The 57,671-nt window shown below is 72.1% G+C and carries 39 protein-coding genes (1 of these 39 running past the window's edge); 23 read left to right on the top strand and 16 right to left on the bottom strand.

What is annotated here, in order from left to right; all coding sequences use genetic code 11:
* From FDO69_RS38925 to FDO69_RS38890, 8 genes are all read left to right on the top strand, one after another.
* On the top strand, positions 1-1,242 hold the 3' portion of the coding sequence (locus FDO69_RS38925) for an ABC transporter substrate-binding protein (RefSeq protein ID WP_104788471.1). 171 nt of this gene lie to the left of the window's left edge; 1,242 of the gene's 1,413 nt are visible here — the last part of the coding sequence; its start codon lies beyond the left edge, outside the window; it ends in the stop codon at positions 1,240-1,242.
* Positions 1,243-1,246: 4 nt separating this feature from the next.
* On the top strand, positions 1,247-2,593 hold the full coding sequence (locus FDO69_RS38920) for a carbohydrate ABC transporter permease (protein ID WP_170321010.1): 1,347 nt from the start codon (positions 1,247-1,249) through the stop codon (positions 2,591-2,593).
* Between the two features lie 91 nt (positions 2,594-2,684).
* On the top strand, positions 2,685-3,545 hold the full coding sequence (locus tag FDO69_RS38915; RefSeq protein WP_104788466.1) for a carbohydrate ABC transporter permease: 861 nt from the start codon (positions 2,685-2,687) through the stop codon (positions 3,543-3,545).
* A 142-nt stretch (positions 3,546-3,687) separates the two neighbouring features.
* Positions 3,688-5,949 carry a bifunctional glycosyltransferase/CDP-glycerol:glycerophosphate glycerophosphotransferase gene (locus FDO69_RS38910; protein ID WP_104788463.1) on the top strand — a complete coding sequence of 754 codons (2,262 nt, stop codon included), beginning with the start codon at positions 3,688-3,690 and terminating at the stop codon, positions 5,947-5,949.
* Between the two features lie 163 nt (positions 5,950-6,112).
* A complete protein-coding gene (locus FDO69_RS38905) occupies positions 6,113-8,311 on the top strand; it encodes a bifunctional glycosyltransferase/CDP-glycerol:glycerophosphate glycerophosphotransferase (protein ID WP_104788460.1) in 2,199 nt (732 codons plus the stop codon).
* 8 nt (positions 8,312-8,319) lie between these two features.
* Positions 8,320-10,560 (top strand): bifunctional glycosyltransferase/CDP-glycerol:glycerophosphate glycerophosphotransferase, encoded by a 2,241-nt coding sequence (locus FDO69_RS38900; RefSeq protein ID WP_104788457.1) that lies wholly within the window; start codon positions 8,320-8,322, stop codon positions 10,558-10,560.
* Entirely contained in the window at positions 10,557-12,398 is a 1,842-nt protein-coding gene (locus tag FDO69_RS38895) for an arabinofuranosyltransferase AftB family protein (RefSeq protein WP_104788455.1), read from the top strand. The genes FDO69_RS38900 and FDO69_RS38895 overlap by 4 nt, the downstream gene beginning before the upstream one ends.
* Before the next feature lie 71 nt (positions 12,399-12,469).
* Positions 12,470-14,029 carry a hypothetical protein gene (locus tag FDO69_RS38890; protein ID WP_104788453.1) on the top strand — a complete coding sequence of 520 codons (1,560 nt, stop codon included), beginning with the start codon at positions 12,470-12,472 and terminating at the stop codon, positions 14,027-14,029.
* Between the two features lie 19 nt (positions 14,030-14,048).
* On the opposite strand, the gene FDO69_RS38885 is transcribed toward FDO69_RS38890, so the two are convergent.
* Positions 14,049-14,462 carry an organic hydroperoxide resistance protein gene (locus tag FDO69_RS38885; RefSeq protein WP_104788450.1) on the bottom strand — a complete coding sequence of 138 codons (414 nt, stop codon included), beginning with the start codon at positions 14,460-14,462 and terminating at the stop codon, positions 14,049-14,051.
* A gap of 96 nt (positions 14,463-14,558) precedes the next feature.
* Here FDO69_RS38885 and FDO69_RS38880 point away from each other — a divergent pair, with 96 nt between their 5' ends.
* Positions 14,559-15,077, top strand: coding sequence for a MarR family winged helix-turn-helix transcriptional regulator (locus FDO69_RS38880; protein ID WP_104788448.1), 519 nt, complete (start codon positions 14,559-14,561; stop codon positions 15,075-15,077).
* Here the strand turns inward: FDO69_RS38880 and FDO69_RS42570 are convergent.
* Positions 15,004-16,965 (bottom strand): glycosyltransferase family 39 protein, encoded by a 1,962-nt coding sequence (locus tag FDO69_RS42570; protein WP_234388293.1) that lies wholly within the window; start codon positions 16,963-16,965, stop codon positions 15,004-15,006. The genes FDO69_RS38880 and FDO69_RS42570 overlap by 74 nt on opposite strands.
* Before the next feature lie 169 nt (positions 16,966-17,134).
* On the opposite strand from FDO69_RS42570, the gene FDO69_RS42565 reads away from it, so the two are divergent.
* Positions 17,135-19,843, top strand: a complete 2,709-nt coding sequence (locus tag FDO69_RS42565; protein WP_234388289.1) for a glycosyltransferase — start codon at positions 17,135-17,137, stop codon at positions 19,841-19,843.
* Between the two features lie 78 nt (positions 19,844-19,921).
* Positions 19,922-20,902, top strand: coding sequence for a UDP-glucose 4-epimerase GalE (gene galE, locus FDO69_RS38855; protein ID WP_104788446.1), 981 nt, complete (start codon positions 19,922-19,924; stop codon positions 20,900-20,902).
* 72 nt (positions 20,903-20,974) lie between these two features.
* Here the strand turns inward: galE and FDO69_RS38850 are convergent, their stop codons facing one another.
* On the bottom strand, positions 20,975-21,601 hold the full coding sequence (locus FDO69_RS38850; RefSeq protein ID WP_104788443.1) for a TetR/AcrR family transcriptional regulator: 627 nt from the start codon (positions 21,599-21,601) through the stop codon (positions 20,975-20,977).
* Between the two features lie 183 nt (positions 21,602-21,784).
* On the opposite strand from FDO69_RS38850, the gene FDO69_RS38845 reads away from it, so the two are divergent.
* The 4 genes from FDO69_RS38845 (at position 21,785) to FDO69_RS38830 (ending at position 27,445) form a co-directional block, all read left to right on the top strand.
* On the top strand, positions 21,785-22,699 hold the full coding sequence (locus FDO69_RS38845) for an ABC transporter permease (RefSeq protein ID WP_104788440.1): 915 nt from the start codon (positions 21,785-21,787) through the stop codon (positions 22,697-22,699).
* Positions 22,692-23,522, top strand: a complete 831-nt coding sequence (locus FDO69_RS38840; protein ID WP_104788437.1) for an ABC transporter ATP-binding protein — start codon at positions 22,692-22,694, stop codon at positions 23,520-23,522. Before FDO69_RS38845 ends, FDO69_RS38840 begins: the two co-directional genes overlap by 8 nt.
* Before the next feature lie 78 nt (positions 23,523-23,600).
* Positions 23,601-25,802, top strand: coding sequence for a CDP-glycerol glycerophosphotransferase family protein (locus FDO69_RS38835; RefSeq protein WP_104788435.1), 2,202 nt, complete (start codon positions 23,601-23,603; stop codon positions 25,800-25,802).
* Positions 25,799-27,445, top strand: a complete 1,647-nt coding sequence (locus tag FDO69_RS38830; protein WP_104788432.1) for a glycosyltransferase family 2 protein — start codon at positions 25,799-25,801, stop codon at positions 27,443-27,445. The genes FDO69_RS38835 and FDO69_RS38830 overlap by 4 nt, the downstream gene beginning before the upstream one ends.
* 262 nt (positions 27,446-27,707) lie before the next feature.
* Here FDO69_RS38830 and FDO69_RS38825 read toward each other — a convergent pair whose 3' ends face one another.
* From FDO69_RS38825 to FDO69_RS38805, 5 genes are all read right to left on the bottom strand, one after another.
* Positions 27,708-29,174, bottom strand: a complete 1,467-nt coding sequence (locus FDO69_RS38825; protein WP_104788429.1) for a hypothetical protein — start codon at positions 29,172-29,174, stop codon at positions 27,708-27,710.
* Positions 29,158-29,616: a GtrA family protein gene (locus FDO69_RS38820; RefSeq protein ID WP_104788427.1), complete on the bottom strand. Its 459-nt coding sequence runs from the start codon at positions 29,614-29,616 to the stop codon at positions 29,158-29,160. Before FDO69_RS38820 ends, FDO69_RS38825 begins: the two co-directional genes overlap by 17 nt.
* A gap of 113 nt (positions 29,617-29,729) precedes the next feature.
* Positions 29,730-34,682: an NAD-glutamate dehydrogenase gene (locus tag FDO69_RS38815; RefSeq protein WP_104788424.1), complete on the bottom strand. Its 4,953-nt coding sequence runs from the start codon at positions 34,680-34,682 to the stop codon at positions 29,730-29,732.
* Positions 34,683-35,140: 458 nt separating this feature from the next.
* Positions 35,141-35,806: an HAD family hydrolase gene (locus tag FDO69_RS38810; protein ID WP_104788422.1), complete on the bottom strand. Its 666-nt coding sequence runs from the start codon at positions 35,804-35,806 to the stop codon at positions 35,141-35,143.
* Positions 35,807-35,933: 127 nt separating this feature from the next.
* Complete coding sequence (locus FDO69_RS38805) at positions 35,934-36,449, bottom strand: DUF6912 family protein (protein WP_104788419.1); 516 nt, start codon at positions 36,447-36,449, stop codon at positions 35,934-35,936.
* Between the two features lie 364 nt (positions 36,450-36,813).
* On the opposite strand from FDO69_RS38805, the gene FDO69_RS38800 reads away from it, so the two are divergent.
* Complete coding sequence (locus FDO69_RS38800) at positions 36,814-37,614, top strand: Rv3235 family protein (RefSeq protein ID WP_104788417.1); 801 nt, start codon at positions 36,814-36,816, stop codon at positions 37,612-37,614.
* Between the two features lie 123 nt (positions 37,615-37,737).
* On the opposite strand, the gene secA is transcribed toward FDO69_RS38800, so the two are convergent.
* Positions 37,738-40,584: a preprotein translocase subunit SecA gene (gene secA / locus FDO69_RS38795; protein ID WP_104788414.1), complete on the bottom strand. Its 2,847-nt coding sequence runs from the start codon at positions 40,582-40,584 to the stop codon at positions 37,738-37,740.
* Positions 40,585-40,865: 281 nt separating this feature from the next.
* Between secA and FDO69_RS38790 the strand changes: the two genes are divergently transcribed.
* Both FDO69_RS38790 and FDO69_RS38785 read left to right on the top strand, forming a co-directional pair.
* The gene (locus FDO69_RS38790) at positions 40,866-41,432 is read left to right on the top strand and encodes a GNAT family N-acetyltransferase (RefSeq protein WP_104788502.1); all 567 of its coding nucleotides are present in this window, start codon (positions 40,866-40,868) and stop codon (positions 41,430-41,432) included.
* Positions 41,433-41,501: 69 nt separating this feature from the next.
* The gene (locus FDO69_RS38785) at positions 41,502-42,674 is read left to right on the top strand and encodes a winged helix-turn-helix domain-containing protein (RefSeq protein ID WP_104788411.1); all 1,173 of its coding nucleotides are present in this window, start codon (positions 41,502-41,504) and stop codon (positions 42,672-42,674) included.
* Positions 42,675-42,683: 9 nt separating this feature from the next.
* Here FDO69_RS38785 and FDO69_RS38780 read toward each other — a convergent pair whose 3' ends face one another.
* The 7 genes from FDO69_RS38780 to mtnA form a co-directional block, all read right to left on the bottom strand.
* Positions 42,684-43,430 carry a response regulator gene (locus FDO69_RS38780; RefSeq protein WP_104788408.1) on the bottom strand — a complete coding sequence of 249 codons (747 nt, stop codon included), beginning with the start codon at positions 43,428-43,430 and terminating at the stop codon, positions 42,684-42,686.
* 205 nt (positions 43,431-43,635) lie between these two features.
* On the bottom strand, positions 43,636-44,331 hold the full coding sequence (hpf, locus tag FDO69_RS38775) for a ribosome hibernation-promoting factor, HPF/YfiA family (RefSeq protein ID WP_104788405.1): 696 nt from the start codon (positions 44,329-44,331) through the stop codon (positions 43,636-43,638).
* A 311-nt stretch (positions 44,332-44,642) separates the two neighbouring features.
* The gene (locus tag FDO69_RS38770; protein ID WP_104788402.1) at positions 44,643-45,566 is read right to left on the bottom strand and encodes a ComF family protein; all 924 of its coding nucleotides are present in this window, start codon (positions 45,564-45,566) and stop codon (positions 44,643-44,645) included.
* Positions 45,567-45,901: 335 nt separating this feature from the next.
* Complete coding sequence (locus FDO69_RS38765; RefSeq protein ID WP_104788399.1) at positions 45,902-47,731, bottom strand: LpqB family beta-propeller domain-containing protein; 1,830 nt, start codon at positions 47,729-47,731, stop codon at positions 45,902-45,904.
* Entirely contained in the window at positions 47,721-49,910 is a 2,190-nt protein-coding gene (gene mtrB / locus FDO69_RS38760) for an MtrAB system histidine kinase MtrB (RefSeq protein WP_234388288.1), read from the bottom strand. Before mtrB ends, FDO69_RS38765 begins: the two co-directional genes overlap by 11 nt.
* 1 nt (position 49,911) lies before the next feature.
* Positions 49,912-50,601: a two-component system response regulator MtrA gene (gene mtrA / locus FDO69_RS38755; RefSeq protein ID WP_193478414.1), complete on the bottom strand. Its 690-nt coding sequence runs from the start codon at positions 50,599-50,601 to the stop codon at positions 49,912-49,914.
* Positions 50,602-50,776: 175 nt separating this feature from the next.
* A complete protein-coding gene (mtnA, locus tag FDO69_RS38750; protein ID WP_104788393.1) occupies positions 50,777-51,925 on the bottom strand; it encodes an S-methyl-5-thioribose-1-phosphate isomerase in 1,149 nt (382 codons plus the stop codon).
* 140 nt (positions 51,926-52,065) lie between these two features.
* Here mtnA and FDO69_RS38745 point away from each other — a divergent pair, with 140 nt between their 5' ends.
* The 5 genes from FDO69_RS38745 to FDO69_RS38725 are packed head-to-tail and all read left to right on the top strand — an operon-like array spanning position 52,066 to position 57,631.
* Positions 52,066-53,367, top strand: coding sequence for a DUF7847 domain-containing protein (locus FDO69_RS38745; RefSeq protein ID WP_104788391.1), 1,302 nt, complete (start codon positions 52,066-52,068; stop codon positions 53,365-53,367).
* A 4-nt stretch (positions 53,368-53,371) separates the two neighbouring features.
* A complete protein-coding gene (locus FDO69_RS38740; protein ID WP_104788388.1) occupies positions 53,372-54,139 on the top strand; it encodes a DUF4129 domain-containing protein in 768 nt (255 codons plus the stop codon).
* Positions 54,136-55,332 carry a DUF4350 domain-containing protein gene (locus FDO69_RS38735; protein WP_104788385.1) on the top strand — a complete coding sequence of 399 codons (1,197 nt, stop codon included), beginning with the start codon at positions 54,136-54,138 and terminating at the stop codon, positions 55,330-55,332. The genes FDO69_RS38740 and FDO69_RS38735 overlap by 4 nt, the downstream gene beginning before the upstream one ends.
* Complete coding sequence (locus FDO69_RS38730) at positions 55,332-56,321, top strand: AAA family ATPase (RefSeq protein WP_104788382.1); 990 nt, start codon at positions 55,332-55,334, stop codon at positions 56,319-56,321. Before FDO69_RS38735 ends, FDO69_RS38730 begins: the two co-directional genes overlap by 1 nt.
* Positions 56,321-57,631 (top strand): DUF58 domain-containing protein, encoded by a 1,311-nt coding sequence (locus tag FDO69_RS38725; RefSeq protein WP_104788379.1) that lies wholly within the window; start codon positions 56,321-56,323, stop codon positions 57,629-57,631. Before FDO69_RS38730 ends, FDO69_RS38725 begins: the two co-directional genes overlap by 1 nt.
* The last annotated feature ends 40 nt before the right edge of the window (positions 57,632-57,671 follow it).

The raw sequence follows: 57,671 nt of genomic DNA, 5'->3' as shown, positions 1-57,671 counted from the left end.
GAGACCACGGACACCGCGAACAACGTCACCCTTCCCAAGTTGGACGGGACGAGCCTGGAGGTCGCCGCCGTGTGGAGCGGCACCGAACAGGCCAACTTCAAGAAGGTCCTGCAGGAGTTCGAGAAGCGCACGGGCGCCAAGGTCACGTTCGTGCCCGCACAGGACCCCATCATCAACTTCATCGGTTCGAAGGTGGCCGGCGGGCAGCCGCCGGACATCGCGATGCTGCCGCAGCCCGGCGCCATCAAGCAGGCCGTCGACAAGGGCTGGGCCACACAGCTGGGCTCCGACACCGTCAAGGAGCTCGGCGAGAACTACTCGCAGGGCTGGCAGGACATCGGCAAGGTGAACGGCAAGCCGTACGGCGTCTACTACAAGGCCGCCAACAAGTCCCTGATCTGGTACAACAACCAGGTCTTCGAGAACGCGGGGGCCAGTGAGCCCGAGACCTGGCCGGACCTGCTCAACACCGCGCAGACGGTCTCCGACTCCGGCGTCACCCCGTTCTCCATCGGCGGGGCCGAGGGCTGGACGCTGACCGACTGGTTCGAGAACGTCTACCTCTCCCAGGCCGGCCCGGAGAAGTACGACCAGCTGGCCAAGCACGAGATCAAGTGGACGGACCCGTCCGTGAAGGACGCGCTGACCACCCTCGCGCAGGTCTGGGGCAAGCCCGACTGGATCGCGGGCGGGGCGAACGGGGCGTTGCAGACCGACTTCCCGGCGTCCGTCACGCAGGTCTTCACCGGCGGGGACCAGCCCAAGGCGGCCATGGTCGCGGCGGGGGACTTCGCGCAGGTCAACATCCCCTCCAGCATGAAGATCGGGACGGACGCGAAGGTGTTCCCGTTCCCGGCCGTGGGTGACCAGGGCCCGGTGGTCTCGGGCGGCGACGCGGCCGTGATCCTTCAGGACTCGAAGGGCTCGCAGGCCCTGGCGACCTGGCTCGCCTCGCCCGACGCGGCGCAGATCCAGGCCAAGCTGGGCGGCTACCTCTCGCCGAACAAGAACGTGCCGAACTCCGCGTACCCGAACGCGGTGCAGCAGAAGATCGCCAAGGCGCTCATCGACGCCGGTGACGACTTCCGCTTCGACATGTCCGACCAGGCCCCGCAGGCCTTCGGCGGTACGCCCGGCAAGGGCGAGTGGAAGATCCTTCAGGACTTCCTGAAGAACCCGAAGGACATCGCGGGGACGCAGGCGAAGCTGGAGGCCGAAGCAGCCGCGGCGTACGGGAACTGACGTCATGACGTCGGTTTCGGCGGCAGGGGGCACCAAGCCCCCTGCCGCTCCCAAGTCGCGCAAGAGTGTGACCGGTACCCGCAGGACCGTCGCGGCGCTGTTCCTGCTGCCCGCGCTCGTCCTGCTCGGCGCGCTCGTGGTGTACCCGATCGGGTACTCGGTCGTGCGCAGCTTCTACGACCAGTCCGGTGACGGCTTCGCCGGAATAGACAACTACAAGGCCCTCTTCACCGACGAGGGCATCCGCACCGCGCTGAAGAACAACATCATCTGGGTGGTGTTCGCGCCGACGATCGCGACCGCGCTCGGCCTGATCTTCGCGGTGCTGACCGAACGGGTGCGCTGGGGTACGGCGTTCAAGCTGGTCGTCTTCATGCCGATGGCGATCTCGATGCTGGCGGCGGGCATCATCTTCCGCCTGGTGTACGACCAGGACCCGGACAAGGGCGTCGCGAACGCGGTGTGGGTGGGCGTGCACGACACGTTCGCCCAGGCCTCGGCGTTCCCGAAGGCCCACCCGGGCCGCGAGTCGCCGCTGAAGCCGGCCGGCGGGGGCGCGTTCATCACCACGTCGCCCGTCCGCACGGGCGAGGCGGTCTCGCTGCCCCTGGTGGGTGTGGCGCCCGATCAGATGCCCGACGGCGCGAAGGCCGCAGTGGCGCCGAAGCCCGAGCCGGACAAGGTCACGGGCACGACCTGGCAGGACTTCACACGCGGCAAGGGCGTCGGCGCACTCAACCGCGTCGACCCGTCCGAACTGGGCTATGCCGGCATGCGGGTCGAGGCGGTGAAGGACGGCAAGGTCGTGGCGTCGACGACGGCCGCGGGCGACGGCACCTTCACACTGCCCGCCTCGGCCGACGGGGCCCGGCTCCGGCTCCCGGCGAACAACTTCAAGGAACCGTACAACGGCCTGGACTGGCTCGGCCCGTCCCTGGTCACCCCGGCCATCATCGGCTCGTACATCTGGATGTGGGCGGGCTTCGCGATGGTGCTGATCGCGGCCGGCCTCGCGAGCGTGCCCCGGGAGCTGCTGGAGGCGGCCCGGGTCGACGGCGCGAGCGAGTGGCAGGTGTTCAGACGCGTCACGGTGCCGCTGCTGGCGCCGGTCCTCGCGGTCGTCGCCGTCACCCTGATGATCAACGTGCTGAAGATCTTCGACCTGGTCTTCATCATCGCTCCGGGCTCCTCGCAGGACGACGCGAACGTCCTCGCCCTGGAGCTGTACCGCAAGGGCTTCTCCGAGGACCAGCCGGGCATCGCCAGCGCCATCTCGGTGTTCCTGCTGCTGCTGGTCATCCCGGTGATGTGGTTCAACGTGCGTCGGCTCAGGCGGGAGGTGCGGCGATGAAAGCGGCCCGGTCCTCCCCCGGCCGGGGGTCCGGGGGTCGTCCCCCGGGAAGGCACAGTACCGTGCGTCGGCTCAGGCGGGAGGTGCGGCGATGAAGGCCAAGCAGTCGCTGGGATCGCGGCTCGCCGAGGGGGTCGGCGGCGGGCTGCTGCGGGTGTTCCTCATCGTCGTCGGACTGTTCTGGCTGGTGCCGACCATCGGGCTGCTGGTGTCCAGCCTCCGCGCGCCCGAGGACATCGCGGCGAGCGGCTGGTGGAAGGTGTTCACCGAGCCCTCGCAGATCACCTTCGACAGCTACTCGAAGCTGCTGCAGAACGAGGACATCACCAGCTCCCTGCTGAACACGGTGTGGATCACGGTACCGGCGACCCTGCTGGTCGTGGTCATCGGCTCGCTCGCGGGCTACGCCTTCGCCTGGATGGAGTTCCCCGGCCGGGACTGGTGGTTCCTGGGCGTGGTCGGCCTGCTGGTCGTACCCGTGCAGGTGGCGCTGATCCCGATCGCCGAACTCTTCGGCAAGATCGGCATCTTCGGCTCGGTGCTCGGCGTGGTGCTCTTCCACGTCGGCTTCGGACTGCCGTTCGCGGTGTTCCTGCTGCGGAACTTCTTCGCGGAGATCCCGAGGGAGCTGCTGGAGGCGGCACGCCTGGACGGGGCGGGTGAACTGCGCCTGTTCTTCCGTGTCGTGATGCCGCTCGGCGCCCCGGCGATCGCGGCCCTCGGCATCTTCCAGTTCCTGTGGGTGTGGAACGACCTGCTGGTCGCGCTGATCTTCTCGGACTCCGGGAGCCAGCCGATCACGGTCGCATTGCAGACCCAGGTACGGCAGTTCGGCAACAACATCGACGTGCTGGCACCCGGCGCGTTCATCTCGATGGTGATCCCGCTGGCCGTCTTCTTCGCGTTCCAGCGGCAGTTCGTGTCCGGCGTGATGGCGGGCGCGGTCAAGTAGCGATCAGAGCACGGTAGTCGAAGGGGTGGGCCGGGGGCGGCCCGCCCCTTCCGCGTTCCCCCGGATGCCGTAGCGACCGTAACCAAGTCGGCCCATCGGCCGTTCCCGGGCCGAACGCCCGCGCCGACCGATGGATGGCCTCTTGCCCAGGTTCAGTGTCATTGTCCCCGCGTACCAGGTTCAGGCGTACCTGCACGAGTGCCTCGAATCGGTGCTCTCCCAGTCCTGTCCCGATCTGGAACTGATCGTCGTCGACGACTGCTCGCCGGACGCGTGCGGCGCGATCATCGACGAGTTCGCCGCTCGCGACACGCGCGTACGCCCCGTCCACCTGCCGGAGAACGTGGGCCTGGGCCGCGCGAGAAACGCCGGTGTGGCGCACGCGAACGGCGACTACCTGCTGTTCCTGGACAGCGACGACACCCTCACGCCCGACGCGTTGCGGTCGATCGCCGACCGGCTGAAGGAGACGGGCGAGCCGGACGTGCTGGTCTTCGACTACGCGCGCACCTACTGGACGGGGGAGGCGATCCGCAACCAGGCGGCCCTGCATCTGACCGAGCAGGGCCCGGCGCCGTTCCGCCTGGAGGACCGGCCGGGGCTGCTGCGGCTGCTGATGGTCGCCTGGAACAAGGCCTACCGGCGGGAGTTCGTCGAGAAGGGGGGTTTCGTCTTCCCGCCCGGCGTCTACGAGGACACGCCCTGGACGTACCCGGTGCTGATGACCGCCGAGTCGATCGCGACCCTCGACCGGGTCTGTGTGCACTACCGGCAGCGACGGCAGGGCAGCATCCTGCGCACCACCAGCGAGCGGCACTTCGACGTCTTCGAGCAGTACGACCGGGTCTTCGCGTATCTCGACGAGCGCCCCGAACTGGACCGGTGGCGGCCGGTGTTGTTCCGCCGCATGGTGCACCACCTGGCGATCGTGTACTCCCGGCGGGACCGGCTGCCCCGGGGCTCACGCGCGGACTTCCTGCGCCGGGCCCGCGCCCACTACCGCCGCTACCGCACTCCCGGCGTCCCCGGGCCGATGCGCTGCCGGATCCACCACGTCCTGATCCGCTTCGGCCTGCACCGCACCTACCGCACCCTCCAGCTGGCGTCGGCCCTGCGCCGCGCCACCGCCCGGACCACCGGGAAGCTGCTGCGGGGCCTGCGGTCGGCCGCCCTCAGGACGCACTACCGGGTGCAGCGCTGCCTGCCGCTGCGCGCCGACCGCGCCGTCTTCGCCGCCTACGACGGCCGCGGCCACGGCTGCAACCCGGGCGCGCTGGAGGCCGCGTTCCGCGACCTCGCGCCGCACGTCCGCACGGCGTGGATCGCCCACCGCGAGCACCACCACACGATCCCGCCCGGGCCGCGCCGCATCGTCCCCGGTACGGCCGCCTACTGGACGGCGCTCGCCCGCTCCCGCTACCTGGTCAGCAACACCGGCTTCGACGACCGGCTGGCCAAGCGCCGGGGCCAGGTCCTGATCCAGACCGGGCACGGCACCCCGCTCGGCCACATCGGCCTCGACCTCCAGGAGCGCCCCGCGGCGGCCCGCGGCCGTGACTTCGCACGGCTGCTGAAGGACGTCGACCGGTGGGACTACGTGCTGTCCGCCAACCGCCACACCACCCTGACGAACGAGCGCGTCCACCCCGGCCGCTACACCACGCTGGAGTACGGCTACCCCCGCAACGACGTGTTCCGGACGTCGACCCCGGCGGACGTGGCCCGGCTGCGCGCCTCGCTGGGCATCCCGCGGGGCGCGGTGGCGATCCTGTACGCGCCGACCCACCGCGACTACCGCCGCTCCCAGCGCCGCCCCCTCGACCTCCATCGGATCGTGCGCCGCCTCGGCCCGCGTTTCGTCGTCCTGGCCCGCGCCCACCACGCCTACGACACCGCGCTGACCCGCACCTGCGGCCGGGTCGTCGACGTCTCCGGCCACCCGAGCATCGAGTCGCTGTGCCTGGCGTCGGACGCCCTGGTCACGGACTACTCGTCGCTGATGTTCGACTACGCCAACCTGGACCGGCCGATCGTCGTCCACGCCGACGACTGGGAGGCGTACGACGCGGCCCGCGGCACCTACTTCGACCTGCGCGAGGTCCCGCCGGGCGCGGTCGCCCGCGGCGAGGACGAACTGATCGACATCTTCGCCACCGGCCACTGGCGCGGCTCCCGCTCGACCCAGCTGCGGGCGGCGTTCCGCGAGCGGTTCTGCACCTACGACGACGGGCGGGCCGCCGAGCGGGTGGTGCGCCGGGTCGTGCTCGGGGAGTCGGAGCTGCCGCCGGTCGTGCCGCTCGGCAAGCGCCGCCCGGTGCCCTCGGCGGCGGCCTCGCTGACACGTGAGCCGCTCACCACGGTGCCGTTGCCGGCAGGTCCCCACGCCGTCACCGACAGCCTCTGACCACGGTTCGCACCCGGGGAATCCGCATGCCCTCCAGCCCGTCGCGGCCGACGCCGTCCCGGCCGTCCTCCTGGCGCCCGTCGGGGCGTCCGGGACGACCGCGACCCGTGTGACCCCGCCCCGCCCCGCCCCGACAGATCCGCCTCCCGACAGAAAGAGCCACATGCCCCGCTTCAGCATCGTCGTCCCGTCCCATGGGGTCGCGGGCCGGCTGTCCCTGGCGCTGGACTCCGTCCTCGCCCAGTCGTTCGGCGACTTCGAGCTGATCCCGGTGTGCGACGCGCCCGACGCACCGGCGGCGGACGTCGTCGCCGGATACGCCGAGCGGGACTCCCGGGTGACGCCGGTGCACTCGCCGCCGTCGGACGGGCTGGCCGGGGCGCGCAACACCGGGCTGCGGGCGGCCGTGGGCGGCCATGTGCTGTTCCTCGACGGCGACGACGTCCTGGTCCCGGGCGCGCTGGCGGCACTGGACGCCCGGCTGGAGGAGACCGGCGAGGTGGACGTCCTGTATGTCGAGCACGAGCGCACCCCCTGGTGGGAGGGCGAGCCGACCAACCCTGCCGCGCCCCTGCTGGCCAGGACGCCGGACGGGGCCTTCCCCCCGGACCGGGCCCCGCGGCTGACGGGCGTGGCGCTCCCCGCGTGGAGCGCGCTCTACCGGCGGGCCTTCCTCGTCGAGCAGAACCTCGCCTTCCCCGGGGAGCACTACACCGACATCGGCTTCGGCGGGCTGGTCACCCTGCGGGCGGAGCGGGTGGCGGTGCTGCGCGCGGTCGTCGTCCGGCACCTGCTGCGCCGGCAGGGCAACCGGCTCGCTCTGCCGGGCGAGCACCACACCGAACTGCTCGACCAGTGCGAGCTGGTGCTGGCGCGGGCCGCGGAGCAGGGGCTTTCGGTGGAGCGGCTGTCGCCGCTGTTCGAGCAGCTCTTCGCCGCCGTACTGAAGACGGCCGCCCACCCCCGGCGGCTGACGTCCGGACGCCGGGACTTCTTCCGGCGGGCGAGCGCGCTCTACCGGCGGCACCGCCCGGCCGGTCACCGGACGCCCGGCGGCAGCCTCGGCGTCCAGCACCGGCTGCTCGCCTCCGGGTCGTACCCGGCGTTCCGCGCCCTGCGCGCCGCCAACCGGACGGCGTCCCGGGCCGCCGCGCTGCTCCCCCGCCCACGGGGACTGCGCACCCGGCTGCGCTACGCGCTCGGCCTGCGCCTCCCCCTCGACAAGAACCTCGTCGTGTACTGCGCGTACTGGGGGCGCGGCTACGTCTGCAACCCGGCCGCGATCCACGCCAAGGCCCGCGCACTCGCGCCGCACCTGCGCGCGGTGTTCCTGGTGGAGCCGGACGCGGTGGGCAGCGTGCCGCCGGACGTGGAGTACGCGGTGATCGGCAGCCGGAAGTACTGGCAGGTGCTCGCCCGCGCGAAGTACCTGGTCAACAACGCCAACTTCGCGGACGCCGTGGTCAAGCGCCCCGGCAGCGTCCACCTCCAGACCCAGCACGGCACCCCGCTGAAGACGATGGGCGCCGACCAGGCGACGTACCCCGTGGTGGCCGCGGCGACCGGCAGCATCGCCAGGCTGCTGGCCCGGGTGGACCGCTGGGACTACAACCTGACCTCCAACCGGCACTCCACCGAGATGTGGGAGCGGGCGTTCCCGAGCACGCACGAGACGCTCGAGTTCGGCTATCCGCGCAACGACGTGTACTGCACGGCGTCCGCCGAGGACGTGGCCCGCGTCCGCAAGGAACTGGGCGTCCCCGACGGCAAGAAGGCCCTGCTGTACGCGCCCACCCACCGCGACTACGCCACCGGTTTCGAGACGGCCCTGGACCTCGCGGAGTTCTGCGAGGCGATCGGCGACGAGTACGTGGTGCTGCTGCGCGCCCACTACTTCTACGACCAGGGGCCGAGCAGGGGCGGCGGGCGGATCATCGACGTCACCGGGCACCGCTCGTCGGAGGACGTGTGCCTGGCCGCGGACGCGCTGATCACGGACTACTCGTCGATCATGTTCGACTACGCCAACCTGGACCGGCCGATCGTCGTGTACGCCGACGACTGGGACGTCTACCGGGAGACCCGGGGCGTCTACTTCGACCTGATGGAGCTCCCGCCCGGCCGGGTCGCGCAGACGCCCGAGGAGCTGGCGGCCGTCTTCCGCGACGGCTCCTGGGCGGACGAGTCCGCCGCGTCCCTGCGGGCCGTGTTCCGTGAGCGCTTCTGCCAGTTCGACGACGGGCGGGCCGCCGAGCGCGTGGTGCGCAGGGTGCTGCTGGGTGAGCCGCCCGAGTCGATCCCGCCCGTGGTCCCGCTCGCGGAGCGCGTCCCGGCCCCCGCCGCCACCCTCGTGAGGAGCTGACCGAAGAAGTGCCCCGCTTCAGCATCATCGTCCCCGTCTACAAGGTGCAGGGCTTCCTGCGCGAGTGTCTCGACTCGGTGCTAGGCCAGTCCTACGGCGACTTCGAGGTGATCGCCGTGGACGACCGCTCGCCCGACGGCAGCGGGGCGATCCTCGACGAGTACGCCGCCCGCGACGACCGGCTGCGGGTGCTGCACCTGCCGGAGAACGTGGGCCTCGGCGGGGCCCGTAACGCGGGCCTCGCGCAGGCGGCCGGCGACTACGTGCTGTTCCTGGACAGCGACGACGCCTACACGCCGGGCCTGCTGGCCGCCGTCGCCGCCCGGCTGGCGGCGACCGGCGACCCGGACATCCTGGTCTTCGACCATGTGCGCACCCACTGGTGGGGACGGGGCGGGCGCAGCGAGGCGGCGGACCTCCTGGCCGCGGCGGGCTTGGAGACGTTCGGCATCCGGCAGAGCCCGCAGTATCTGAATCTCTTCCTGGTCGCCTGGAACAAGGCCTACCGGCGGTCGTTCTTCCAGGAGCACGGCCTTCGGTACGCGGCGGGGCTGTACGAGGACGCGCCGGTCACCTACCGGTCGATGGTGCTGGCCGAGCGCATCGCCTGCCTGGACCGGATCGGCGTGGAGTACCGCCAGCGCCGGCAGGGCGCGATCACCAAGACGCCCGGGCGCCGGCACTTCGACATCTTCGCGCAGTACGAGGGCCTGTTCGCGTTCCTGGAGCAGCGCCCCGACCTCGACTGGGCGCGGCCGCTGCTGCTGGAACGGGCCCTGGACCACATGCTGTTCGTGCTGGCCCGCGAGGACCGGGTGCGGCCCGCCGACCGGGGCGACTTCTACCGAGAGATCCGCTCCTTCCACCGCCGTCACCTCCCCGAGGGCGGCTTCCCCCTGCCGGACGGCTGGCGCGGGGCGGAGATGCGGCTGCTGGCCTCGGCGCCCTACGCGTCGTACGCGGCGGCGCGCGGGCTGCGGGACCTGCGCGCTGCCGCCCTGGGCGGGCAGCGGAGGGTGGCGAAGAGGGCGTCGGAGACGGCCCTGCGCGGCTGGTACGCGGCCCAGTCGAAGCGCCCCCTCGACCCGCACCTCGCCGTCTACTCCGCGACCCACCACCGTGGCGTGACCGGTGACCCGGCCGCGATCCACGAGAAGGCGCGCGAGCTCGCCCCGCACATCCGGGGCGTGTGGGTGGTCCGGGAGGACGCGGTGGACGCGCTGCCGTCCGGCGTCGACCATGTGACGCCGGGTTCGCGGCGCTACCACGAGGTCATGGCGCGGGCCACGTACTGGGTGAACAACGTCAACTGGCCCGGCACCGTGGCCAAGCGGCCGGGCAGCGTCCACATCCACACCCACCAGGGCAGCCCGCTGAAGTACATGGGCGCCGACCTGCTGGCCAAGCCGGGCGCCCGGCACGGCTTCGACGTGCCGCAGATGCTGCGCCGGGCGGACCGCTGGGACTACAGCCTGGTCGCGGGGCTGCATGCGGAGCGGGCCTGGGAGCGGGCGTACCCGTGCCACTTCACCTCGCTGCGGACCGGCAGCCCGCGCAACGACGTGCTGGTCGGCGCGGAGCCCGGGCGGGGCCGGGAGGTGCGCGAGCGGCTCGGCATCCCCGCCGACCACACGGTCGTGCTGTACGCGCCGACCCGGCGCGACTACCGGCGGGGCGGCCATGTCGACCGCTTCGACCTCGCCCGCTTCGCCGCGGACCTGGGCCCCGGGCACACGCTGGTCGTCCGTCTGCACCCCACGCTCGCGGTGGGCGTCGCGCGGGGCCTCGGCCTGTCCGACCTGCACCGGCGGGGCGTGCTGGTGGACGCGACCGACGAGCCGCACGTCGAGGACGTGATGCTCGCCTCCGACGTGCTGGTCACCGACTACTCCGCCCTGATGTTCGACTACGCCCTGCTGGACCGGCCGATCGTCGTCCACGCCGACGACTGGGGGGCGTTCGCGGCGAGCCGGGGCGCCTACTTCGACATCACGGCCGACGCTCCGGGCCATGTGTCGCGCTCGTACCGGGAGCTGGCCTGGCTGTTCGCGTCCGGCACCTGGCAGGACGCGGAGGCGGCGCGGCTGCGCTCCGGTTTCCGGGAGCGGTACTGCGAGTTCGAGGACGGGCGGGCCGCCGAGCGGGTCGTCCGGCTGCTGATGCTCGGCGAGCGGGGCGGGGCGCTGCTGCCCGCGGCCCGCCGGACCGAGGGTGTCCGCATCCGACCCGAGGCACTGATCGAGAGATGAGAACTCCCGCGACCCCCGAGGCCGCCCCCTCCCTGCCCGGCCAGCGGGCCTCCTCGACCCGGCCGCCCGCCGTCGCCGAGCGGCTGCGGCCGGTGCGGTGGTGGCACGCCGCCCTCGTCGCCGTGCCCACCGCGGCCCTGTTCGTGCTGGGCTACCGGCGCCGCTGGATCTGCGACGACGGGCTCATCTACCTGCGTCCGGTCCGGCAGATCCTGGCGGGCAACGGGCCGGTGTTCAACGTCGGGGAACGGGCGGAGAGTGCGACGGGCACCCTCTGGCAGTGGCTGCTCGCGCTCGCCACCTGGGTCACCGGCGAGGACCCGGCGTTCCTCGCGGTCGGACTGGGGCTGCTGCTGAGCACCGCCGGGTTCGCGTTCGCCCTGCTCGCCACGTGCCGGCTGCACCGGGGCGGCGGGCTGCTGCTGCCGGCCGGGGTGTTCGTGCTGCTGGCCGTGCCGCCGTTCTGGTCGTACATGACGTCGGGCCTGGAGAGCGGCCTCGGCGCCTTCTGGACCGGCCTGTCGTGGTGGCTGCTGACACGGACCCGGCGCGGCCGGGAAGCCCGGGGGACGTGCACGGCCGCCTTCGTGTTCGGGCTGGGTCCGCTGGTCCGGCCCGATCTCGCGGTGGTCACGGCGTGCTTCCTGGCCGCCCAGTGGTGGGTGCTGCGCCCCTCCCGGCGGGGCACGGCGGCGATGCTGGCGTCGGCGGGGGCGGTGCCGCTGGCGTACGAGGTCTTCCGGGCCGGGTACTACGGGATCCTGGTGCCGCTGCCCGCCATCGCCAAGGAGGCGAGTGCCAGCGACTGGAGCCGGGGCGCCGGGTACGTGCAGGAGACGCTCGGGCCGTACTGGCTGTGGCCGGTCGTGCCGGTGCTCGGGGCGCTGGCCGCCTTGCTGGTCCGGCGCACCCGCCGGGAGCAGCGGGGCCGCGTCCCGGGGCGGGCCTCGCTCGCGGTGCTGCTGGCGCCGCTCGCGGCCGGTCTGCTGCTGGCCGGGTACGTCGTGCGCGTCGGCGGCGACTACATGCACGCCCGCATGATCCTCCCCGCGCTTGTGCTGCTGCTCCTGCCCGTGCTGGTCGTGCCCGCCACCAGGGTCACCGGCGCCGCTGTCGTGCTGCTGGCGGTGTGGCTGTGCGCGGCGGTCAGCCCGCTGCGGGCACCGTTCGACGTGCGCAGCACGCCCGGGTCGTTCAACGTGCGCAGTTCCGACGTCGACGGTCTCCGCGACCACAACCCGGTGCGCACCGCCACCTGGGTGGCCAACTGGCCCGCCCTGCCGGAGGGGCGCGCCATGCTGGCCCGGGCGGAGCGCGCGCCCGGGCCGACGCTGCTCTACTTCGACGCCGGGCGGCGGCTGCACGCCACGCCGATGCGCGCGGACGCCCCGTACCGGGTGGTGATCGTGGGCCGTCACCTCGGAGTGACGGGAGCGGCGGCGCCGCTGGACGCCTACGTCAACGACGCCTGGGGGCTGGCCAGCCCGATCGGCGCGCACCTGGCGCTGGAGCGGTGGAGCTGGCCGGGGCACGAGAAGTTCCTGCGCAACTACTGGATCTTCGCCGAGTGGGCGGCCGAGCACCCGCCGCAGCGCGACCTGCTGCGGGCCGGGGCCGCACGGGAGACGGTCCTGGCGGCCCGGGCCGCGCTGGGCTGCGGCGACCTGGCCGAGCTGCGGGAGTCGGTGCGCGCGCCGCTCACCGCCGAGCGGTTCTGGCGCAACCTCACCGGGTCGGTCGAGCGGACGCGGTTCCGCTTCGCGCGCTGGCCGGCGGCGGCGCAGCGGGCGCTGTGCGACGGACCGTCGGCAGGTGGGGGTAGTCGTCTCACCCGATGAAGTGATCCGGGGTCAGGGCATGCGTAGGGCGGGAACATTCGGCGCATGCCCCAGACCCCCTTCACCCTCCGGTGAGCGCCCCGGCCCTGGTCCGGCGGGCCGTGCGCGGCGCGACGGCGCTGCGCGGCGGCCGTGTCGGCAGGCTCACCCCGTACCAGTTCTACGGCGCCCTGTTCTGGCTGGTGATGACGCTGGCGTACTGGCGGATCCCGCTGTGCTGCGACGCCGGGCAGCACGCGGCGGTCGTCGAACGCCTCAAGGCCGACCTGCTGCACCCGGCCCACTCAATGGCCGACCTGCCGGGTGAGGGCAGCCCCTACTACGGCCCGTACGCCGTCGCCCAGGGGGTGCTGGCGCGCATGACGGGGCTGTCGGGCTGGGGGGTCGTGAAGCTGGCCGGGCCGGTGCACCTGGTGGTGCTGCTGACGGGGCTCGGCCGGTTCGTCAGGACCCTCACCCCGCGTCCCTGGGCGCCGGTGTGGGCGCTGCTGTTCATGACGCTGCTGTGGGGCAGCACGCGGATCCTGTGGAGCGGCTACCTCGGGCTGATGTCGATGACGACGAATCTGGGCTACCCGTCCACGATCACCATCGGCCTGACGTTCTGGGCGTGGGCCTGGACGGGTACCCGGGCGCGGGACGACGCCCCCGCCGTGCGCTTCGTCGGGCCGAGCGGGCTGGGCGGCTGGTGGGGGTACGCCGGGATCGGCGCCCTGTACGGGCTGATCCTGCTCACCCACCCCGTCACCGCGGCCTCGGCGCTCACCGGGGCGGTGGCGATCGTGGCGGCCCGGCAGCGCGGCCGGCGCCGCCCGGTCGTGGCCCGCTGGGCCCTCACCGGGGCGGCCTGTGCGGCGGTCGCGGTGGCGTGGCCGTACTACGACGTGCTGACGCTGGTCAGCGACACCGGCATGGACGCGATGCACCGGCAGCTGTACGAGAGGATGCTCGCCAATTCCTGGCTCGCGCTGCTCGGCCTGCCCGCACTGTGGGCCCGGGCCCGCAGGTCGGCGCGTGATCCGCTGGTGTGGATGTTCCTGCTGGAGTGCCTGCTGGTGGCGTACGGCTGGGTGAGCGGGCACTACACGTACGCCCGGGCCCTGTGGGCCGTGCTGGTGCCGCTGCAGTTCGCCCTGGCGGTGGAGCTGGCGGCGCCCCGGCCCTGGCGGCGGGCCCGGCGGGTGCTGGGCGGGGTGGCGGCGGCCGGGGTGTGCGTCGGGTTCGTCACCGTGCACGCCGGGGCGGTGGTGCCGCGCTCGGTCGACCCGGTGGGGTTCGCGCAGCCGACGCGCTGGCCGTCCTACGACTGGGCGGCCCGGCACATCGGGTCCGGCGAGGTGGTGATCACCGACGGGTACCTGGCCAGTCACGCCATCGCCGGGTACGGGCCGAACCTCGCCGCGCCCATCTGGCCCGACCCCGCCCTGGACGAGCGGGAGCGGGAGCGCCGGGCGGCCGACGTGCGCGCTTATCTGGCCCCCGGTTCGACCCGCGCCGAGCGGTCCGCCGTCGTCCGCCGCTATCACGTGCGCTGGCTGTTGCTGACGCGCTGGCACCCGGTGCCCGAGGAGGCCGTGGTGGTGGCGTGGAGCAGCCGGACGGGGGAGGTACTGGCGCGGGTCGGGGGGTGAGGTCCGGTGTCCTTGAGACCTACTCGATGACGAGGTCGACCTCGATGTTGCCGCGGGTGGCGTTGGAGTACGGGCAGACCTGGTGGGCCTGCTCGACCAGCTTGCGGCCGGTCGCCTCGTCCACGCTGTCGGGCAGCTCCACGCGGAGGGCGACGGCGAGGCCGAAGCCCTCGCCCTGCTTGCCTATGGAGACCTCGGCGGTCACGGCGGCGTCGCTGACGTCGACCTTGGCCGCGCGGCCGACGAGGCCGAGGGCGCTGCCGAAGCACGCGGCGTAACCGGCGGCGAAGAGCTGCTCGGGGTTGGTGCCCTGGCCGTTGCCGCCCAGCGCCTGGGGCATGCCCAGGGCGAGGTCCAGCACGCCGTCGGAGCTGACGGCCCGGCCCTCACGGCCGTGGGTGGCGGTGGCGACAGCGGTGTAGAGCGCGTCCATGGAAAACCCTTCCCTCTCACGTCAACGTTCGGCGGCCCGCTTCCGGGCCGCCCGACATCCAGAATTAGAGCACACAATTCAGTTGTGTGCAATTGAATGGCGGGCGCGAGCTATCCTGGGAGCATGAACACGCCGGACGACGACTGGCTCCGCCTGGACCAGCAGATCTGTTTCTCCCTGCACGCGGCCTCCCGCGCCTTCAACGGCGTCTACCGCCAGATCCTCAAGGACCTCGGCCTCACCTACCCGCAGTACCTGGTGATGCTCGTGCTGTGGGAGCACGACGAGCTGCCCGTGAAGAAGCTCGGCGAGCATCTGCGCCTCGACTCCGGCACGCTGTCGCCGCTGCTCAAGCGGCTGGAGGCGGCCGGTCTGGTGCGCCGGGAGCGCAGTGCGCGCGACGAGCGGTCGGTGGAGGTGCGGCTGACCGAGGAGGGCGTGGCGCTGCGGGCGCGGGCGCTTCAGGTGCCGCGCCGGATCGCGTCCTCGACCGGCTTCGGCCCCGAGGAGGTCCGCGTCCTGCGTGCCCGCATCGACGAGCTCACCACCGCACTCGACGCGGCCGCGGCGCTCGCCGAGCCGCAGGGCGGCTCGCCGGCGACCGGGCCGTCGTAGCCGCACCGGGCGGGATGCCGGCCGGCACACCGGGTTCGTCGCCCGGCTGCCGCCGGACGTGGAGGCGGAGGACCACCCCGTCCCGGGTGTGTTCCTCCCGGACGGTGAACTCCGTTCTCAGGACGGCGAGCTTGGTCCGCTCGACCGGATCGGCCGGGGACCAGCGCGGGTTCAGCACGTGTGCCTCGGCGACGACCCAGACGCGGTCCACCGAGGCGAGCCGGCGGCGCAGTTCCCCGGGGGTCGCCTCCCGGCCCCACAGCGTCCCGGAGCGGGGCGCGGACTCCCGCAGCGCGATGTCCCGCGTGCGCCGGAACCCCATCGGGTAGGCCAGCGCGGCGAGCCTGCCGACCGACGGCAGGAACAGCACCGGGTCACCGGGGCGCATCTGGCGGACGGCGAGCGCGGAGACCACGGCGAGGTTGTCCGGGCGGTGGGCGGCGGACCGGTCCTTGCGGTACACGGGGAGCTGGACCAGGAAGGTGCCGGTGAGGGCGAGGACGCCGGTGACGCCCACGACGACCCGCATCCGCCGACCGCCGAACCCCACCCGGCGCCCGTGGAACCGCACCCGCCGACCGTCGAACCGCACCGGCCGACCGCCGACCTGCACCCGCCGACCGCCGAACCCCACCCGCCCCTTGCCGACCCGCACCCGCCGACCGCCGAACCCCACCCACCGCTTACCGACCCGCACCCGCCGACCGCCGAACCCCACCCGCCCCTTGCCGACCCGCACCCGCCGCCCGCCGAACCCCACCCGCCGCCTGCCGACCCGCACCCGCCGACCGCCGACCCCCACCCGCCCCTTGCCGACCCGCACCCGCCGCCCGCCGAACCCCACCCACCGCTTACCGACCCGCACCCGCCGACCGCCGAACCCCTCCGGCCGCCCGCCGACCCGCACCCGCCGACCGCCGAACCCCACCCACCGCTTACCGAACCGCACCCGGGGCCCGTCACACCCCGCCCGTCCCAGCGCCCGGCCCACTCGCCCGGCCCCGGCCGCGACCAGCAGGGACGCGCCCGCCAGCGAATAGAGCACGTACCGGTCGTGGTAAAGCGGCCGGACCTGCGAGACGGTCATCAGGATCCCCGGCGGCACGAGCAGCAGCGGCACCGCGACCGCGGCCGTGCGCCGCTCCCGGAGTCCCACGGCCATCAGCAGCAGCGCGCCCCAGAACACCGGCCCCGCCGGACCGGGAGCGAAGTTCCGGGCGAGCCTCTCGACCCGGTCCCACCCGGGCGGCACCAGCCACGCCACCTGCCCGGCCTGCCCCTGCGACACCCACACCAGCGGCAGCAGTAGCAGTGCCACCGCCCCCGCCGCGCGCCCCCAGCAGGACCACACCCTCCTCGGCACCCGCAGCAGCGCCAGCGTCAGCGCGTGCGCGCCCAGCACCGGCACCGCCAGCTCGTGCAGCGCACAGGTCAGGGCGACGGCCGTCCCGTACCCCCACCAGGCCCGGGCGCCCGCCCCCTCCACGGCCCTCAGGAGCAGCAGCGTCGCCCCTGCCACACCCCCCGCGACCAGCGCGTAGGACCGTCCTTCCTGGGCGTAGTGGCCGGTCATCGGGGTGATCGCGTAGAGGACACCGGCCCCCAGGCCGGCCCGGGGCCCGGCCAGCCGGACGCCCAGTGCCGCGACCAGGCCGGCGGTCACCGTCGCCGCGCACACCGCCGGCAGGCGCAGCACGACCTCGTCCGGGTGGACGGTGAGGACGGCGTGCATGAACAGGTAGTACAGGCCGTGCACCGCGTCCACGTCGTGCAGCAGCCTCCAGATCTGCGGGACCGTGCGCTGCGCGACCTGGAAGGTGACGCTCTCGTCTCCCCACATACCGCCGCGGTCCAGTCCCCACAGCCCGATCGCGAGCATCACCGCCATGGGGACCGCCACGGGGACCGCCACGGGCAGCGCCCTCGTGGCGAACCTGCCGCTCCCCGTCGACTGTCCGCTCTTCACGGCCCGATTCTGTGCTGAATCAGGGGCTTCGCGTAGGTTTGATGGTGTGTTATCCCTTTCATGTCATTCGCCCGGCTTACGATCCGTCGTGATGAGTGCCGAGAGTGAGACCGAGAGCGAGACCCGGAAGGTGACCCGGAGTGTGAGCGGTACGGACGCCGGGAAGCAGCTCGCCCCCGAGGTCGCCGTCGTGGTGATCGGTTTCGACGACGCCGCGCATGTGACGGACGCCGTGCGCTCGGCGCTCGGCCAGGGGCCGGTCGTGCGCGAGGTGGTGGCCGTCGACGACTGCTCCAAGGACGGCAGCGCCGGCCTGCTGGAACGGCTCGCCGCCTCGGAGCCCCGCCTGAAGGTGATCCGCCGCCGGGTCAACAGCGGCGGCTGCGGCACCCCCCGCAACACCGGGCTCGGCGCGGTGACCTCGCCGTACGTGATGTTCCTGGACAGCGACGACATCCTGCCGACCGGCGCGGTCGAGGCGCTGCTCCGAGCGGCCGAGGGCGCGCACGCGGAGGTCGCGGGCGGCCTGTGCGTACGCCGGGAGCTGCCGTCGGGGCTCGAAATCCCCTGGCAGGAGCGCCTCTACGCGCTGCACGCCGTGGTGCCGCACCCCGCGCGGCGACCGCGCCTGGTCCACGACACGCTCTGCGTCAACAAGCTCTACCGCACCGACTTCCTGCGCGCGCACGGCATCCGCTTCCCCGAGGGCCGCTTCCCGTACGAGGACGTCGTCTTCACCGCGCGCGTGCTGGCCGCGGCCCCGCGCATCGCCCTGGTCCCGGACCGGGTCTACGTCTGGCACGTGCGCCGGTCCGCCGGGCGGCTGTCGATCTCCCTGGACCGGGCCGGTGTGGAGAACTGGCGGGCCCGTACGGAGGCGTGCCGGCAGGCGTACGAGGTGCTGCTGGGCGCCGGGCAGAAGGAACTCGCGCGGGCCGTGCGCGCCAAGTTCCTCGACCACGACCTGCGGATGTACGTGCGCGAACTGGTGTTGCGCGACGCCGTGTACCGGCGCGCATGGTGGGAGCTCACGCGGGCGCACCTCGCGGAGTACGACGCCGACGACTGGGCCCGCAACCCGGCCGCTCCCGGCCGGCTGGCCGGGCGGGTCGTCCTGGCCTCCCCGGAGCCGTGCGACCTGCCCCGGCTGCGGGAGCTCGCGGCCCGCCCGGCCCGCCTGTGCCCGCCGTACGCCCGTGCCGCGGACGGCACGCCCGTCTGGTCGCAACGGCTCCCGCAGGTGTCCCTGGAGCCCCTGCGGGCCCGGCCGGTGCGGGCGCTGCCGCTCGCCGTCGACGGGGAGCTGCGGCCGGGCGCGCGGGGCACCCGGCTGCGGCTGCGCCTGCACGAGCTGTACGGGCGGGTGGCGCAGGCGGGTCCGGAGGCGGTGGAGGTGGAGTGGCGGCACCGGGACGACGGTGACGTGGTGGTCCGGGGCGCGAGCGTGGCGCTCGCGCCGTGTACGGGGGCGCAGCCCGAGGCTTCGGAGACCGCCCTCGCGCCGCGTACGGGGGCGCAGCCCGAGGCTTCGGAGACCGCCCTCGCGCCGCGTACGGGGGCGCAGCCCGAGGCTTCGGAGACCGCCCTCGCGCCGCGTACGGGGGCGCAGCCCGAGGCTTCGGAGACCGCCCTCGCGCCGCGTACGGGGGCGCAGCCCGAGGCTTCGGAGACCGCCCTCGCGCCGCGTACGGGGGCGCAGCCCGAGGCTTCGGAGACCGCCCTCGCGCCGCGTACGGGGGCGCAGCCCGAGGCTTCGGAGACCGCCCTCGCGCCGCGTACGGGGGCGCAGCCCGAGGCTTCGGAGACCGCCCTCGCGCCGCGTACGGGGGCGCAGCCCGAGGCTTCGGAGACCGCCCTCGCGCCGCGTACGGGGGCGCAGCCCGAGGCTTCGGAGACCGCCCTCGCGCCGCGTACGGGGGCGCAGCCCGAGGCTTCGGAGACCGCCCTCGCGCCGCGTACGGGGGCGCAGCCCGAGGCTTCGGAGACCGCCCTCGCGCCGCGTACGGGGGCGCAGCCCGAGGCTTCGGAGACCGCCCTCGCGCCGCGTACGGGGGCGCAGCCCGAGGCTTCGGAGACCGCCCTCGCGCCGCGTACGGGGGCGCAGCCCGAGGCTTCGGAGACCGCCCTCGCGCCGCGTACGGGGGCGCAGCCCGAGGCTTCGGAGACCGCCCTCGCGCCGCGTACGGGGGCGCAGCCCGAGGCTTCGGAGACCGCCCTCGCGCCGCGTACGGGGGCGCAGCCCGAGGCTTCGGGGACCGCCCTCGCGCCGCGTGCGGGGGCGCAGCCCGAGGCTTCGGAGACCGCCCTCGCGCCGCGTACGGGGGCGCAGCCCGAGGCTTCGGGGACCGCCCTCGCGCCGCGTGCGGGGGCGCAGCCCGAGGCTTCGGAGACCGCCCTCGCGCCGCGTACGGGGGCGCAGCCCGACACTTCGGGGACCGCGCTCGCGCCATGTGCGGGGGCGCGCCCCGAGGCGTGGGGGGCCGCCGCCCCCGACGGTTGCGAGGCCACCTGGTCGGCGGAGACGGCCGTCGACCTCGCCGCACTGGCCGCGCTCGGCGCGGGCACCTGGGACCTGCGCCTTCGCGTCCGCTTCCGCGACGGTGCGAGCCGGGACGTCACGGTGCACGCGCTCAAGGGCGCCGGTCTGCTGCGCCGCACCGTCGTCCCGAGCGGCCGGCAGGGCGTGGTACTCGTACAGCCGTACTGCACGCACTCCGGCGCACTGGCGCTGCGGGTGGCTCCCGGCGTACGCGGTGTGCTGTCGGTCGTACGCCGACGGCTGCGCCGCCTGCTTCACTGAAGGCACGTCGACAGCGACACACCACACGGATCAGCGCGCAGCACCACCACGGGCCAACTGACGAGGGGACGGCCGCACATGACCTGGTTGATCACCGGCGGCGCCGGCTACATCGGCGCGCACGTCGTACGGGCGATGACGGCGGCGGGCGAACGGGCCGTGGTGTACGACGACCTGTCCGCCGGCATCGCAGAGCGTGTGCCCGAAGGGGTGCCGCTGGTGGTGGGCTCGACCCTGGACGCCGAGCGGCTCGCCCGTACCCTCGCGGACCACTCGGTCACCGGCGTCGTCCACCTCGCGGCGAAGAAGCAGGTGGGCGAGTCCGTCGAACGGCCGCTGCACTACTACCGGGAGAACCTCGAGGGCCTGCGGGTGCTGCTCGACGCCGTGACGGCGGCGAACGTGCCGTCCCTCGTCTTCTCCTCCTCGGCGGCGGTGTACGGCATGCCGGACGTGGACCTGGTCACGGAGGAGACGCCGTGCGAGCCCATGTCGCCGTACGGCGAGACCAAGCTGGCCGGTGAGTGGCTGGTCCGTGCGACGGGCCGGGCGACCGGGCTGTCGACGGCGTCCCTGCGCTACTTCAACGTGGCGGGCGCGGCAGCCCCGGAGCTCGCGGACACCGGCGTCTACAACCTCGTGCCGATGGTCTTCGAGAAGCTCACGCAGGGCGCGCCGCCGAGCGTCTTCGGCGACGACTACCCGACCCCGGACGGCACCTGCGTACGCGACTACATCCACGTCGTCGACCTGGCCGAGGCCCATGTCGCGGCGGCCCGGGCCCTGCGCTCCTCCCCCGGCCGCGGCCTCACGCTGAACATCGGCCGGGGCGAGGGTGTCTCCGTCCGCGAGATGATCGACCGCATCAACGCGGTCACCGGCCACGACCGGCCACCGGCCGTCATGCCCCGCCGCCCGGGCGACCCGGCCCGTGTGGTCGCCTCCGCCGACCGCGCGGCCACCGAGCTGGGCTGGAAGGCCCGGCTGGACGTGCAGGACATGATCACGTCGGCCTGGGAGGGGTGGGTACGGCTGCACCCGGAGGCACGGCGGGGCTGATCCGCCCGAACGTGAGTGAGCCCTGGGGCACCTACGGGGTTCACTCGGACGGGGTCCCGTCACGGGCCCGTCCTACAGCGCCTTCAGTCCCTCCGACGTGGCCCGGGCCAGGGCGCCCAGGTACCCCTTCGGGAGCTTCGGGCTGCGGATCACCACCGAGCGCCAGTAGAGGGGGCCGGAGATCAGGTCGAGGGCGAGGTCGTGATCGATGCCCTCGCGCAGCTCGCCGCGGCGTTCCGCCGCCGTCACGATGCCGGTGGCGACGCCGTCCTGGCCCTCCCGCAGGGCCTTCTGCATGGCCTCGGCGATGTCCGGGTTGCGGGCCGCCTCCGCCTGGAGGTCGGGGATGACCTGCGAGGCGACGGGGTGGCGCAGCGCGCGGGACGTCACCTCGTAGAGCAGCCGCAGGTCGCCCTCCAGAGAGCCGGTGTCCGGCGCGGGCAGGCCCTGCACGGCGAGCGCCGAGACGATGTCGAGGACCAGGTGCAGCTTGGAGCGCCAGCGGCGGTACACCGCCGTCTTCCCGACCCCCGCCCGGCGCGCGATCCCCTCGATGGACATCCGCGCGTACCCGACGGCCGCGAGCTCCTCGAAGACGGCCGCCCGGATCGCTTCCGTCACGTCCTCCCGCAGTACGGCCGCCCCCGCGGGGGCCCGGCGACGCGGGGGCTGCTGGGGCTCGTCCGGGTTCGTCGTCATGCCGACAGCATAGGGCGTCACGACGAAACGGTTGCGTTCCGACGTCAGTCCGACGTACGCTCCCGTTACGACGATACGGTCCCGTCCCGACGTAAGAATTCGTGAAGAGTCCGGTGAAAGACCACCCCGCCCCTCGCTCTTCGCGGCCCCCTGGTCACACACCCCCGAGCGAAAGCAGCGGATGTGAGTACGGTCCTCGACACACCGCCCCAGCCCCCGGCCCCGGCCGACCACGACCTCGCGGCCCTCGCCGCCCGCCACGGCCTCACGGTCAGCGGCGCGCGGCCCTCCCTGCCCGAGTACGTCCGCCGGCTGTGGGCCCGCCGCCACTTCATCACCGCGTTCGCCACCGCCAAGCTCACCGCCCAGTACAGCCAGGCGAAGCTCGGCCAGGTCTGGCAGGTGATGACCCCGTTGCTGAACGCGGCGGTGTACTACTTCATCTTCGGCGTGCTGCTCGGCACCAAGCACGGAGTGCCGGACTACATCCCGTTCCTGGTCACGGGCGTGTTCATCTGGACGTTCACGCAGAGCTCGATCATGGCGGGCACCCGCGCCATCTCCGGCAACCTCGGCCTGGTCCGCGCCCTGCACTTCCCACGCGCCGCGCTGCCGATCTCCTTCTGCCTCCAGCAGCTCCAGCAGCTGCTGTTCTCGATGGCCGCGCTGATCGTCATCCTGCTCTGCTTCGGCGTGCCGGTGTCCGCCTCCTGGCTGCTGGCGTTCCCGGCCCTCGTGCTGCAGTTCACCTTCAACGCCGGCGTCTCGATGATCATGGCGAGGTGGGGCGCCAAGACCCCGGACATCGCACAGCTGATGCCGTTCATCCTGCGCACCTGGATGTACGTCTCGGGCGTCATGTGGAGCCTCGACAAGCTGGCCAAGAACGACCACCTGCCGCACATCGTCAAGGTGGCGCTGGCGGCCAACCCCGCCGCGGTGTACATCGACCTGATGCGCTTCGCCCTGATCGACAGCTTCCACGCGGGGCAGCTCCCGCACCACGTGTGGCCGCTCGCCGTGGGCTGGGCGCTGGTCGCCGGAGTCGGCGGCTTCATCTACTTCTGGAAGGCCGAGGAGACGTACGGACGTGGCTGAGCACCCGAACGAGAAGATCCCCACCGTCGTCGCCGACGGCGTCGACATCGTCTACCGCGTCAACGGCACCGGCGCCGGACGCGGCTCCGCGACCGCCGCCCTCAACCGCATCGTGCGCCGCAAGCAGACCGAGAAGGCCTCGGGCGTGCGCCGGGTGCACGCCGTGAAGAACGTGTCCTTCGTCGCCTACCGGGGCGAGGCGATCGGCCTGATCGGCACCAACGGCTCGGGCAAGTCGACCCTGCTGAAGGCCGTCGCCGGCCTGCTGCCCGTGGAGAACGGCCACATCTACACCGACGGCCAGCCCTCCCTGCTCGGCGTCAACGCCGCCCTGATGAACGACCTCACCGGCGAGCGCAACGTGCACCTCGGCGGCCTGGCCATGGGCATGTCCCGCGAGCAGGTCAGGGACCGCTACCAGGAGATCGTCGACTTCTCGGGCATCAACGAGAAGGGCGACTTCATCACCCTGCCGATGCGGACGTACTCCTCCGGCATGGCCGCGCGGCTGCGGTTCTCCATCGCCGCCGCCAAGGACCACGACGTCCTGCTGATCGACGAGGCGCTGGCCACCGGCGACCGCTCCTTCCAGAAGCGCTCGGAGGAGCGCATCCGCGAGCTGCGCAAGCACGCGGGCACGGTGTTCCTGGTCAGCCACAACAACAAGTCGATCCGCGACACCTGCGACCGGGTGCTGTGGCTGGAACGCGGGGAGCTGCGCATGGACGGACCGACGGAGGACGTCCTCAAGGAGTACGAGGCGTTCACCGGCGACAAGGCGCCGAAGCCGAAACCCCAACCGAAGGTCGCCGTTCCCTCGTGAGGCCCACCCGGTCGGCCCTTTTGTCTCATTGATGGCAGCATGACCGCATACGGTGCAGCTGTGAGAGGGGGCCCCGGGATGACCGAGCTCAGTGTGATCGTCCACGGGCCGAACGTTCAGGACCATCTGACAGAACTCCTCGACTCCCTCGCCGCTCACCCCCAGCCGGACGCCGAGGTGATCGTGGCCGCGGTGGGCGACTGGGCCCGGGAGACGGCCGAGCGGCACACCCCGGACGGCGCGGTCGACGTAGTGCCGCTGCCGGACGGCACCGGGGACGCGGCGGCCCGGGCGGCGGGCGCGTCCCGGGCCTCCGGCCGCTGGCTGCACTTCGTGCACGCCAAGGACGGCCTGCCCGCCGGCACCCCGCGCACGATCGCGGAGCGGGTGGGCGAGCTCCCCGGCGAGGTCGACGTCCTCCTGCTCGACCACGTCCGCAGTACCTGGCACACCTCCGGCATGCCCTCCCCCGACGGCCCGCTCCTCGCCGGGGCGGGCCGCGCCGAGGTCGCCCTCGACGACTGCGCGCCCCTGCTGCGACTCACCCCACTGCTCGGCACCCGCGTGCTGCGCGCGGAGTTCTGGCGGGCGCACGAGTCGCGGCTCAGGACCGACGACGAGCCGTACGCCGCCCTGGCCGCCCTGCTGCTCGCCGACCGCGTCGCCTGCCTGCCGCACGTCGCCTACGAGGACCGCAGGCTGCGGCCCGCGAGCCTGCCCCCGGTCCCCCCCGAGCAGCGGTACGGCCTCGTCGAGCGCTACGAGTCCCTCCTCGACCTCACCCGGGACCGGCGCGCCGCGCACACCGTGCTCTACGACGTCATGGTCCGCGACTGCCTGCGCACCTTCGCGCGCGGCGGCATGCCGGAGGAGGTCGCGCGCGAGTTCTTCCGCCGGGCGTCCCTGGCCGCCCTGCGCCGCCGGCCCGAGGGCTACCGCCGCCCGGCCGGGCTCGAAGGCGTCCGCCGCTCCCTGCTGGAGGAGGACGCCTACGCGAAGTACCGGGCCTTCCAGGCCGTCAACCGCGCCCGCCGCAACGCCAGATCGGCCGTACGGGCCCGTAAGCGCCAGGCCGGTGCCAGACTCCGCGACCACCAGTACCGCAGGGCTCTCGGCCGTCCCGTCAACCCGCACCTCGCGGTGTTCGCGGCGTACTGGAACCGCGGCGTCGCCTGCAACCCCGCCGCGATCGCCGCCAAGCTCGCCGAACTCGCCCCGCAGATCCACGCGGTGTGGGTGGTCACCGAGGAGAACGCGGCCCTCCTGCCGCCCGGCACCGACCACGTCGTGCCCGGCAGCCGCCGCTACTGGGAGGTGCTGGCTACCGCCAAGTACCTCGTCAACAACGTCAACTTCCCGAACGCGGTGGTCAAGCGCCCGGACGCGATCCACGTCCAGACCCACCACGGCACGCCGCTGAAGCGCATGGGCATCGACCAGATGGCGTTCCCGGCCGCCGCGCAGGGCCTGGACTTCCCGGCGCTGCTGGAGCGCATCGACAGGTGGGACTTCAGCGTCTCGGCCAACAGCCACACCACCCGCATGTGGGAGCGCGCGTACCCGTCGCACTACGTCTCCCTGGACCACGGCTATCCGCGCAACGACGTCTACTACACCGCCGGTGCCGACGACATCCGCGCGGTCCGCGACCGCCTCGGCATCGCCCCGGGCCGCCGTGCCGTCCTGTACGCGCCCACCCACCGCGACTACGAGGCCGGCTGGACCCCGCGCCTGGACCTCGCCGCCCTCGCCGACCGCCTGGGCGACGACACGGTCATGCTCGTGCGCGGGCACTACTTCTACGGCGGCGCCGCCTCCCCGCTCACCAACCTGCGCCGCACCGGCCGGATCATCGACGTCTCCTCCTACGACCCGGTCGAGGAACTGTGCCTGGCGGCGGACGTCCTGGTCACGGACTACTCCTCGATCATGTTCGACTACGCCAACCTCGACCGGCCGATCGTGATCCACGCCGACGACTGGGAGACGTACCGCACGACCCGTGGCGTCTACTTCGACCTGATGGACCAGGCCCCGGGCCCCGTCGCCCGCACCCAGCAGCAGCTGACGGAGATCCTCACCACCGAGGCCTGGCGCGACGAGAGCGCGGCGAAGACCCGGGCCGTCTTCCGGCGCCGGTTCTGCGAGTACGACGACGGCCGCGCCGCCGAACGCGTCGTCCGCCGGGTCTTCCTCGGGCAGGACGAACGGGACCTGCCTCCCGTGCTGCCGATCGAGGAGCGCACCCCGGCCCCGACCCCGCAGGAGGCGACCGCATGAGCGCCCCCGACGTCACCGTGACGGTCATCGTCTACAACGACGCCGAACGGCTCACCCGCGCGGTCGATTCGGTGCGCCGCCAGACCCACGCCAACCTCGAGATCATCATCAGCGACGACCACTCCACGGACGCGACCCCGGCGGTGGCACAGCGGCTGGCGGCCCAGGACCCCCGGGTGCGGCACCTCCGCCTGGAACGGAACAGCGGCGGCTGCAGCGCCCCGCGCAACCGCGCCCTGCAGATCGCGCGGGCGCCGTTCCTGATGTTCCTCGACAGCGACGACGAACTCCCCGACAACGCCGTGGAACTGCTGCTCGCCGCGCACCGCGAACGCGAGGTCGACTTCGCGATGGGGGCGGTGCAGCGGGTCCGTGTGGACAACGGCCGCCGCTCGACATGGATGCCGCACCTGGTCGCCGAGCGCCGCACGCTCGACGGCATCGAGGCCGACCCGCGGCTGTTCTTCGAGCACCTGTCCACCAGCAAGATGTACGCCCGCGCCTTCCTCGACCGGCACGACCTGCGCTTCCCCGAGGGCATCCACTACGAGGACCAGCTGTTCTCGGCGCAGGCGTACTGCCTGGCCACGAGCTTCACGATCATCCCGGAACCGGTCTACCGCTGGTACGTGGCGCCCTTCGCGACCTCCGAGACGGCCTCGATATCGAACCAGCGGCACAGGCTCGCCAACGTCCGGGACCGGGTCCACGTCCAGCACCTCATCGACGCGTTCCTGGCCGAGAGCGGTCACGAGTCGCTGCGCGAGGACAAGGACCACAAGTTCCTCAAGCACGACCTGCGGATGTACGCCGGTGACCTGCCCTACCGGGACGACGCCTGGGTGTCGTCCTTCGCGGACATCGTCACGCCCTACCTCGACACACTGGCGCCGGGCGCCTTCGCACGCCTCCCGCGCGCCGAACGCGTCGTCATCCAGCTGATCCGCGACCGCCGTCTGCCGGAGGCCCGCCTGGCCGCCCGGGGCCTGGGCCACGCGGTGGGCCCGAGGACCGTGACCGCCGACGCGGCAGGCCGCACCTACTGGGGGGAGCGGGTCCCGGAGTCGGAGTGGTCACGCCGCGAACTGAGCGTCGCCGACCTGGAGCTGGAGACCCGGCCCTTCCCGAGCGCCCAGTTCCGCCACGAGATCAAGGAGATCACCCGGGGCCCGGGCGCTTCGATCGACCTCACGATCCGCACCTACGACCCGGCGCTGCGGCTCCCCGTCGGCCCCCAGCGCGCGACCCTCCTCATCGCCCCGGGCGGCCGCCGCCTCCACGTCCACTTCCGCCTCTCCCCCGTCCGCCCCGGCCTCTTCGAGGGCCACGCCCACCTGGACCTCGCGGCGGCCCCCCTCCCCCTCCAGGGCTTCGCGGGAATCCGCCACCCGCTGCTCCGCCTCCAGCACCAGGGCCTGTCCCACACGGGCCTGCTGCTGGCCCCCCTGGCCTTCCCGGCCCTGACGACCCGCGTCCCTTCCCACCACCTGACGGTGGAACCGGAGGGCCACACCCCGGGCCGCCTCCAGGTCCGCTGGGAGCCGCTGGGCGTAACAGCGGCCCTGATCCGCCCAACGGTACGCAAACTGGCCCGCCCGAGAGTGAAACGGGCGGTGCGGCTGGTGGCGAGCGCACTGAAGTAGCGGCCGCTTACCCACCCGACTGCGGGCGCGCGTGCCGCTGTCGGCGCAGCTGCGGGCATCCGCGCCGCCACTCCGCCGCCCGCCCTAGCTGCGGGCATGCGTGCCCGCTGTCGGCGCAGCCGCGGGCATCCGCGCCGCCACTCCGCCGCCCGCCCTAGCTGCGGGCATGCGTGCCGCTAGGGGCGGCACGGGTGGGCGCAGCGGCACCCCGCTGCGCCGGGCTGCGGACCCACCCCGCCTCAGCCACACCCCGCAGCACCCGCTAACGCACCACCGCGTACAGCACCTGCCCCTCCGGCCCCCGAGCGACCTCCCGCAACCCGGCACCCCGCATGCCGGTGCCCGCCATCACCCACCGCACCCCGTACTCCCGCAGAATCGCCGCCCGCTCCTCCTCCGACGTCCCATCCGCGAAGTACCGCCGCACATCCCCCACCCGACGCCCTTCATCCGCGAGGAAGAAGTCGGGATACCCGGGCGCCACCGTGTACGCCCCGTACGCCGGGATCTGCCGCGCCGGCCGCCCCTCCCGGGCCATCACCACATCCCCGTACTTCACCCAGGGCGTCATCCACTGGTACCCCGTCCACGGCCGCCGGTACTTCTCCGCGACGGCCTCCGGAAGATCCCCCCGCTGCACGACGTACCCGACCGTCCCCACCTGCGTCCACGCCCCCAGGGCCAGCGCAGCGCCCAGCACGCACGCCCACCCCACCCGCACCCCGCGCCACCCCGCCTCGCACACCTCCACGGCGACCGCGAGCTGCGCCGGGATCAGCGCCGCCGGCAGGGCCCGCCCCCACGACCAGTGCCCGCTCACCCCACCGGCCGTCACCAGCATGGCCCCCAGGACGAAGAACAGCACCAGCGGATCCCAGCGGTCCCGCCACCACCGCGCCCCGAGCGCCACCACCCCGAGCAGCGCCAGCCAGTACCGCCCGATCAGATCGTCGTACAGCGGCCGGTGCACCGCCTCGAGCCCGCCACCCTCCCCGAACAGCGCGAAGAAGTCGTAATAGGGCCACAGCGCCAGCACCCCGAACCCCACCGCCAGACCGCCGCCGAGCCGAAGCCACGCCGCGCGGTCCGGCCGGGCGGCGACCACCGTCGCGGCCGCCCCCAGCGAAGCCACCACTCCCGAGAACTGGTGGCACAGCAGGATCACCGCCCACAGCACCCCGAGCCCGAGCCACACCCCCCACCCGGCGCCCTTCCGCGCCACCCGCCCCAGCCACGCCCAGAGGTGGAACGCCAACCCGAGCGCGAACAGGCTCGGATACGGCACCGTCAGCGCCAGCGAGTTGAGCCCGTAGAAGCCGCTCCACTTGAAGACGGCCGTCCCCCACAGGAACAGCAGGCTCAGCAGGGCCAGCGCGGGCGCGGCACGATGACCGGTCAGGGTGCGCACGTGACGCCACACCCCTGTCACCAGCAGCCCGAGCCCGGCGAGCGCCCCGAGTCGCAGCACCACGAAGACCGACAGGCCGGTCACTCGCGCCACACACCCGAGGACCAGCATCCAGGGCGAGTAGTACGGGCTCGGCGTGTCCGCGTCGACCAGCGGATTGCCCGGGTCGACGAGGTCGTGCCGCAGGCGCTGGACGGTCGCGGCGTGCATCCCGAGGTCCCCTGCCCAGGGCAGCCGGACGATGACCAGGAGCAGCAGCAGGACGACCACCGAGGCAGCGAGCCACGCGGCGAGGACGGCCGGCCTAGGCAGGGCGCGCATCGTGCGGGAACACCCAGGTCCGGTAGACGAGGAAACGGAAGGCGGAGGCCAGCACGATGGACAGCGCCTTGACCGCGTTGGATTCCAGCGGCCCCTCCATGCCGAGGCCGTGGTAGCCGACGTAGAACAGCCCGCTCTCCATGGCTACGCCGATCGTGCTGAGGACGAAGAACAGCGCGATCTGACGCCGGGTCCGGGACGCCCGGTCGCGGTAGGTGACGTACCGGAAACCCAGGTAGTTGCTGCCCATGGCGATCAGGCTGGCCGGCACGGTCGCCGCCATGGCGGCCAGGTGCAGCCCGTGCAGAAGCACGTTGAACACCAGGAAGTTCACCGCGACGCCGCTGCCGCCGACCAGCGCGAAGTGCACCACTTCGAGGACGACGCGCCTGGCCGGGCGGGCGGGGGCGGCCACCCGCTCCTCGGAGACGTTGAGAGTCACGTCCCAAGCCTTAGCCGGATCGGGTAAGTCCTCCAGTCGAATCGCCCTAAGGCACGCCAAGAAGAGGCGCCCCGGGCCGGAACCGGCCCGGGGCGCCCGTCACGCCGTACGCCCTACGAGTGCGTCCGCAGCAGCGTCCTCATCGTGCGCATCGCCACCGACAGGTTGGCGAGGTCGAACGCGTCGGAACTCTGGATCTCCTCCAGCGTGCTGCGGGCCCGGCCGAGGATCGCCGCGTTCTTCTGCTCCCACGCCTTGTAGCGCTGCTCGGGCGTCGAGGTGCCGTTGCCCACGGCCAGGACGTCGGCGGTCAGCGCCGCGTGCGCCGCGTACAGGTCCTCGCGGATCGCCGCACGGGCCATGGACTGCCAGCGGTCGGCGCGGGGCAGCTCGATGATGCGGTCCATGAGCTGGGTGATGCGCAGCCGGTCGGCGAGGTCGTAGTAGACCTCGGCGACGTCCATCGGCTCGCGGCCCATGCGGTCGGCGATCGAGACGATGTCGAGCGTCGGGAAGGCCGAGGAGAAGCCCGCCACCCGGGTGGCGAGTTCCTCCGGGACGCCGGCGCCGGTCAGCTCGTCGTGGATCTTCTGGTACCACTCCAGGTCGGCGCCGCGCAGCAGCTTCGGCAGCTGCCCCCAGACCTGCTCGACCCGGTCGGCGAAGAAGTCGACCGTCCCGGCGAGCTCCAGCGGCTGCGGCCGGTTGTTGAGCAGCCAGCGCGTGCCGCGCTCCACCAGGCGGCGCGCGTGCAGCCGGATGCGGGTCTGGACCTCGGCCTCGACCTTGTTGTCGAGCGCCTCGACCCCGTCCCACACCGGGGACTGGCGGAAGATCGCCCGGGCCGCGGTCTGCGCCCGCACGATCTCCTCCAGCGACGCGCCGGTCTCCTCGCGCAGCCGGTGCAGATACGTCGTACCGCCGGTGTTCACCGTGTCGTTGACCAGCACGGTCGTGGTGATCTCACGGCGCAGCGGGTGGCAGACGAGGTGCTCGGGGAACTGCTCGCGCAGCTCCTTCGGGAAGTACGCGTGCAGCAGGGTGCTCAGGTACGGGTCGTCCGGCAGCGTGGTGTGCAGCAGCTCCTCGGCGACCGTGATCTTGGTGTACGCCAGCAGCACGGCCGTCTCCGGGCCGGTCAGGCCCTGGCCCTGGGCGAGCCGCTCGCGGATCTGCCGGTCGGTGGGCAGGAACTCCAGCGCCCGGTCGAGGTGCCCCTCCCTGACCAGGTGCTTCATGAAGCGCTGCTGGGCGTGGAGCATGGCACTTGACTGGGCCAGGGCGTTGGCGATCGCCGTGTTCTGCGCGTAGTTGTTGCGCAGCACCAGGTGGCCGACCTCGTCGGTCATCTCGGCGAGCAGCTTGTTGCGCTGCTTGACGGTCATGTCGCCGTCCCGGACCAGGCCGTTGAGCAGGATCTTGATGTTCACCTCGTGGTCGGAGGTGTCCACGCCCGCGCTGTTGTCGATGGCGTCGGTGTTGATCCGGCCGCCCTGCAGCGCGAACTCGATCCGGCCGAGCTGGGTCAGGCCGAGGTTGCCGCCCTCGCCGACGACCTTGACGCGCAGGTCCTTGCCGTCGACGCGGATGGCGTCGTTGGCCTTGTCGCCGACGTCCGCGTTGGACTCGGCGGAGGACTTGACGTACGTGCCGATGCCGCCGTTCCACAGCAGGTCCACCGGCGCGTGGAGGATCGCCTTCATCAGGTCGGCCGGGGTCAGCTTGGCGACCTTGGCCTCGATGCCGAGGGCCTCGCGGATGTGGGCGTTGACCGGGATCGCCTTGGCCGTGCGCGGGAAGATGCCGCCGCCGGCCGACAGCAGCTCCGTGTTGTAGTCCTCCCAGCTGGAGCGGGGCAGCTCGAACAGACGGCGGCGCTCGGCGTAGGAGGTGGCGGCGTCCGGGTTCGGGTCGATGAAGATGTGCCGGTGGTCGAAGGCCGCGACCAGGCGGATGTGCTCGGAGAGCAGCATGCCGTTGCCGAACACGTCACCGGACATGTCGCCGATGCCGACGACCGTGAAGTCCTCGGACTGGGTGTCCACGCCCAGCTCCCGGAAGTGCCGCTTGACGGACTCCCAGGCGCCACGGGCGGTGATGCCCATGCCCTTGTGGTCGTAGCCGGCGGAGCCGCCGGAGGCGAAGGCGTCACCGAGCCAGAAGTTGTACTTCTCGGCGACCCCGTTGGCGATGTCGGAGAAGGTCGCGGTGCCCTTGTCGGCGGCGACGACGAGGTAGGTGTCGTCCTCGTCGTGCCGGACGACGTCGGCCGGGGGCACGACGTCGCCCGCGACCATGTTGTCGGTGATGTCGAGCAGCGCCGAGATGAACGTCTTGTAGCTGGCGATGCCCTCGGCCATCCAGGCGTCCCGGTCCACGGACGGGTCGGGCAGCTGCTTGGCGACGAAGCCGCCCTTGGCGCCGACCGGCACGATGACGGTGTTCTTCACCATCTGCGCCTTGACCAGGCCGAGGATCTCGGTGCGGAAGTCCTCACGCCGGTCGGACCAGCGCAGACCACCGCGCGCGACCTTGCCGAAGCGCAGGTGCACGCCCTCGACGCGCGGCGAGTACACCCAGATCTCGAAGGCCGGGCGGGGTGCCGGCAGGTCGGGGATGGCCTGCGGGTCGAACTTCATGGAGACGTAGTCGTGCGGCTTGCCGCCCGCGGCCTCCTGGAAGAAGTTGGTCCGCAGCGTCGCCTTGATGACCGTCAGGAAGGACCTGAGGATCCGGTCCTCGTCGAGCGAGGCCACCTGGTCGAGGGCCGCGTCGAGCTCCTCCAGCAGCGCGTCCACGATCTCGTGCCCCGCGCGCTGCCGGTCCGGCGACATCCGCGCCTCGAACAGGGAGACGAGCAGGCGGGTGGTGTGGACGTTGTTGCGGAGGGTGTCCTCCATGTAGTCCTGGCTGAACGTCGACGCCGCCTGGCGCAGGTACTTCGCGTACGCCCGCAGCACCATCGCCTGGCGCCAGGTCAGCCCGGCGCTCAGCACGAGGGCGTTGAAGCCGTCGTTCTCCGCCTTGCCGGTCCAGGTCGCGGCGAAGGCGTCCTGGAAGCGCTCGCGGGCGTCGTCGCCGAAGTGGTCCCCGCTGCCGTTCGCGCGGGGCATGCGCAGACCGAAGTCGTAGATCCAGGCCACGCTGCGGTCCGAGCAGCGCAGCTCGTAGGGCCGCTCGTCGACGACCTCGACACCGAGCCGGTTGAGGACCGGCAGGACGGCGGAGAGGGAGATGGCGTCGCCCGTGCGGTAGATCTTGAAGCGGCGCTCCTCGGGGGCGGCGCCCACCGGTTCGTACAGGCTGAGCGCGAAGTCCTTGTCCGCCTCGGCGTTCAGCTGCTCGAGGTGGACGAGGTCGGCGACCGCGGCGCGCGGGTTGTGGTCGGCCTTGTAGCCCTCGGGGAAGGCGTGCGCGTACCGGCGCATCGCCTCGGCCGCGTGCTCCTCGCCGAGCTCGGCGTTGAGCGCCTCGGCGAAGGCGTCCTCCCAGGAGCGGGCGGCCTCCACCAGCCGGGCCTCGATGCGCTCCTTGTCGGCGTCGGACAGCTCCGGCAGCTCGGTGCCCTGCGGGACCCGGACCACGAAGTGCAGCCGGGACAGGATCGACTCGGTGTTCCAGGCGGTGAAGTCGACGCTGATGCCGCCGAGCTCCTCCTTGAGGATCTCGATGATCCTCAGGCGGACGCCCGTGGTGTAGCGGTCGCGCGGGAGGTAGACGAGGGCGGAGTAGTAGCGCCCGTACTCGTCCTGGCGCAGGTAGAGCCTGAGGCGCCTGCGCTCCTGGAGGTAGAGGACGGAGGTGACGATGGAGCGCAGCTCGTCGACCGGGGTCTGGAAGAGCTCGTCGCGCGGGTACGTCTCCAGGATCTGCGTCAGGTCGCGGCCGTCGTGGCTGTTGGGTGAGAACCCGGCGCGCTCCAGGACCTCCTCGACCTTCCGCCGGATGACCGGGACCCGGCGCACGGACTCGGTGTACGCGGCGGAGGAGAACAGCCCGAGGAAGCGGCGCTCGCCGATGACGTTGCCGTCGGCGTCGAACTTCTTGACGCCGATGTAGTCCAGGTAAGACGGCCGGTGCACGGTCGCCCTGCTGTTCGCCTTGGTCAGCACGAGCAGCTTGTGCTCGCGCGCCTTGGCCCGGGCGTCGGCGGGCAGCCGCTCGAACGAGGGGCTGACCGGGTGGCTCTCCTCGGCCGCGTGGTGCGGGTCCGCGCGCAGTATGCCGAGCCCGGTGCCGGGCACGGCGGCCAGCGAGTCGTCGTCGCGCAGCTGGTACTCGCGGTAGCCGAGGAAGGTGAAGTGGTCGTCGGACAGCCAGCGCAGCAGCTCGCGGGCCTCCTCGACCTGGGGTCCGGGCAGATCGCCGGGGATGGGCTCGTCCGGCAGCCCCTCCGCCAGCCGGATCGCCGCTTCCCGCATCTTGCCCCAGTCCTCGACGGCCTCACGGGCGTCGGACAGCACGCGCAGCAGGTCGGCGGTGATCTGCTTCAGATCCGCCCGGTCGGTCTCGCGGTCGATCTCGACATGGATCCAGGACTCGACGTGCGCGTCGTGCGGAAGGTCTCCGGTCGCCGGGGTCGAGAGGACCTCGATGAGCTTGCCGGTGACATCGCGTCGCACGACGAACTGCGGGTGGATGACGACGTGGATCCCGCGCCCCTGCCGCGTCAGCTCGTTGGTGACGGAGTCGACGAGGAAGGGCATGTCGTCGGTGACGACCTCGACCACGGAGTGGCTGCAGGTCCACCCGTTCTCTTCCACCGTGGGCGTGTGCACCCGCACGTTGGCCGTGCCCTGGGGGCGGTTCTCGGCCAGCCGGTAGTGCGATACGGCAGCTCCGAAGACGTCGACCGGGTCGCGGTCGGTGAGGTCCTCCGGTGCCGTGTGCAGGTAGTAACGCTGGAGGAACGTGTGGAGGGTCTCGCGGTCCGGGGCCTTCTGGGCGTCTGGGGTCTCCTCGCCCGTCGACCCGGTCGGTAGGTGCCCCCCGACCGGGCTGTTCTCAGCTACCCGGGCGGCCCTCTCGAGCAACTCGGCCTTGGCTTCGTCCAGCTTGGTCTGCATTGTCCTCTGGCTCCTGTCGCGCGCCGTTGCGTGACGTAGAAGGAAGTACGGCCTCTGCGCTGACGACCTCACGTCGTGACACGGGGTATCCGGTCTGTTCCGACGCTATGCCGCAAGGCGAGATGAGCGGGGGTGTCTGAGCCATTTTTGAGCTGCGCCACCGGTGTGACGCTGCTCTCTGCGACGCTCGGGTACGGGTGATGCTCGGCGTCCCGGGAGTCCTGAATGGCACGTCCCGCCCGCGAAGACCAGCGACCGCCGCCCGGTCACGGATGTCGTCCGTGCTTTCCGGGCGCAGGGCAGGGACGACGACGTCCCCGCGAACTATCGCGCTGATCACGCCACCAAGGCTATCGCTCCTCACAGGGGCTCCGTCATGAGCCGTATGTGTACAAAACCAGCCGTGGAAGTTTGACGTTCTGCACAGTGCCGCTACGGGTTCCGGTCAGGAAGGCCCGTCACGCCGCGAGACGCTCCGCCTCCTCGACCGCTTCCTCCAGCGTGTCCACGACAGGAACACCGACGGCTTCGAGACTCACTCTGCTGTGCGATCCGCCGGTGTACAGCACGGCCCGCGCCCCGACGTGCAGCGCCGCCACCGCGTCGTCCGCGGCGTCCCCGATCACCACGGTCCGCTCCGGCGCCACCCCGTTCAGCGACGCCAGGTGCCGCACCATGTGCTCGGCCTTGCTGCCCCCCGACGGCCCGGTCCGCCCGTCCACCCGTATGAAGTGCGGCTCGATGCCGAATCCCCGCACCAGCGGAACCAGCTCCTCGTGCACGTACATGCTCAAAATCGACTGGCTGCGGCCCGCCGAGCGCCATCCGGCCAGCAGCTCCACGGCCCCCGCCGTCAGCCCGCACGACGTCCGGTGCTCGGAGTAGTACCGGTGGAAGACGTCGTCCATGGCCTCCCACTCGGCCTCGGTCGGCAGCCGCCCCATCAGCCGCTCGTAGAACTTCGGCACCGGTACGCAGTACAGCTCCCGGTACTTCTCCAGCGTCAGCGGCTCGAGGCCCAGCTCGGCGAAGGCCGCGTTCGTCGCGCCGATGATCGCGTCGATGTCGTGGAACAGCGTCCCGTTCCAGTCCCAGACAATGTGCGCGCCCGTCTTCATCCCCATGCCCGAAAACGTACCCGCCCCCACTGACAATCAAGAGACCGGCGCCTCAACGCGCCCCCGGCGACGGGTTCGGTCCCCGCCACGCCCCGGCGACGGAATCAGTCCCCGCCACGCCCCGGCGACGGATTCAGTCCCGGCGGCCCACCAGGTTCGCGATCTCCTGGGTGGCGAACCACAGCAGCTCGTGGTCCTCCGCCCCGTCCACGGTGAATTGTGCGTCGTCGTCCCCGCCGTCCGCCGCCGGCAGCGCCTCGGCGGCCGCCGCCACATCGGCCTCCGCGTCCGTCGCGTCGACGTGCACCGACGCCGCCTTGCCGAGCGGCGTCGGGCCCGCGACCCGTACCTCCCCCAGCGCCTCAGGCTCGAACCCCCGCTCGGGGTCCGCGCTCACGGCCCGGTCGGCGACGTCGACGGCGATGACGACCCGGCGCCGCGGCGCCTCGGGCTCGGCCGCCAGCAGGCGCAGCGAGGCCAGCGCGGCCCGGCCGAGCGCCGCGTACTCCAGTTCCTCGATGTCGTCGGAGACGTACCACTCGCGCAGTCCCGGCGTCACGGCATAGGCGACGAACGGCCCACTTCCCAGCTCACCCGTCTTGTACGCCTCGGCGAGGCCGGTGAGGGTCAGGGGCACGTAGACACGCATGGGGGGCCGCTTTCGTGGTCGTGATGGTCGTGATCGGAGCTCTCTCGGCACGGTTCCGGGCTTTCTCGGCACGGCTCCCGGCTCTCTCGTCACGGCTCCGGAAGGTCTTCAGGATACGTGCGGGGCGTCCCCTTTCGAGCCCCGCCCCGGGACGCCGGAGGCGTCCACCCGCGGCCCGGAATTCACCCGGCACGCCCCCGGTATCCAAGGGCCCCCCACCCCGAGATCACCCGGATAGGTGAACTTTCCGGCGCCCGCGACCCGAGCCGCCCTTCCTTGCCGCGACCCCGGCCCGCCCCGTACAAGATCACCAACCCGAAGTTACTCCCCGGTATGCACCGGGCCCACGAAACGGGGACCCCCCATGCACAAGGTCATGACCAGGACCCATCACCGCCCGACCACCCACCCCCCGACCCACCGCGACACACGAGGGCCGGCCACGACCGCGGCACCTCGCCCGCCGGCGACCACTGCCCCGGTCGGCACCTCGCCCCTCGCCCCCGGGTACGCCGCCCCCCGCACCCCCGTCGGCACCACCTCCACACCGCCCCTCCCCGGCGGCTCGGCGCCGCCGCGCTCTCCCGGCAGCGGACGGGCCCGGCCAACCGCTGCGGGCGGGCGTCCGCCGGCCTCCGCCCGCGCCAGGGCTTCCCGCACCCGCCCTGCGGACACGCGCCCGCCGTCCCTCTCAGCAACCCGCACAGCCCCGCGTCGGACCCCGGAAGCGACCGGCTCCCCGGCCCGCCCGCACGCCACCGCCCCCGCCTCTACCGAAACCGCCCCTGTCCCGGCCCAGGACTCACGTCACACGGCGGTCCTCCAGCTCCTGCCCACCGACGTCTTCGCCGACCTCCTCGTCGCCGTCCTGAGCGGCCACCGCCCCGTCCACTCGATGCTCCGCCACACCCGCGGCCGCGCGTACGACGAGCTGGCCTGGCTGGCCGAACGCGGCCCCCTGCGCACCCGTGGAGCCCGCCCCGTCGTCCGCGACATCGGCTGGTTCGAACCCCGGCCGGGTGCCATCGAGGCCTTCGCCCGCATCGGCGCCGGCGACCGGCTGCGCGCCATGGCCTTCCGCCTGGAACTCGGCCAGGACCTCCGCTGGCGCTGCACGGCCGTGGAACTCGGCGGCCCCCGCCCGCCCCGCCCGGAGTCCGACTGAGGCCTGCCGAGGCCCCCGGAAGCGGGTGCCTGTGCGTCGGGCACCGCCGCGCAGCCCCCGCCCATGACGAAGGGCCGGACACCCGCAGGTGCCCGGCCCCTCTGAACCGCTACGCGGACATCGTCACTTCTTGCGACGCCCCCGGCCCCGCGCCTGCTTGCGCCGCTCCGCACGCGTCAGGCCGTCGGCCTCGGAGCGCACCGGCTCGCCGTCCTCGGTGAAGTCGCCCTCGATGGTGCCGCCCTCGCCGTCGACCGTCGGCGCGGAGAAGTGGAGGTTGCGCCGCTGCGGGACGTCGAGCCCCTTGGCACGGATCTCCGGACGGGAACCCGCCTGCGCCGGCACCGCGTCGTGCTTCTCCAGGTCGGCCACCGGCTTGGTGTCCTCGACCGGGACCTCCTCGACCTGCTGCTCGACCTGGACCTCCAGGTTGAACAGGTAGCCGACGGACTCCTCCTTGATGCCCTCCATCATGGCGGTGAACATGTCGAAGCCCTCGCGCTGGTACTCGACCAGCGGGTCCTTCTGCGCCATGGCGCGCAGGCCGATGCCCTCCTGGAGGTAGTCCATCTCGTAGAGGTGCTCGCGCCACTTGCGGTCCAGGACCGACAGCACGACCCGGCGCTCCAGCTCACGCATGATCTCGGAGCCGAGCTGCGCCTCACGGGCCGCGTACTGGTCGTGGATGTCGTCCTTGATGGAGTCGCCGATGAACTCGGCGGTCAGCCCGGCGCGGTCGCCGGCCGCCTCCTCCAGCTCCTCGACGGTGATGTTGCACGGGTAGAGCTGCTTGAAGGCGCCCCACAGCCGGTCGAGGTCCCAGTCCTCCGGGAAGCCCTCGGCGGTCTCGGCCTGGACGTAGGCGTCGATGGTGTCGTCCATGAAGTGCTGCACCTGCTCGTGCAGGTCCTCGCCCTCCAGGACGCGGCGCCGCTCGCCGTAGATGACCTCGCGCTGGCGGTTGAGGACCTCGTCGTACTTGAGGACGTTCTTACGCGTCTCGAAGTTCTGCTGCTCGACCTGCGACTGGGCGGAGGCGATCGCGCGGGTGACCATCTTGTTCTCGATCGGCACGTCGTCCGGGACGTTCGCCATCGACATCACGCGCTCGACCATCTGGGCCTTGAACAGGCGCATCAGGTCATCGCCGAGAGAGAGGTAGAAGCGCGACTCGCCGGGGTCGCCCTGTCGGCCGGAACGACCGCGCAGCTGGTTGTCGATGCGCCGCGACTCGTGCCGCTCGGTGCCGAGCACGTAGAGCCCGCCGAGCTTCTCGACCTCGTCCTTCTCGTTCTGGACGGCCTTCTCGGCCCGCTTGAGCGCCTCGGGCAGGGCGTGCGCCCACTCCTCGATGTGCTCCTCGGGGTCGAGGCCGCGCTGGCGCAGCTCCGCTTCGGCGAGGTCATCCGGGCTGCCGCCGAGCTTGATGTCCGTACCTCGGCCGGCCATGTTGGTGGCCACCGTGACGGCGCCCTTGCGGCCGGCCTGGGCGACGATCGTCGCCTCCCGGTCGTGCTGCTTGGCGTTGAGCACCTCGTGCTGGATGCCGCGCTTGCTGAGCTGCTGCGAGAGGTACTCGGACTTCTCGACGGAGGTCGTGCCGACGAGGATCGGCTGGCCCTTGCGGTGCTTCTCCTCGATGTCGTCGACGACCGCCTCGAACTTGGCGACCTCGGTCCGGTAGATCAGGTCCGACTGGTCCTTGCGGACCATCGGCCGGTTGGTCGGGATGGGCACCACGCCGAGCTTGTAGATCTGGTGGAACTCGGCGGCCTCGGTCATGGCCGTACCGGTCATGCCGCACAGACCGGGCTGTTCCTTGTCGTTGTGGTCGTGGCGCTTGTAGAGGCGGAAGAAGTTCTGGAGGGTGATCGTGGCGAGCGTCTGGTTCTCGTCCTTGATGGGCACCGCTTCCTTGGCCTCGATCGCCTGGTGCATGCCCTCGTTGTAGCGGCGGCCCGCGAGGATACGTCCGGTGTGCTCGTCGACGATCATGACCTCGTCGTCGATGATGACGTAGTCCTTGTCCTTCTTGAAGAGCTCCTTGGCCTTGATGGCGTTGTTCAGGTAGCCCACCAGAGGGGTGTTCACCGACTCGTAGAGGTTGTCGATGCCCAGCCAGTCCTCGACCTTGGCGACACCGGACTCGTGGATGGCGACCGTGCGCTTCTTCTCGTCGACGTCGTAGTCGCCGGTCTCCTCGAGGCCCTTGAGCGGCTGGCCGGCCTCGCCGCGCTTGAGGCGCTTCACGAGCTTGGCGAAGTCCCCGTACCACTTGGTGGCCTGGTCGGCCGGGCCGGAGATGATCAGCGGCGTACGGGCCTCGTCGATGAGGATGGAGTCGACCTCGTCGACGATGGCGAAGTTGTGGCCGCGCTGGACGAGCTCGTCCTGGGACCACGCCATGTTGTCGCGCAGGTAGTCGAAGCCGAACTCGTTGTTCGTGCCGTACGTGATGTCGCAGGCGTACTGCTCGCGGCGCTGAGCCGGCGTCATGTTGGCGAGGATGCAGCCGACCTCCAGGCCCAGGAACCGGTGGACGCGGCCCATCATCTCGGAGTCGCGCTCGGCCAGGTAGTCGTTGACCGTGATGATGTGGACGCCCTTGCCGGACAGGGCGTTCAGATACGCCGGCAGCGTGCCGACGAGGGTCTTGCCCTCACCGGTCTTCATCTCGGCCACGTAGCCCATGTGCAGGGCCGCGCCACCCATCATCTGCACGTCGTAGTGACGCTGGCCCAGGACGCGCTTGGCGGCCTCGCGGACGGTGGCGAACGCCTCGGGCAGCAGGTCGTCCAGGGTCTCGCCGTCGGCGTAGCGCTGCTTGTACTCATCGGTGAGGGCGCGCAGCTCGGCGTCGGAGAGGTCGACGAAGTCCTCTTCGATGGAGTTGACCTGGTCCGCGATGCGGTGCAGCTTGCGCAGGATCTTGCCTTCGCCTGCACGCATGATCTTCGAGAGGACGGACACGGGGGTTGGTCTCCTTGCCGGTCGGGCCTGGGACGGTCGGTTACCACTTGACTTACTGAGCAACGGCCATCGTATGCGAGGACCCCACCGCGCCGGGAGGGCCTGCCGTGACGGCGACCGTCCGCTGCTTCAATTCTGATTCACGTCTGCTTCAAAGGGGACAACGTGCGGCACCCCCGGATGGTGCCGCACCACTCCACCGAATTGCACAAAGCGTGATCACTCCCTTACCGAGGGCAAAACAGATGGCACCGTGTCCCGCCGCCGAGCAGAATCAGCCGATGGACCCCGTCACCCTCACCACGGACCGCCTCCTGCTGCGCACGGTGGGCTCGCAGGACACCGACGCGGTGTACGACGCCTGCCAGGACCCCGACATCCAGCGCTGGACCACGATCCCCTCGCCCTACCTGCGCGAGCACGCCCGGAGCTTCACGGAACAACTTGTCCCGGACGGCTGGGCGGACGGCTCCATGTTCACCTTCGGCGTCTTCCTGCACTGCGGAGACCTGGCGGGCATGCTCAGCATCACGATGCGCGCCCTGGGCATGGGCGAGATCGGCTTCTGGGCCGCGAAGCAGCACCGGGCCAACGGCTACGTCACCGAGGCCGCCCTCACCGCCTGCCGCTGGTCCTTCACCCACGCCGCGCTCGACCGCGTCGAATGGCGGGCGACCGTGGGCAACCGGGCTTCCCGCGCGGTGGCGGAACGCGCGGGCTTCACGATCGAGGGCACGCTGCGCTCCGCCACGAACAACAAGGGAGTACGCCACGACACCTGGGTGGGTTCCCTGCTCCCCTCGGACCTGGGCCTGCCTTCGACGGCCCCGTACCTGCCGGCGCGCTGACCGTCCCGGCCGCCGGGGCAGATCTGCAGGTCACACCCCTTTGTCAGTCCCACCCCCTACTCTGCGGCCATGACCACCCCGCCCCCCATCGCAGACCTCTCCGCCGACGAGGCCCGCAGAATCGCGCTCCGCGCCCAGGGCTTCCTCGGCGCGCCCGACCGCCGCTCCGGCGTCCGCGGCGTCCTCCGCCACCTGGGCGCGATACAGCTCGACACCATCTCGGTCCTGGCCCGCTCCCATGAACTCGTCCCGTACGCCCGCCTGGGCGCGGTGGGCCGGAAGACGGTGGAGGACGCCTACTGGCGGGACACGCACTCCTTCGAGTACTGGTCGCACGCCGCGTGCATCCTGCCCATCGAGGAGTGGCCCCACTTCGCCTTCCGCCGCCGCGCCTACCGCGCCCGCCCGCACTGGAACCACGAACTCCCCGACGGCGCCTATGACCAGGTCATCAAGCAGCTCCGCTCCGAAGGCCCCCTCACGGCGACGGAGCTGGGAGGCGCGAAGAAGACGAACGACTGGTGGGACTGGTCCGGCTCCAAGGTCGCCGTCGAACGCGCCTTGATGTACGGCGAGGTGGTCTGCGTGGAGCGCCGCGGCTGGAAGCGCCTCTACGACCTCGCCGAGCGTGCCGTTCCGCAGGAGCTGCTGCACGACGAGCTGGACGACACCGAGTGCCTGCGCCGCCTGGTGGGCCTGGCGGGCCGCTCCCTGGGGGTCGGCACGCGCGCGGACATCGCCGACTACCACCGCCTCAAGGGCGAGCAGGTCGACGCGGTGATCGCCGATTCCGGCCTGGTCCCGGTCACGGTCGAGGGCTGGGGCAAGCCCGCTTGGGCCGACCCTGTGGCCCTGCAGACGCCCCCGCGCGGCCGGCACCGCACCACGCTCCTGTCGCCCTTCGACTCCCTGATCTGGGAGCGGGCACGCACGGAGCGGATCTTCGGCTTCACACACCGCCTGGAGGCCTACGTCCCCAAACAGAAGCGTGTGTACGGCTACTTCGCGATGCCGGTGCTGGCCGGCGGGCGTCTCGTCGGCCGCGTGGACCCGGCCCGCGAGGGCCGCACACTGGTGGCCAAGCAGGTCACGCTGGACGGCCCCAAGGCGGTCCCGGCCGTCGCGCAGGCCCTGGCGGAGGCGGCGACCTGGGTGGACTGCACGGACGTCCGCGTGGAGCGGGTCGACACGCCGGGCCTGCGCGAGCCCCTGGCGAAGGAACTCGCCCGTACTCTCGGCTGAGGCCGGGCCCTAACGGATTTCGAGGATCTTCTCCCGCATCGCGTACACCACCGCTTCCATCCTGGAGTGCAGTTGCAGCTTCTCCAGGATGTTGCGGACGTGGTTCTTCACGGTGTTCTCGGAGATGAACAACTCCTTGGCGATGTCCCGGTTGTTCATGCCCGTGGCGACGAGCTTGAGGACTTCGAGTTCACGGTCGGTCAGACGCGGTGCGGGCACCAGCCGCCGTTCGTCCGTGCGCTGGATCATCGACTTGAACTCGGTGAGGAGTTTCGACGCCATGGACGGGCTGATCTGCGACTGCCCGTCGGCCACCGCGCGAATGGCGGTGGCCACCTCGTCGGTGGAGATCTCCTTGAGGAGATAGCCGGTCGCGCCCGCCTTGATGGCGTCGTAGAGATCGGCTTCCTCATCGCTGATCGTCAACATGATGATCTTTGCGCTGGGTGCCACCTCCTTGATGGAGGTACACGCCTCGATCCCGCCCCGCTTGGGCATCCGCACGTCCATCAGGACGATGTCGGGCAGCAGGTCGGCGGCCTTCTCCACGGCCTCGGCGCCGTCGCCCGCCTCCCCGACGACCTGGATGTCCTCCTCGGCGGCGAGCACGATCTCAAGGCCACGACGGAACAAGGCGTGGTCGTCCACCACAAGGACTCTGATCGGTTCCTTGCGTGGAGTCCCCGAGTCCGGGCCCATGCCGACGACGCCGCCGTCGGCATCCTCGTCACGCATCGGTCCGAAGCTGTCCGCCATCGTTCCTCCCCCTGAAGGCTGTGGCCTTGAGTCCTGAGCCATCGCCAACCCAGAGCAACGACCCACCGGTTGGGTCGTGGTCACCATGATTTCATGCCTGGACGGCACCGGGGTGCCGGAGCGGGGCGCGAAGTGGTCGCACGGAGGTGCCCCTGGGGGCGCACACACGCTCCAGGGGCACCTGTTCCGCTGTCACCCGGCATGGTCAGCCGCCGAGCGCACCGCCCGCGTCGGAAGAGTGCGCCTGTGTGACCATCGTGTCCGTGCTGAGGTGGATCACGCCGTAGTCGTAGGCGTGCCGCCGGTAGACGACACTCGGTTCCTTGGTCTCGGAGTCGACGAACAGATAGAAGTCGTGCCCGACCAGTTCCATCTCGTAGAGAGCCTGGTCGAGGGTCATGGGGGCTGCGACGTGCGTCTTCTCGCGGACGACGATGGGACCGTCACCCTGCACTTCCAGCGAGCCGATCTTCTTCGTGGGTACGGCCTCGGGCTCCTCCTCGGAGGTCGGCACCAGGCCGTTTCCGTTGAGCGTCGCCACGCCCGGGACGTGGTCGGCGACCTCGGCGGCCGGGATCCGGCGCGCGCCTCGGCGCGAGTACCGCTTGTCGTGCTGCCTGCGCAGCCGGGCTTCCAGCTTTTCCGCCGCCAGGTCGAGCGCCGCGTACGGATCGCTCGCCGCTGCCTCCGCCCGGATCACCGGGCCACGGGAGCGGAGCGTGATCTCCACTCGGTCACAACGGTCGGCCTGCCGGGGGTTGGGCTCCTTGGACACCTCGACGTCGAGGCTGATCACCTTGCCATCAAGCTTCTGGATCTTCTCCAGCTTCAGCTTCTCGGCCACGTGCTTCCGGAACCGCTCGGGCACTTCGGTCTTGCGGCCCTTGACGACGATGTCCACGCAGAACTCCGTTCCCGGATCACTCCGCTTCGATGCGGAGCGTCTCCCTTTTGCACCAGGCTCCGGTGAGTCCCGGAACCTCGGACTCGCGGTGACTTCCACCTCCTCCCCCGAGAGCGAGATCTCCACTCCACCGCCGCGAGTGATGAAAAAACTCGCAGTACGGCATTCGGATTGAAGAGGTGTGGCCTGCGGCTTTCCCTCTCAACCGAACATATCTCGCCCGGCCGGATGTCGTCACCCTCTACTGCCGCGTACCTCCGTTCCGGTGAAAAGGCCCTCTCGTTACCTGCAACGACACAAGATCTGAGTCAGTTCCGGTTTATTTCGAAAGAGTCCGGTGAGGCCGCGACGACTGCCGCGCACGCCACGTCGACGACTCCATCGGCGTCGACCACGCCCGCATTCACCTGCCGGGCGGGCCGCCGGCCCGTCCTCTCTCGCCTTGATCCGACGTTCTGTTCTTCTCTGCTTTCCCAGGTCTCTCCCCCGTACACGGCCGAAGTTCCTGCATCGCTCCAAATCGGCCCCGTCGCCCCGGGCGGCGTCCGAGGCCCATGCGAGGCCGCCCGCACGGCGCGCGCGGCCTCCGCCAGGGACGCCCCCGTGGTCATCACGTCGTCGACGAGGACGACCACCCCACCGCGGAGCAGCCGGGCACCTCCCGGGGCCACCGCCAGAGCGCCCGCGAGATTGGCCAGTCGCTGCCGGGAGTTGAGCCCGGACTGGTCGGCCACGGCCCGTCGCTGCCGCAGGACACCGACCACTCGAGCCGCAAGCCCCCTCCGCCGCAACTCACCCGCCGCCGCGAGCGCGATCCGCCGCGCCGGATCATGCCCCCGGGCCCGCACGGCCCGCCTCCCGGACGGCACGGGCACGAGCAGCACGGGAACCCTGCCGCTCCGGGGCCACGCCACCCCGGCCCCCGCCGAAACCGGGACGCCCCGGAGCCCCGCGTACACGGCTCCCGCCAACGCCACCCCGAGCGGCCCCGCGAGCGCCAGGGCGCCCCGCTCCTTGTGGGCCAGCAGCGTCGCCCGGACCTCGTCCGCGTACGGCGCGGCCGTGTACACCCATGGCAGCCCGGGCGGCTCCGGCACCGGCCGCACCCGGTGCACCGCTCCTCCGCTCAGCACCGCACGGCACCGCCGGCACAGCACCGTACGAGGCACCCCGCAGCCTCCGCACTCGCCCGGCAACACCAGGTCGGTGAGGTCCTGCCACCACCCCCGCATGGCCACCACTGTGCCGAGACGGGCCCGGCCCCGCCACCCCTGTGGACAACTTCCTGTGGACAACCAACCGCCCCGCCACCTGCGCATCCCCCACACGAGTGACACCCTGGAGTCACCAGCGAACCCGGGCACGAGCGGTGCCATCAAGGGGGCACCGGCAGACCGGGACGAGCGGCGCCTGCAGAAGTCAGAGCGGCTTCGGACACCCCGACGGCCGCCCCGACGAGACCGACCTCGTCAGGGCTTCGGACACGCCGACGGCCCCCGACGAGACCGACCTCGTCAGCAGCGGCCGCCCGCACCCCGGTCCCACCGGCCCCAGGGGCGGTCACGCCTCACCCCGGATAGACCGGCGCCGTCCCCTCCGTCACCTTCTGCCACTGCTCACCCGACGGCAGGCGGACGATGCCGTCCACCGAGTACGCCACCAGCGGCAGCTGGTCGTCCTCGGCGGCGGTGACCTCCTTGACCCCGGTCAGGGCCGCGGGGGCCGGCACGTCCGGCGTGGAGCCGTCGACCTGGACGTACCGCATCTGCTCCACCCCGCCGTGCTCGCGCCCGACCACCACGAGCCGGCTGTCCCCGGCCCACGACATGGTGGTGACCTCCTCCAACTCCGGCGTCGCGGAGCGCAGTTCCGCCACGCTGACGACCGGCTTCGCACCCGGCTTCTCGTCCCGCTCGATCAGTCCCACGAGCAGGGTCTTCCTGCCGCCCTTCTCCACGACCAGCGCGATCCGCACGCCGTCGGCTGCCACCCGCACGGACTGGATCCGTCCGCCCAGGTGTGGCATGCGCACCTCCACCGGGTCGCCCTTGCCCTCCTGGAAAAGGACCAGCCGGGGATGGTCGGGGTCGCGGTCGGCCACCCACAAGCCGTCGTCCGCGTCCCAGCTGGGGGTCGTCAGCCGGTTCTTCTCGGCACGGCCCTGGCTGCGCAGCACCGGCTCGCCCAGCGAACCGCCCGAGACCAGCGATCCCACGTAGAGCGACTTGCCGTCGAGGCTGACCCCGGCCGCGGTGTGTTCGTCACGCGAGACCGCCACCGACCGCAGCGCCGTCTCGCCCTCTCCGAGCGCTCCGGGCGCCGGGTCGGGCTTGGTGCCGCTGTTGCCCGCGGGGATTCGTACGAGCCGGTGCTCGCCGTCCACGAAGTACAGGTAGTCGGGGTGCCGCGCCGAGCTCCTGGTCGCAGCCGTGTCGGCCTCGCCCTGCGTGAGTGCGCACAGTTCCGACCCGCCGGCCCGCAGCCCCACCTCGTCCACGGCCGGGCTGAGATTCCGCAACGTGAACAGGATCTGGGCGGCCATCTCCCGGCACCGGTTCGCTCCGATGCCCGCGGCCTTGTCGTTCAGCGGGACCGTCAGCCTGTTCCGGTCGTCCGGCGTCAGCGCGCCGGCGTCCTTCGCCAGGGCCGTACCCGTCGGGAAGCTCGACCTGACCACCGGCCCGAGCCATCGCGTGGGCCCCTTGAGTAGGGAGCTCACCACCTGCGTCATGGGCTCCACGCGCCGGCGCACGTAGACGGGGTCGGCGACCGCCGTGGGCTGCGCGTTCGACCCGGTCGCGGTGTTGTTCGAAGCAAAGTAGTACTTGCTGACGGACATGTAGTTGCGCTGGAAGTCCGACTCTCCCATGACGACGCCCTGCGGCAACGCGTCGATCCGCCACTGCTGCTTGGCGTCCTGCGTCAGGTGCACGCTCCTGCCGTACGCCCCGGTGGCCGGCGCGTACGCCTGCTGCGCGTCGACGGTGGCGACCTTGGTGCCGGTCAGCATGTACGAGATCTCGCCGGTGGCCTCCCCGCCGCCCCCCGCCTCGGGCTTGGCGCCCGGCCCGTCGGTCAGCACCGTGGCGGACACCTCGGGCCGCCACGTCTTGGCGGCCTGGCCGGTCAGGTACTGACGAGCGGTCTTGTAATGCGGATCGTCGCTGGTGAGCGCCTCCAGGAAGCCCTGCACGATCTCCGAGGGCGGCGCGTCCTCCCCCGGCGGCACGGCGAACACCCGCACCTGCGTCTCCTGACGCGGGGTGGACTCCACGCCCCGCAGATCCCCGCTGTCCGGCATCGAGGCACATCCCCCCAGCACCAGGACGCCACCGGCGGCGTACGCCATCACGCGCGCGGGCCTGTGCCGGCCGCGCCCCTCGCGGTCAGCGCCCACGAGATGCCTCCCCTTGCCTGTCCACGTCCCCCGGCTCGCTCTCCCGGCCACCAGGGCCCGCGGAGCCGTTGTCCTCGTCCCGCGGCCCTCTCGCCGCCGGGTCCCCTCCGATACGGCCGCCGGCGCCCTCGTCGCGCCCGGTCCCCTCCCGGCCGCTCGGACCCTCATCGGGGGCGGACTGCTTCCCCGGCGCCGCTTCGTCCTGCGGCCGCGTGCCCGAGGCGGGCCTGGGCACCACACGCGAACCATTGCCGGGCAGCGCCGTCGGGTCCGCCGTCGGGGCGACACGCGGAGGTATCGGGTCCCGCTTCGACCCCTGCGGCACCGGTCCGCTCACCGGCTGCGCCGGTACGGTCGCCCGCTTCTCGCCGTCCCCGCCGCACGGCAGTCCGGCGTCGTCGAGACCCCGGTTCCGCCGGGAGTCCTTGGGCTCCAGCGGTATCGGGGAGCCCCGCAGCGGCTCGTCGGCGGTCCTGGGCAGCGTCAGCCGGAACTGCGAGCCGCCGCCCGGCTCGCCCCACGCCTGCAGCCAGCCGCCGTGCAGCCGCGCGTCCTCCAGGGCGATGGACAGCCCCAGACCCGTACCACCCGTGGTACGCGCGCGTGCCGGGTCGGCCCGCCAGAAGCGACTGAACACCCGGGTCGCCTCGCCCGGCTTGAGCCCGACCCCGTAGTCCCTTACCGCCACGGCGACCGCACCGCCCGCCGCGGCGAGCTTGACGACGACGTCCTTGCCGTCGCCGTGCTCCACGGCGTTGACGACGAGGTTGCGCAGTACCCGCTCCACGCGCCGGGCATCGGCCTCGGCGACGACGGGCTGCTGGTCACCGCGGATCCTGATCTGGGTGCCCTTGCGCTCCGCGAGCGGCTCGGCCCCGCTGACCACCCGCCGTACGACGTCCCTGAGGTCTATCGGCTCCGCCTCCAGCGCCGCGGCGCCCGCGTCGAACCGGCTGATCTCCAGCAGGTCCGCGAGCAGCGACTCGAACCGGTCCAGCTGGTCGGCGAGCAGCTCCGCCGACCGCGCGGTGATCGGGTCGAAGTCCTCCCGCGCCTCGTGGATGACGTCCGCGGCCATCCGTACGGTCGTCAGCGGCGTACGCAGTTCGTGCGACACGTCCGACACGAACCGGCGCTGCATCCGCGACAGGTCCTCCAGCTGACTGATCTTCAACTGGAGGTTCTGCGCCATCTTGTTGAAGGCCTCACCGAGCCGTGCGATGTCGTCCTCGCCGGTGACCTTCATACGTTCCTGGAGCCGCCCGGCCGACAGCCGCTCGGCGATCCCGGCCGCCATCCGCACCGGCGTGACGACCTGCCGTACGACGAGCCATGCGATGGCCCCGAGCAGGACGACGACGAACAGCCCGGCCGTCGCCAGCGTGCCCTTGACCAGGCTCAGCGACTTCTCCTCCTGAGTCAGCGGGAAGAGGTAGTACAGCTGGTACGGGTCGCCGTTGGGGTCGTTGACCTGCTTGCCGATGACAAGGCCCGGCTGGGAGTCCTGGGTCTCGTTGTTGTAGACGATCCGCGTGTAGCTCTGCGCGGCCGTCGTACTGCTGCCGATCCGCTCACGCAGGTCGGCCGGCACGCTCTTGCTCCAGTTCACCTCGCCCGAGGCACGCGGTCCACGCCCGCCGGTGCCGTCCGCGTCGGAGACCGGGAGCGTGACCACGTCAAAGGCGCCCTGGCCACCGCTGGACAGCGACGAGACGAGGTCGCTCATCCACTGGATGACGTTCTGCGCGGGCCGGCCGTCCGCCGTGGCGACATCGTCACCCGTGCCGCTCGCCGCCTCGTCGGCCCGCTGCTTGGCCACCGCGAACCCGCCCGTCGCCTGGCTCTGGGACGCCTTCACCTTGGCGTCCAGCAGACCGTTGCGCACCTGCCCGATGACGACGAAGCCCAGCAGCAGCACCACGCCCAGCGACATCAGCAGTGTCGTGACGACGACCTTGAGCTGGATGTTGCGCCGCCACAGCCGCATGACGGGCAGCAGCGGCCGGCGCACCCACCGCATGAACAGGCGGATGACCGGGCTGCCCTGCATTCCGCCCTGGAGCAGCAGCCCGCTCTCCAGGAACCGACCCCAGCGGGAGCCGGACCTCTTCCGCCCGACAGGCCGCTCCGGGCGGGCCCCGGACCGGCCGGGCGCCGAAGCGGCACTGTCGCCGGACATGTCAGCTCGGCCCTGCCTTGTACCCGACGCCACGGACGGTCACCACGATCTCCGGCTTCTCCGGGTCCTTCTCGACCTTGGAGCGCAGCCGCTGCACATGGACGTTGACCAGCCGCGTGTCCGCCGCGTGCCGGTAGCCCCAGACCTGCTCGAGCAGCACCTCACGCGTGAACACCTGCCACGGCTTGCGCGCGAGCGCGACCAGCAGGTCGAACTCCAGCGGCGTCAGCGCGATCGACTGCCCCTCCCGCTTCACGGAGTGCCCCGCCACGTCGATGACCAGGTCACCGATGGCGAGCTGCTCCGGAGCGGGCTCCTCCGACCTCCGGAGCCGCGCCCGGATCCGGGCCACCAGCTCCTTCGGCTTGAACGGCTTCACGATGTAGTCGTCGGCACCCGATTCCAGGCCCACGACCACGTCGACGGTGTCGCTCTTCGCCGTCAGCATCACGATCGGCACACCCGACTCCGCCCTGATCAGACGGCACACCTCGATGCCGTCCCGGCCGGGCAGCATCAGATCGAGCAGCACCAGATCGGGCTTGGCCTCACGGAACGCGGCCAGCGCCTTGTCACCGTCGGCCACGAACGACGGCTCGAAACCCTCACCACGCAGCACAATGCCGAGCATCTCGGCCAGTGCGGTGTCGTCGTCGACGACAAGGACTCGTCCCTTCATAAACGACATCATCCCATTCTCATAACAGTGGCGAAGGCAGTGGTGAGGTAGGTCACCGGCCAGTGACCATAGTCGCAGCAAGCGCTACTGTCTGCCCTCGCCCGCCCCCAGATGATCTCCGGCAGGGCCGCGAGGCGAGGGCGCCTGAGCCCGCCCCCCACCCCGCGCACCCTGCGCAGGGCCCGACTCAGCCCGCCGCCACCCGGCGCGACCGCGCACACACCTCCGCGAGTGCCTCAGCCGTCACAGGCGAAACGACACCCTCCTCCGTGACGATCGCCGTCACCAGCTCGGCCGGAGTCACGTCGAACGCCGGGTTGTACGCCTGCGTTCCCAGCGGCGCCACCGGAATCCCACCGCCCGCCTCCACACCCACCACCGGCACCTGCGGCGCCGTCACCTCGGTCACCTCGTGCCCGGGACGCTGCTCCACCTCGACGGACGCCCCGTCCGCCGTGTCCAGATCCACCGTCGTCACCGGCGCCACCACGATGAACGGCACATGGTGGTACCGCGCCAGCACCGCCAGCGGATAGCTCCCGACCTTGTTCGCCACCGAACCGTCCGCCGTGATGCGGTCCGCCCCGATCAGCACCGCGTCCACCTCCCCGGCAGCGAACAGCGACCCCGCCGCGTTGTCGGTGAGCAGCGTGTACGCCATCCCGCTGCGAGCCGCCTCGTACGCCGTCAGGCGAGCGCCCTGCAGCAGCGGCCGCGTCTCGTCCACCCACAGCCGCCGCAGCCGCCCCGTCCGGTGCGCCGCGAGCGCCACCGCGAACGCCGTCCCCTCCCCGCCCGACACCAGCGAACCGGTGTTGCAGTGGGTGAGAACCCGGTGTCCCCCGCCCGGCAGCAGCTCGTCCAGCAGCGCCAGCCCGTGCTCGGCCATCCGCCCACTGGCCTCGGCGTCCTCCCGGTGCAGCTGCCGGGCCGCGGCCAGCGCCGCCGCGGCCGCCTGCCGGACGTCACCGCCCTTGGCGAGCGCCGCCTCGTGCGCCGACTGCGCCCGGCGCACGCCCACCGCCAGGTTCACCGCGGTCGGCCGGGCACCCGCAAGCGCGGCCGCCGCCTCGTCCACGTCGAAGCCCCGCACGGCGGCGAGCGCGACACCGTACGCCCCCGCGATGCCGAGCAGCGGTGCCCCGCGCACGGCCAGCGAGCGGATCGCCTCCACGAGTGCGGACGCGTCCGTACAGACCAGTTCGACCTCCTCGGCAGGCAGCCTCGTCTGGTCCAACAGGACCAGAACAGGGCCTTCCGGTGGCTCTTCCCAGCGGATCGCCGGGATCTCGGTCGGCCGCTTGTCATCGCCGCTGTGCGCGTACTGATCAGCCATGCCGTCAGTCTGCCCCCTATCGAGCGGACAATTGAAGGTACGCAGCCCATACCGCGGCCGGTCACCCGAAGACCACCCCATGGCACGATGGCTGCCAACCTGCCACCGCGACCGCGGACGGGCACCGTGAAGGAGCGACGATGAACGACACTCCGGGCTGGGCCTCGCCCGGATCCGCCCCGTCCGACGGCCAGAAGCCGGAGCAGTCCGGCCCTGCCGAGCCCACCGACCGCCCCGGCCCCACACAGCCCGAGGAACAGCCCCCACCGGCCCAGTGGTCCGCCCCCAGCGGCCCGACCGCCCCAGGCCAGGCTCCCCCGCCCCCGCCCCCGCCTCCCGGCCCGGGCTGGGGCAACCAGCCCCCCGGCGGCTACGGCCCCGCAGGCCACGGCGGATACCGCACGCCCGGAGCTCACGGCGGCTGGGGAAGCGGCTGGGGCGGCCCCCCGCCCGCCGCCAAGCCCGGCGTCATCCCCCTCCGCCCGCTCGGCGTGGGCGAGATCCTCGACGGCGCGGTCTCCACCATGCGCACCTACTGGCGCACGGTCCTCGGCATCTCGCTCACCGTTGCCGTCCTCACCGAGGTCATCGTCGTCCTGTTCCAGGGCCTCGTCCTGGACGACACCAGCACCGACGCCCTCAACGACCCCAGTGCCAGCCTCAGCGAGCTGAGCCGCGCCATGGGCGACGCCATGCTCAACTCCACCGTCGTCTTCGTGATCTCCCTGGTCGGCACCGTCATCGCGACCGCCCTGCTCACCACCGTCACCAGCCGCGCCGTCCTCGGCAAGTCGGTGACCATCGGCGAGGCCTGGCGGGACGCCCGCCCTCAGGTCCTCAAACTCTTCGGTCTCATCTGCCTGTTGCTGCTCATCACCGCCGGCATCGTCACCGTGGGCACCCTGCCCGGCATCCTCGTCGGCGTCGCCGTGAACGGCGGAGCAGGTGTCGCCCTCACCGTCCTGGGCGTCATCGGCGCCGGCATCGTCGCCCTCTGGCTGATGATCCGCTTCTCCCTCGCCTCTCCCGCCCTCATGCTGGAGAAGCAGGGCATCAAGAAGGCCATGAGCCGCTCCGCGAAGCTCGTCCAGGGCACCTGGTGGCGAATCTTCGGCATCCAGCTGCTCGCCACGATCATCGCGAACGTCGTCGCCTCGATCATCGTCATCCCGTTCACCCTCCTCGCCGCCGCCCTCAGCGGGGACGGCCTCACCGGCTGGCTCAACACCGGTGTCGGCAGCCTGGGCTGGACGTTCCTCATCGTCAGCGGCATCGGTTCGGTGATCGGCTCCATGATCACCTTCCCGATCACGGCGGGCGTCACCGTGCTCCTCTACATCGACCAGCGCATCCGCCGCGAGGCCCTCGACCTCGAACTGGCCCGCGCCGCCGGCGTCCAGGGCTACGGCTCCACCGCCCCCGGCGCCACCCCGGGGAGCTGATGCGGTGAGCCGGGCGGGGGAACTTCTCACAACGGCGCTGCCACGCGCCGGCATACGAACGCTGCTGCGCGCCGGCGACACCTCGCTGCTGTCACCGGCCCGCTCCTCGGACGAGCCGCCCCTCACCATTGCGCGCGACCCCGCGCGCGAGGCGGCCCGACGCGAGCTGTCCAAGCGGATGTACCACGAGAACGACCCCAGCCTCTTCCAGCGCGCCCTCGACGCCTTCTGGGACTGGCTCGGCAAACTCCTCAACGCCGCCTCGGACGCCACCCCCGGCGGCACACTCGGCCTGCTCGTCATCGTCCTGGCCGTCGTCGCCGTCCTGGCCGCCCTGTGGTGGCGCCTGGGCATCCCACGCCGCCAACCCACCTCGTCCGCAGCCCTGTTCGACGACTCGCCCCGCAGCGCCGCCGACCACCGCGCCGCCGCCGAGGCACACGCCGCCCAGGGCCACTGGAGCCAGGCCGTCCAGGAACGCATGCGGGCCCTCGTCCGCGCCCTCGAAGAACGCGCCCTCCTCGACGTCCGCCCCGGCCGCACCGCCGACGAGGCAGCGGCCGAAGCCGGCCGGGCCCTGCCCGCCCACACCGACCGACTGCGCACCGCCGCCAGCGACTTCGACGACGTCACATACGGCGGCCGCTCGGCGACCGAGCAGTCGTACCACCGCATCGCCGAACTCGACCGCGACCTGGAACGCACCAAACCCCAGCTCGCGACGAGCAGCGCCACCACGGCCCCCCACACCCGCCAGGGAGCCGCCGAATGACCACCGAGGCCACCCTCACGTCCACGTCGGCCTCGCCCACCGCCCGCCAGGTGTGGACCCGCGCGCGCGGCATCGCCCTCGCCCTCGTGGTGCTCCTCGCGGGAGCGATCGCCATCGCCGTCATCCGCTCCGACGCCCGCCACGGCGAACTCGACCCGCGCTCCGCCGACCCCTACGGCAGCCGGGCCGTCGCCGAACTCCTCGCCGACCGGGGCGTGGACACCCGCGTGGTCACCACTCTCGACGAGGCAGCCGCCGCGGCCGGCCCGGACACCACCCTTCTGGTCGCCGTCCCCGACCTGCTGACTCCCAGTCAACAGACTCGGCTGCACAAGGCCTTCGCCGCATCCCACGGCCGCACGGTCCTGGTCGCCTCCGGCAGCGCCTCCATCGAACGGCTCGCCCCCGGTGTCACCGCCGACCCCGCGACCAGCCTCGACTCGACGCTCGCCCCCGACTGCACCCTGCCCGCCGCCCGGCGCGCCGGTACCGCCGACACAGGCGGCGTCCGCTACTCCACCACCCACCTCGGCGCCGACCCGTGCTACCCCAGCGAACGCCTGGCCACCCTGCTGCGCATCCCGGACAAGCGCGGGGACGGCGACACCGTCGCCCTCGGCGCGCCCGACATCCTCCTCAACGACCGCCTCGACGAGCACGGCAACGCCTCGCTCGCCCTGCAACTCCTCGGCTCCCGCCCCCATCTGGTCTGGTACCTCCCCTCGCTCTCCGACGCGTCGGCCACCGGCCCCGACGACGAACGCAGCTTCGTCGACCTGCTCCCCTCGGGCTGGCTCTGGGGCACCCTGCAACTCTTCATCGCCGCAGCCCTGGCCGCCCTCTGGCGGGCACGCCGACTCGGCCCCCTCGTGCCCGAAAAACTCCCCGTCGCGATCCGCGCCTCCGAAACCGCCGAAGGCCGAGCCCGCCTCTACCGCAAGACCGACGCCCGCGACCGCGCGGCCAACGCTCTTCGCTCCACCACCCGCACCCGCCTCGCCCCCCTCACCGGCGTCCCCGTCACCCAGGCGCACGCGCCCGAGGCCCTGCTCCCCGCCCTGTCCGCCCACCTCCACGGCGACGGCCAGGACCTGCACACCCTCCTCTTCGGACCACCGCCCAGCGACGACGCAGCACTCATCGCACTCGCCGACCGACTCGACGCCCTCGAAAGAGAGGTACGCCGTCCATGATGGACCCGACCACTGACAACGCCGGGAACACCGGGGGCCCGGGCTCCGCCCGAGATGCCCTGGAGGCCCTGCGCGCCGAGATCGCCAAGGCCGTGGTCGGCCAGGACCCCGCCGTCACCGGCCTCGTCGTCGCCCTGCTCTGCCGCGGCCACGTCCTCCTCGAAGGCGTGCCGGGCGTCGCCAAGACCCTCCTGGTCCGCGCCCTGGCCTCCGCCCTCGAACTCGACACCAAACGCGTCCAGTTCACCCCCGACCTGATGCCCAGCGACGTCACCGGCTCCCTGGTCTACGACACCCGCAGCGCCGAATTCTCCTTCCAGCCCGGCCCGGTCTTCACCAACCTCCTCCTCGCCGACGAGATCAACCGCACGCCCCCCAAGACCCAGTCGTCCCTCCTGGAAGCCATGGAGGAACGCCAGGTCACCGTCGACGGCACCCCCCGTCCCCTCCCCGACCCGTTCCTGGTCGCCGCGACCCAGAACCCGGTCGAGTACGAGGGCACCTACCCCCTCCCGGAAGCCCAGCTGGACCGCTTCCTCCTCAAACTGACCATCCCCCTCCCCTCCCGCCAGGACGAGATCGCCGTCCTCACCCGCCACGCCGAGGGCTTCAACCCACGTGACCTCCACGCCGCCGGCGTACGCCCCGTAGCGGGCCCCGCCGACCTGGAAGCGGCCCGGGCCGCGGTCGCCAAGACGACCGTCTCCCCCGAGATCACCGCCTACGTCGTCGACATCTGCCGCGCCACCCGCGAGTCGCCGTCCCTCACCCTCGGGGTCTCCCCCCGAGGTGCCACGGCCCTCCTGGCCACGGCCCGCGCCTGGGCCTGGCTGACCGGCCGCGACTACGTCATCCCCGACGACGTGAAGGCCCTCGCCCTTCCCACCCTCCGGCACCGCGTACAACTGCGCCCGGAGGCCGAGATGGAAGGCGTGACGGCCGACTCCGTCATCAACGCGATCCTCGCCCACGTCCCCGTCCCCCGCTGATGGCACTCACCGGACGCGCCGCCCTCCTCGCGGCCCTGGGCTCCCTGCCCGTCGGCATCTGGGAGCCCAGCTGGACGGGCATCCTGGCGGTCAACGCTCCGCTGGCCGTGGCGTGCGCCTGCGACTTCGCGCTGGCCGCCCCCGTACGTCGGCTTGGCCTGACCCGCTCCGGCGACACCTCCGTACGCCTCGGCGACACGGCGGACGTGACCCTCACCGTCACCAACCCGTCCCGCCGCCGTCTCCGGGCCCGGCTCCGCGACGCCTGGCCCCCCAGCAGCTGGAAGCCGGGTACGGAGATCACGGCCTCCCGCCACCGCCTCACGGTCCCCCCGGGCGAACGCCGCCGCGTGACCACCCGCCTCAGCCCCACCCGCCGAGGCGACCGCCAAGCCGACCGCGTCACCATCCGCTCCTATGGCCCCCTCGGCCTCTTCTCCCGCCAGGGCACCCACAAGGCCCCCTGGACGGTTCGCGTCCTGCCCCCGTTCACCAGCCGCAAGCACCTGCCGTCGAAGCTGGCCCGCCTCCGCGAACTGGACGGCCGCACGAGCGTCCTCACCCGCGGTGAGGGCACGGAGTTCGACAGCCTGCGCGAGTACGTCCCGGGCGACGACACCCGTTCCATCGACTGGCGCGCCACAGCCCGCCAGACCACCGTCGCCGTACGGACCTGGCGCCCCGAGCGCGACCGCCACATTCTGCTGGTCCTGGACACCGGCCGTACCTCGGCCGGCCGGGTGGGCGACGCACCCCGCCTCGATGCCTCCATGGACGCGGCCCTTCTCCTCGCAGCCCTCGCCTCCCGCGCAGGCGACCGCGTCGATCTCCTCGCCTACGACCGGAAAGTCCGCGCCCTCGTCCAGGGCCGCACCGCGGGCGATGTCCTTCACGCTCTGGTCAACGCGATGGCCACACTCGAGCCGGAGCTCGTCGAAACGAATGCCCGGGGCCTGACGGCCACCGCCCTGCGCACGTCCCCTCGCCGCTCCCTGATCGTCCTGCTGACGACCCTGGACGCTGCCCCCATTGAGGAGGGTCTGCTTCCGGTCCTCTCTCAGCTCACCCAGCGCCACATGGTCCTGCTGGCCTCGGTGGCGGACCCGCACATCAGTGAAATGGCCAAGGCCCGCGGAAATGTGGACGCCGTCTATGAGGCAGCCGCAGCCGCCCAGGCCCAGTCGGAGCGCCACCGCACGGCAGAGCAACTCCGCCACCACGGTGTCACGGTCGTCGATGCCACACCGGACGACCTGGCGCCGGCGTTGGCGGATGCGTACTTGGCCTTGAAGGCGGCCGGACGCCTTTAACAAACAGCGAGCCCGCGAAAGGGGGCCCTAAACGCAGAAA

Source organism: Streptomyces tibetensis, from assembly GCF_007655005.1.
Taxonomy (GTDB): Bacteria; Actinomycetota; Actinomycetes; order Streptomycetales; family Streptomycetaceae; genus Streptomyces; species Streptomyces tibetensis.
The sequence above is the reverse complement of the archived record's forward strand: the minus strand, read 5'-3'. Positions and strand labels throughout refer to the sequence as shown.

Bases quoted from the DNA above. Each gene is read 5' to 3' on its own strand.
- FDO69_RS38920 (WP_170321010.1), top strand. From the start codon at position 1,247: ATGACGTCGGTTTCGGCGGCAGGGGGCACCAAGCCCCCTGCCGCTCCC.
- FDO69_RS38915 (WP_104788466.1), top strand. From the start codon at position 2,685: ATGAAGGCCAAGCAGTCGCTGGGATCGCGGCTCGCCGAGGGGGTCGGC.
- FDO69_RS38905 (WP_104788460.1), top strand. From the start codon at position 6,113: ATGCCCCGCTTCAGCATCGTCGTCCCGTCCCATGGGGTCGCGGGCCGG.
- FDO69_RS38895 (WP_104788455.1), top strand. From the start codon at position 10,557: ATGAGAACTCCCGCGACCCCCGAGGCCGCCCCCTCCCTGCCCGGCCAG.
- FDO69_RS38885 (WP_104788450.1), bottom strand. From the start codon at position 14,462: ATGGACGCGCTCTACACCGCTGTCGCCACCGCCACCCACGGCCGTGAG.
- FDO69_RS38880 (WP_104788448.1), top strand. From the start codon at position 14,559: ATGGCGGGCGCGAGCTATCCTGGGAGCATGAACACGCCGGACGACGAC.
- FDO69_RS42570 (WP_234388293.1), bottom strand. From the start codon at position 16,965: ATGGCGGTGATGCTCGCGATCGGGCTGTGGGGACTGGACCGCGGCGGT.
- FDO69_RS42565 (WP_234388289.1), top strand. From the start codon at position 17,135: ATGAGTGCCGAGAGTGAGACCGAGAGCGAGACCCGGAAGGTGACCCGG.
- galE (WP_104788446.1), top strand. From the start codon at position 19,922: ATGACCTGGTTGATCACCGGCGGCGCCGGCTACATCGGCGCGCACGTC.
- FDO69_RS38850 (WP_104788443.1), bottom strand. From the start codon at position 21,601: ATGACGACGAACCCGGACGAGCCCCAGCAGCCCCCGCGTCGCCGGGCC.
- FDO69_RS38835 (WP_104788435.1), top strand. From the start codon at position 23,601: ATGACCGAGCTCAGTGTGATCGTCCACGGGCCGAACGTTCAGGACCAT.
- FDO69_RS38830 (WP_104788432.1), top strand. From the start codon at position 25,799: ATGAGCGCCCCCGACGTCACCGTGACGGTCATCGTCTACAACGACGCC.
- FDO69_RS38825 (WP_104788429.1), bottom strand. From the start codon at position 29,174: ATGCGCGCCCTGCCTAGGCCGGCCGTCCTCGCCGCGTGGCTCGCTGCC.
- FDO69_RS38815 (WP_104788424.1), bottom strand. From the start codon at position 34,682: ATGCAGACCAAGCTGGACGAAGCCAAGGCCGAGTTGCTCGAGAGGGCC.
- FDO69_RS38810 (WP_104788422.1), bottom strand. From the start codon at position 35,806: ATGGGGATGAAGACGGGCGCGCACATTGTCTGGGACTGGAACGGGACG.
- FDO69_RS38805 (WP_104788419.1), bottom strand. From the start codon at position 36,449: ATGCGTGTCTACGTGCCCCTGACCCTCACCGGCCTCGCCGAGGCGTAC.
- FDO69_RS38800 (WP_104788417.1), top strand. From the start codon at position 36,814: ATGCACAAGGTCATGACCAGGACCCATCACCGCCCGACCACCCACCCC.
- FDO69_RS38790 (WP_104788502.1), top strand. From the start codon at position 40,866: ATGGACCCCGTCACCCTCACCACGGACCGCCTCCTGCTGCGCACGGTG.
- FDO69_RS38785 (WP_104788411.1), top strand. From the start codon at position 41,502: ATGACCACCCCGCCCCCCATCGCAGACCTCTCCGCCGACGAGGCCCGC.
- FDO69_RS38780 (WP_104788408.1), bottom strand. From the start codon at position 43,430: ATGGCGGACAGCTTCGGACCGATGCGTGACGAGGATGCCGACGGCGGC.
- FDO69_RS38770 (WP_104788402.1), bottom strand. From the start codon at position 45,566: ATGCGGGGGTGGTGGCAGGACCTCACCGACCTGGTGTTGCCGGGCGAG.
- mtrB (WP_234388288.1), bottom strand. From the start codon at position 49,910: ATGTCCGGCGACAGTGCCGCTTCGGCGCCCGGCCGGTCCGGGGCCCGC.
- mtrA (WP_193478414.1), bottom strand. From the start codon at position 50,601: ATGATGTCGTTTATGAAGGGACGAGTCCTTGTCGTCGACGACGACACC.
- mtnA (WP_104788393.1), bottom strand. From the start codon at position 51,925: ATGGCTGATCAGTACGCGCACAGCGGCGATGACAAGCGGCCGACCGAG.
- FDO69_RS38745 (WP_104788391.1), top strand. From the start codon at position 52,066: ATGAACGACACTCCGGGCTGGGCCTCGCCCGGATCCGCCCCGTCCGAC.
- FDO69_RS38735 (WP_104788385.1), top strand. From the start codon at position 54,136: ATGACCACCGAGGCCACCCTCACGTCCACGTCGGCCTCGCCCACCGCC.
- FDO69_RS38730 (WP_104788382.1), top strand. From the start codon at position 55,332: ATGGACCCGACCACTGACAACGCCGGGAACACCGGGGGCCCGGGCTCC.
- FDO69_RS38725 (WP_104788379.1), top strand. From the start codon at position 56,321: ATGGCACTCACCGGACGCGCCGCCCTCCTCGCGGCCCTGGGCTCCCTG.